Origin of the sequence: Streptomyces sp. NPDC001787, from assembly GCF_040297465.1 — a bacterium.
Lineage (GTDB): Bacteria > Actinomycetota > Actinomycetes > Streptomycetales > Streptomycetaceae > Streptomyces.
Genome location: NZ_JBEOZE010000002.1, coordinates 461,374 through 519,044, shown reverse-complemented (window position 1 = coordinate 519,044; position 57,671 = coordinate 461,374). Strand labels below are relative to the sequence as shown.

43 protein-coding genes (2 of these 43 only partly in view) are annotated in these 57,671 nt (G+C 72.4%); 14 read left to right on the top strand and 29 right to left on the bottom strand.

All coding sequences use genetic code 11. The annotated features are described in order from the left end of the window. The 8 genes from eccE to ABT170_RS04830 all read left to right on the top strand — a co-directional run. On the top strand, window positions 1-962 hold the 3' portion of the coding sequence (gene eccE / locus ABT170_RS04865; RefSeq protein WP_329945389.1) for a type VII secretion protein EccE. The gene continues 400 nt to the left of window position 1, outside the view; only the last 962 of its 1,362 coding nucleotides appear in the window; its start codon lies beyond the left edge, outside the window; it ends in the stop codon at window positions 960-962. After that, a complete protein-coding gene (locus tag ABT170_RS04860; RefSeq protein WP_329945368.1) occupies window positions 962-1,684 on the top strand; it encodes a hypothetical protein in 723 nt (240 codons plus the stop codon). Before eccE ends, ABT170_RS04860 begins: the two co-directional genes overlap by 1 nt. 511 nt (window positions 1,685-2,195) lie before the next feature. Continuing rightward, window positions 2,196-5,234, top strand: a complete 3,039-nt coding sequence (locus ABT170_RS04855) for an SCO5717 family growth-regulating ATPase (RefSeq protein ID WP_351864063.1) — start codon at window positions 2,196-2,198, stop codon at window positions 5,232-5,234. A 199-nt stretch (window positions 5,235-5,433) separates the two neighbouring features. After that, window positions 5,434-7,311, top strand: a complete 1,878-nt coding sequence (locus ABT170_RS04850; RefSeq protein ID WP_329945366.1) for an ABC transporter substrate-binding protein — start codon at window positions 5,434-5,436, stop codon at window positions 7,309-7,311. A gap of 3 nt (window positions 7,312-7,314) precedes the next feature. Next, window positions 7,315-8,406 carry an ABC transporter permease gene (locus tag ABT170_RS04845; protein ID WP_329945365.1) on the top strand — a complete coding sequence of 364 codons (1,092 nt, stop codon included), beginning with the start codon at window positions 7,315-7,317 and terminating at the stop codon, window positions 8,404-8,406. Then, on the top strand, window positions 8,403-9,323 hold the full coding sequence (locus ABT170_RS04840; protein ID WP_329945364.1) for an ABC transporter permease: 921 nt from the start codon (window positions 8,403-8,405) through the stop codon (window positions 9,321-9,323). The genes ABT170_RS04845 and ABT170_RS04840 overlap by 4 nt, the downstream gene beginning before the upstream one ends. After that, complete coding sequence (locus tag ABT170_RS04835) at window positions 9,320-10,471, top strand: ABC transporter ATP-binding protein (RefSeq protein ID WP_329945363.1); 1,152 nt, start codon at window positions 9,320-9,322, stop codon at window positions 10,469-10,471. Before ABT170_RS04840 ends, ABT170_RS04835 begins: the two co-directional genes overlap by 4 nt. Next, window positions 10,468-11,469, top strand: a complete 1,002-nt coding sequence (locus tag ABT170_RS04830; protein WP_329945362.1) for an oligopeptide/dipeptide ABC transporter ATP-binding protein — start codon at window positions 10,468-10,470, stop codon at window positions 11,467-11,469. The genes ABT170_RS04835 and ABT170_RS04830 overlap by 4 nt, the downstream gene beginning before the upstream one ends. Window positions 11,470-11,574: 105 nt before the next feature. On the opposite strand, the gene ABT170_RS04825 is transcribed toward ABT170_RS04830, so the two are convergent. From ABT170_RS04825 to rimP, 10 genes are all read right to left on the bottom strand, one after another. Further along, window positions 11,575-12,744: an XdhC family protein gene (locus ABT170_RS04825; protein ID WP_351864057.1), complete on the bottom strand. Its 1,170-nt coding sequence runs from the start codon at window positions 12,742-12,744 to the stop codon at window positions 11,575-11,577. Between the two features lie 100 nt (window positions 12,745-12,844). After that, window positions 12,845-13,801, bottom strand: coding sequence for a bifunctional riboflavin kinase/FAD synthetase (locus ABT170_RS04820; protein WP_351864054.1), 957 nt, complete (start codon window positions 13,799-13,801; stop codon window positions 12,845-12,847). 43 nt (window positions 13,802-13,844) lie between these two features. Then, window positions 13,845-17,570, bottom strand: coding sequence for a trypsin-like peptidase domain-containing protein (locus tag ABT170_RS04815; protein WP_351864051.1), 3,726 nt, complete (start codon window positions 17,568-17,570; stop codon window positions 13,845-13,847). 227 nt (window positions 17,571-17,797) lie between these two features. Continuing rightward, window positions 17,798-18,700 carry a tRNA pseudouridine(55) synthase TruB gene (truB, locus tag ABT170_RS04810; RefSeq protein WP_329945358.1) on the bottom strand — a complete coding sequence of 301 codons (903 nt, stop codon included), beginning with the start codon at window positions 18,698-18,700 and terminating at the stop codon, window positions 17,798-17,800. Beyond that, on the bottom strand, window positions 18,697-19,185 hold the full coding sequence (rbfA, locus tag ABT170_RS04805; RefSeq protein WP_329945357.1) for a 30S ribosome-binding factor RbfA: 489 nt from the start codon (window positions 19,183-19,185) through the stop codon (window positions 18,697-18,699). The genes truB and rbfA overlap by 4 nt, the downstream gene beginning before the upstream one ends. Window positions 19,186-19,222: 37 nt before the next feature. After that, complete coding sequence (locus ABT170_RS04800; RefSeq protein WP_329945356.1) at window positions 19,223-19,516, bottom strand: DUF503 domain-containing protein; 294 nt, start codon at window positions 19,514-19,516, stop codon at window positions 19,223-19,225. A gap of 172 nt (window positions 19,517-19,688) precedes the next feature. Next, on the bottom strand, window positions 19,689-22,817 hold the full coding sequence (infB, locus tag ABT170_RS04795; RefSeq protein ID WP_351864047.1) for a translation initiation factor IF-2: 3,129 nt from the start codon (window positions 22,815-22,817) through the stop codon (window positions 19,689-19,691). Between the two features lie 140 nt (window positions 22,818-22,957). Then, window positions 22,958-23,245 carry a YlxR family protein gene (locus tag ABT170_RS04790; RefSeq protein WP_266924424.1) on the bottom strand — a complete coding sequence of 96 codons (288 nt, stop codon included), beginning with the start codon at window positions 23,243-23,245 and terminating at the stop codon, window positions 22,958-22,960. Between the two features lie 113 nt (window positions 23,246-23,358). Further along, window positions 23,359-24,399 (bottom strand): transcription termination factor NusA, encoded by a 1,041-nt coding sequence (gene nusA, locus ABT170_RS04785; RefSeq protein ID WP_266924422.1) that lies wholly within the window; start codon window positions 24,397-24,399, stop codon window positions 23,359-23,361. 2 nt (window positions 24,400-24,401) lie between these two features. Further along, entirely contained in the window at window positions 24,402-24,908 is a 507-nt protein-coding gene (rimP, locus tag ABT170_RS04780; protein ID WP_266924420.1) for a ribosome maturation factor RimP, read from the bottom strand. 177 nt (window positions 24,909-25,085) lie between these two features. Between rimP and ABT170_RS04775 the strand changes: the two genes are divergently transcribed. The 3 genes from ABT170_RS04775 to ABT170_RS04765 are packed head-to-tail and all read left to right on the top strand — an operon-like array spanning window position 25,086 to window position 27,073. Continuing rightward, entirely contained in the window at window positions 25,086-25,610 is a 525-nt protein-coding gene (locus ABT170_RS04775) for a hypothetical protein (protein ID WP_351864042.1), read from the top strand. Further along, entirely contained in the window at window positions 25,607-26,116 is a 510-nt protein-coding gene (locus tag ABT170_RS04770; RefSeq protein ID WP_329945353.1) for a ferritin-like domain-containing protein, read from the top strand. The genes ABT170_RS04775 and ABT170_RS04770 overlap by 4 nt, the downstream gene beginning before the upstream one ends. Before the next feature lie 30 nt (window positions 26,117-26,146). After that, window positions 26,147-27,073, top strand: a complete 927-nt coding sequence (locus tag ABT170_RS04765; RefSeq protein WP_329945352.1) for an aminoglycoside phosphotransferase family protein — start codon at window positions 26,147-26,149, stop codon at window positions 27,071-27,073. A gap of 126 nt (window positions 27,074-27,199) precedes the next feature. Here the strand turns inward: ABT170_RS04765 and ABT170_RS04760 are convergent, their stop codons facing one another. The 6 genes from ABT170_RS04760 to dxr form a co-directional block, all read right to left on the bottom strand. Then, window positions 27,200-28,903, bottom strand: a complete 1,704-nt coding sequence (locus ABT170_RS04760; RefSeq protein WP_329945351.1) for a proline--tRNA ligase — start codon at window positions 28,901-28,903, stop codon at window positions 27,200-27,202. A gap of 69 nt (window positions 28,904-28,972) precedes the next feature. Further along, on the bottom strand, window positions 28,973-29,545 hold the full coding sequence (locus ABT170_RS04755) for a GNAT family N-acetyltransferase (protein WP_329945350.1): 573 nt from the start codon (window positions 29,543-29,545) through the stop codon (window positions 28,973-28,975). A 101-nt stretch (window positions 29,546-29,646) separates the two neighbouring features. Beyond that, window positions 29,647-30,492: a GNAT family N-acetyltransferase gene (locus tag ABT170_RS04750; RefSeq protein WP_329945349.1), complete on the bottom strand. Its 846-nt coding sequence runs from the start codon at window positions 30,490-30,492 to the stop codon at window positions 29,647-29,649. A 178-nt stretch (window positions 30,493-30,670) separates the two neighbouring features. After that, on the bottom strand, window positions 30,671-31,825 hold the full coding sequence (gene ispG / locus ABT170_RS04745; RefSeq protein ID WP_329945348.1) for a flavodoxin-dependent (E)-4-hydroxy-3-methylbut-2-enyl-diphosphate synthase: 1,155 nt from the start codon (window positions 31,823-31,825) through the stop codon (window positions 30,671-30,673). A 213-nt stretch (window positions 31,826-32,038) separates the two neighbouring features. Beyond that, window positions 32,039-33,349 carry a M50 family metallopeptidase gene (locus ABT170_RS04740; protein ID WP_329945347.1) on the bottom strand — a complete coding sequence of 437 codons (1,311 nt, stop codon included), beginning with the start codon at window positions 33,347-33,349 and terminating at the stop codon, window positions 32,039-32,041. After that, window positions 33,346-34,599 carry a 1-deoxy-D-xylulose-5-phosphate reductoisomerase gene (dxr, locus tag ABT170_RS04735; protein ID WP_351864035.1) on the bottom strand — a complete coding sequence of 418 codons (1,254 nt, stop codon included), beginning with the start codon at window positions 34,597-34,599 and terminating at the stop codon, window positions 33,346-33,348. Before dxr ends, ABT170_RS04740 begins: the two co-directional genes overlap by 4 nt. Before the next feature lie 254 nt (window positions 34,600-34,853). Here dxr and ABT170_RS04730 point away from each other — a divergent pair, with 254 nt between their 5' ends. Next, window positions 34,854-36,422 (top strand): sensor histidine kinase, encoded by a 1,569-nt coding sequence (locus tag ABT170_RS04730; RefSeq protein WP_351864032.1) that lies wholly within the window; start codon window positions 34,854-34,856, stop codon window positions 36,420-36,422. Window positions 36,423-36,580: 158 nt separating this feature from the next. Here the strand turns inward: ABT170_RS04730 and aroA are convergent, their stop codons facing one another. The 5 genes from aroA to ABT170_RS04705 all read right to left on the bottom strand — a co-directional run bounded on the left by aroA (window position 36,581) and on the right by ABT170_RS04705 (window position 45,827). Then, window positions 36,581-37,837 (bottom strand): 3-phosphoshikimate 1-carboxyvinyltransferase, encoded by a 1,257-nt coding sequence (gene aroA, locus ABT170_RS04725; RefSeq protein WP_329945344.1) that lies wholly within the window; start codon window positions 37,835-37,837, stop codon window positions 36,581-36,583. Between the two features lie 92 nt (window positions 37,838-37,929). After that, window positions 37,930-39,876: an acyl-CoA dehydrogenase family protein gene (locus tag ABT170_RS04720; RefSeq protein WP_329945343.1), complete on the bottom strand. Its 1,947-nt coding sequence runs from the start codon at window positions 39,874-39,876 to the stop codon at window positions 37,930-37,932. Window positions 39,877-40,153: 277 nt separating this feature from the next. Beyond that, window positions 40,154-41,599, bottom strand: coding sequence for an aldehyde dehydrogenase family protein (locus ABT170_RS04715; protein WP_329945342.1), 1,446 nt, complete (start codon window positions 41,597-41,599; stop codon window positions 40,154-40,156). Window positions 41,600-41,780: 181 nt separating this feature from the next. Continuing rightward, the gene (locus ABT170_RS04710) at window positions 41,781-43,364 is read right to left on the bottom strand and encodes a PucR family transcriptional regulator (RefSeq protein WP_329945341.1); all 1,584 of its coding nucleotides are present in this window, start codon (window positions 43,362-43,364) and stop codon (window positions 41,781-41,783) included. A 99-nt stretch (window positions 43,365-43,463) separates the two neighbouring features. Then, complete coding sequence (locus ABT170_RS04705; protein ID WP_351864027.1) at window positions 43,464-45,827, bottom strand: ATP/GTP-binding protein; 2,364 nt, start codon at window positions 45,825-45,827, stop codon at window positions 43,464-43,466. Between the two features lie 243 nt (window positions 45,828-46,070). On the opposite strand from ABT170_RS04705, the gene gabT reads away from it, so the two are divergent. Continuing rightward, the gene (gene gabT / locus ABT170_RS04700) at window positions 46,071-47,411 is read left to right on the top strand and encodes a 4-aminobutyrate--2-oxoglutarate transaminase (RefSeq protein WP_329945339.1); all 1,341 of its coding nucleotides are present in this window, start codon (window positions 46,071-46,073) and stop codon (window positions 47,409-47,411) included. Window positions 47,412-47,559: 148 nt separating this feature from the next. Then, the gene (locus ABT170_RS04695) at window positions 47,560-48,390 is read left to right on the top strand and encodes a phosphatase PAP2 family protein (protein WP_329945338.1); all 831 of its coding nucleotides are present in this window, start codon (window positions 47,560-47,562) and stop codon (window positions 48,388-48,390) included. On the opposite strand, the gene ABT170_RS04690 is transcribed toward ABT170_RS04695, so the two are convergent. The 8 genes from ABT170_RS04690 to ABT170_RS04655 form a co-directional block, all read right to left on the bottom strand. Next, a complete protein-coding gene (locus ABT170_RS04690; RefSeq protein ID WP_351864023.1) occupies window positions 48,341-50,164 on the bottom strand; it encodes a chitinase in 1,824 nt (607 codons plus the stop codon). The genes ABT170_RS04695 and ABT170_RS04690 overlap by 50 nt on opposite strands. Before the next feature lie 109 nt (window positions 50,165-50,273). Then, on the bottom strand, window positions 50,274-50,756 hold the full coding sequence (locus ABT170_RS04685; protein ID WP_329945336.1) for a bifunctional DNA primase/polymerase: 483 nt from the start codon (window positions 50,754-50,756) through the stop codon (window positions 50,274-50,276). 138 nt (window positions 50,757-50,894) lie between these two features. Then, window positions 50,895-52,310, bottom strand: coding sequence for an NAD(P)/FAD-dependent oxidoreductase (locus ABT170_RS04680; RefSeq protein ID WP_329945335.1), 1,416 nt, complete (start codon window positions 52,308-52,310; stop codon window positions 50,895-50,897). Between the two features lie 23 nt (window positions 52,311-52,333). Next, on the bottom strand, window positions 52,334-53,137 hold the full coding sequence (locus ABT170_RS04675; RefSeq protein WP_329945334.1) for an ABC transporter permease: 804 nt from the start codon (window positions 53,135-53,137) through the stop codon (window positions 52,334-52,336). Then, window positions 53,137-54,075, bottom strand: coding sequence for an ABC transporter permease (locus tag ABT170_RS04670; protein ID WP_329945333.1), 939 nt, complete (start codon window positions 54,073-54,075; stop codon window positions 53,137-53,139). Before ABT170_RS04670 ends, ABT170_RS04675 begins: the two co-directional genes overlap by 1 nt. After that, entirely contained in the window at window positions 54,072-55,223 is a 1,152-nt protein-coding gene (locus tag ABT170_RS04665) for an ABC transporter ATP-binding protein (protein ID WP_351864018.1), read from the bottom strand. Before ABT170_RS04665 ends, ABT170_RS04670 begins: the two co-directional genes overlap by 4 nt. A gap of 88 nt (window positions 55,224-55,311) precedes the next feature. Continuing rightward, complete coding sequence (locus tag ABT170_RS04660) at window positions 55,312-56,562, bottom strand: ABC transporter substrate-binding protein (protein ID WP_329945331.1); 1,251 nt, start codon at window positions 56,560-56,562, stop codon at window positions 55,312-55,314. Window positions 56,563-56,609: 47 nt separating this feature from the next. Next, on the bottom strand, window positions 56,610-57,671 hold the 3' portion of the coding sequence (locus ABT170_RS04655) for a gamma-aminobutyraldehyde dehydrogenase (RefSeq protein ID WP_329945330.1). 453 nt of this gene lie beyond the right edge of the window; 1,062 of the gene's 1,515 nt are visible here — the last part of the coding sequence; its start codon lies off the right edge, out of view; the stop codon is at window positions 56,610-56,612.

Sequence of the window (57,671 nt, the reverse complement as noted above, 5' to 3'; positions counted from 1 at the left end):
TGCCCCCGGACACCGAGCCGGGTCTCGCGCCCGCCGTCGAGTGCGACCCGGCGCTGCGCACGTACTCCTTCAGCGACCGCGACCGGCGGCCGGTGGGCATGATCGGTGACGGTACGTTCGTCACGGCCCTGGTCCAGGTCGAGTCGGACGCCACGGCGCTGCGGCCCGACCGTTCGGCACGGCCGCTTCCCCTGACCCTCGTACGGGATGTGCTGGAGGTCGACGGCATCCGGCTGGAGTCCGCGCAGATCGTCCAGCACACCCAGCCGGCCCCCGCGCCCCATCTGCCGCAGCAGTCGGTCGCGGCGCGCAACTACGCGCCGTTGCAGGCCCAGACGGGTTCGCCGGCGCTCCGGATCACCTGGATCGCGCTCAAGCTGGACCCGGAGCTCTGCCCGGAGGCGGTGCAGGCGCGCGGCGGCGGGATCACCGGCGCGCAGAAGTGCGTGGTGCGGGCCGCCGACCAGCTGGCCAGCCGGCTGACCGGGGCCGGGTTCCGCGCGACGGTGCTCACCGAGCAGGAACTGACCTCCGCCATCGCGACCTCGGCGTGCGTCAGTCCGCTGGCGATGGCCCAGGCCAGCCGGGCGGAGACACCCGGCAGGCGCACCGAGGAGACCTCGCGCACCTGGCGCTGCGACGACCGGCGCCACACCACGTACTGGGTGGGCCGATGGCCCCAGCTCGGCGGCGGCGGTGCCTCGATGCCTCAGCTGGTGGCGCTGCTCACCTCGATCCCGGCGCTGGCCACCACCTTCAGCCTGACGCTGGGACACGGGGACCGCTCGGGGGTGTCGGTCACCGGGCATGTCCGGATCACCGGCCGCAGTGATGACGAACTCCTCGCCGCCCGGCATGAGTTGGAGCGCACCGCACGCGGTGTGAAGACGGCGCTCGTTCGACTGGACCGTGAACAGCTGCCCGGCGTGCTGGCCACCCTGCCGCTCGGAGGTACCCGCTGATGTCCACCTCTACCGGCAACCGGCCCCGGCTGGGTTTCGGGCTCATCGGTCCGCGCCGCGGCCGGCACGCCGTCTCCTTCGACGAACTGGCCGCGCTCGGCCTGCCGGTCGGTGACGACGGCACGGTGATCGGGGTCGACGCCGAGGGGCGCCCGGCGGTCCTGGGCATCAACCGGCCCACACCGTACGAGGTCACGCTGATCGGCGGTCTGTGGACGGCGCAGGTGCTGGCGCTGCGTGCCGCCGCGACGGGTGCCCGGATCGCGGTGGAGACCGGACGGGCCCAGGCCTGGACCGGGCTCGCCCAGGCGGCGGGCGGGGGGCAGCCCTGTGTCTCGCTGCACGATGTGGGCCGGGTGCCGCCGCAGGGCGCGTCGGCCGGATCGCCGGTCGTCGTGGTGCGCGACTGCGGGATGCGGCCTCCGCGCGGCCGGGTGGTGTCGGGGCCCTGGCAGTCCGTCGTGACGCTGCTTCCCTATCTCAGCCCGGTGGCACCGCGGTTGATGGAGAAGTCCGCGCTCGTCGGCATCCAGCGGGTCTCCCCGGACGAGGCGGCGCAGATCGGCCGGATCATGAATCTGCCGGCCGCCGAGGCACAGGCGCTGTCCACGCTGGCCGACGGTGTGACGCTGTGGTGCACGGACCGGGACCGGCAGTTCGTGATGACGCAGGCGACCGACGCCGAGACCGGACTGCTGGGCAGCGCCCGCCGGATGGACTGACCCGCACGTCGGTACATCGGTCCGCGCGGGCAGCGTACGTCGGCCGAAGTCGCCGAACGGGCAGGGGCGGGACCCCCGTCGGCCCGCCCGGGGTGCGTACGTCGGCCCGCCCGGGGTGCGTACGTCGGCCCGTGCGGGAGTCCGTGTTCCTGCCGCGTCGGACGGTACGCCGGGCGCGCGGGATCCGCCGGGTCGGCCCGCGCGGGGTTCCATATGTCGGCCCGCGCGCTCGACTTGCGCGCAACGTTCCGCATTCGTACCGCTTTCGGTTCGCTCCCCGTGTCGCTTCCCGTTCACCTGGGGGCAGCGCGTGGCGTACGGGACAGACCTCGCCTTGCCGTACGGCCTGCCGTAGAGCGCCCGATGGCGATTAGGGTGGGTGCGGGCGCGGCAGCAGAACCTGCGGACAGGCATGGCGCGTCCCAGGGGGAGAGCCGGGCGGATCGGACGCCGGGAACCGACACCCCCACCCCCCACGGCACAAGGGTGCTCGACCACACCAGGAGGCAAAGTGAACGGCGATCGGGACGAGATCCGCGGGGGATGGAACACGCCCGTCGACGAGTCGTCCGACGCGGATCCCGCCGAGATGACGGGTGAGTTCACCATCGACTACACCCCGCCCGCCTGGTACACGCAGAACGCCGCGGGGGATTCCTCGGGCGGGGCGGGGTCCCATCTGGCACCGCCTCCGCCGCCCAACGGGGCGCCGGTCTCCGTGCCGGGACCGCCCGCCGCGGGCGGCTTCGACCCCAACTGGGCACCCGCGCCGCCCGCTCCGGCGGAGCCGTCGCTGCCGGGCGTGCCCGCTTCGGCGCCACCGGCTTCGATGCCGCCCGCCTCCCTGCCGTCGCCCGAGGCCGGTTCGCCTTCGGCGCCCGCACCCGTGTCCCCGCCCGCGCCGGCTCCCTCCGAGGGAGCCGAGGACGGCGCAGCCGACCCGTTCGGCGGCGGCGACCTGGAGAGCGGCGCGACGATGCGTTTCTCCCCGGCCGCGCTGAAGCGGGAGATCGCGGAGCGCGAGGCGGCGGCCACCGCGGCCCCTGACGGCACCGCGGCTCCCGATGCCACCGGTGCGCGGCCGGACGCAGACGCGCCGGAGAACGGGACGCAGGGGACGACGGACACCGCCGGAACCGGTGCGCCGAGCGCCGCCGGAACCGAGGGGGACGCATCCGAGTCCCGTACGGATGCCGCCACGGCTCCGGAACCGGACTCCGCCCCCGCCGTCGCCGACGCGGTGCCCGGGGATCCCCGGAGCGCCGGGGGCGCGGACGGATCGGCGAACGCCGGGAGCACCGAGGGAGCGGCGGGCGATGCCTCCGCCGCGACGGATCCGGCGGCGCCCGCCGACGAGCCCCCGCACGCCGTCACGGACGCGGTGCCCCAGGACGCGCCGCAGGCGGCCGCCGCTCCGGCGCCGTGGGCGCCCGCGCTGCCCGCCCAGGCCGCCCTGCCCCCGCTGCCGCCCGCCTTCCAGCCCGCCGCACCGCAGCCCACCGCGCCGCAGTCCGCGTCGCAGTGGCCCGCCCCGGTGCCCGCGAACGAGGCGCCCGGCGGATACGGATTCCCGCAGGCGTCCCAGGCACCGCAGCCGTACCCGGCACCGCAGTCACACCAGGCACCGCAGCCGTACCAAGCGCCGCAGTCGCAGCCGTACCAGGCGCCGCAAGCGCCTCAGCCGTACCAGGCACCGGGCCAGCAGCCCCCGCAGCAGCAGTTCCCGGGGCAGAGCGCGCCTCTGCCGCCGCAGGCCCCGCAGGCCCCGCAGGCCGCCAGCGGGTACGGATTCCCCCAGCAGCCCCAGCCCCCGCAGCAGCAGGGCGGTTACGGGTTCCCCCAGGCGGCCCAGGCACCTCAGCCGCCCCGGACACCCCAGCCCGGGTTCCCCGGACAAGGAGCACCGCTCCCCGCGCAGCAGCCGGCCCCGGGCACGCCTCACCTGCCCGCGCCCATCGCCCCGGCCGCCCCGCAGCCGCCGGAGCCGTATCAGCCCCAGCCGCACCTCCCGGCCCAGCAGCAGGCACCGCAGCAGGCGCCTCAGCAGCCCCAGCACCCGGACCCGCAGGCTCCGCCCGTCGACCCGCGTACCGGCAACGCCTGGCCCACCCCGGTCACCCATGACCAGCGCGAGCGCTCCGTGCCGGGCGCGCCGCTCGGCTACACGGCCGCCGTCGAGCTCTCCTCCGACCGGCTGGTCCGGGGCAAGCAGAAGGCCAAGAGCAGCCGCAACCCGTCGGGGGTGTCGCGCTTCAAGCTCGGCGGCAAGAAGGAGGAGATCGAGCGCCTGCGCAAGCTGGAGCTGATCCGCACTCCGGTCCTCTCCTGCTACCGGATCGCCGTCATCAGCCTCAAGGGCGGTGTCGGAAAGACCACCACGACGACCGCGCTCGGCTCGACGCTGGCCACGGAGCGGCAGGACAAGATCCTCGCCATCGACGCCAACCCGGACGCCGGTACGCTCGGCCGCCGGGTGCGCCGCGAGACCGGGGCGACCATCCGCGACCTGGTCCAGGCGATCCCGTACCTCAACTCGTACATGGACATCCGCCGGTTCACCTCGCAGGCGCCCTCCGGTCTGGAGATCATCGCCAACGATGTGGACCCGGCGGTCTCCACGACGTTCAACGACGAGGACTACCGGCGGGCGATCGAGGTGCTCGGCAAGCAGTACCCGATCATCCTCACCGACTCGGGCACGGGTCTGCTCTACTCCGCGATGCGGGGCGTGCTCGACCTCGCCGACCAGCTGATCATCATCTCGACGCCTTCCGTCGACGGCGCGTCCAGCGCGTCGACCACGCTGGACTGGCTGTCCGCGCACGGGTACGCGGATCTGGTGCAGCGATCCATCACGGTCATCTCCGGGGTCCGCGAGACCGGCAAGATGATCAAGGTGGACGACATCGTGCAGCACTTCGAGACGCGCTGCCGGGGTGTCGTCGTCGTACCGTTCGACGAGCACCTGTCCGCGGGCGCCGAGGTCGACCTGGACATGATGCGGCCGAAGACCCGCGAGGCGTACTTCCATCTCTCCGCGATGGTCGCCGAGGACTTCGCGCGCGCCCAGCAGCAGCAGGGGCTGTGGACGTCGGACGGCTCCATGCCGCCGCAGTTCGCCCCGCCGATGCCCGGACACCAGCAGCCCGGACAGCCGATGCCGGGATACCAGCAGCCCGGACAGCCCATGCCGGGTCAGCCGATGCCGGGTCAGCCCATGCCGGGTCAGCCCATGCCCGGACAGCCGCAGCCGTACCCCCAACAGCCCTATGGCGGCCAGCCGCCGTACGGGGGAGCTCAGCCGGCCCAGCAGCAGCCCCCGCAGCAGCCGTATCCCGGCCCGCCGGCCCCCGGCGCCCAGCAGGGCGGCTGGCAGCAGAACGGCTGGCAGCAGCAGTCGCCGCCCCCGCGGCCCCCGTCGGAGGCGAGCCCGGGGCTCCCGCTCCCGGAGGCGGGAGCGCCGGGCGGACAGGGCGAACTGGAGGGTCCCGTACCGCCCGCGGGCTGGCAGCAGACCCCTCCGCAGCCACCGCCCGCGCCTCAGCAGTAGGGCAATAGAGGTCTAAACCAATGAGGGCCCGCACCGTCTCCACGGTGCGGGCCCTTTGCGTATTTTCGCAGCCCACACGCGGTTTGACGGACCGTTGACGCGGCTCGGCCACCGCTGATAAACCTTCGCATCACCAGTTGACGAACAAGAGATCTACCCGCCCTTCTCCATGCGAGTCATGACGCGAGGTCCACGTCCCATGGTCACAAGAGTTCCACCACGCTCCTCCCGGCCACGTCGCCGTATGCGCGTCCTCCTGGCCTCCGGCGCCGCCGCACTGGCGCTCGCCGCCGGATCGGTCGTCCCCGGGAATCCCCTCACACCCGCGCCCTCGCAGGCGCGGGCCGCCGACAGCGGCAAGACCACCCTCACGGTCGCCGTCGCGCAGAGCGTCGACTCCCTGAGCCCGTTCCTCGCGCAGCGCCTGGTCAGCACGAGTGTCTCCCGGCTCATGTACGACTACCTGACGAACTATGACCCCAAGGACAACCACGCGATCCCGGCGCTCGCGACCAAGTGGGAGCCCTCCGCGGACAAGCTGACCTGGACGTACACGATCCGGTCGGACTCGAAGTGGTCGGACGGGCAGCAGGCCACCGCCGAGGACGCCGCGTGGACCTTCAACAAAATAATGACCGACGAGGGCGCTGCCACCTCCAACGGCAACTTCGTGAGCAACTTCAAGAAGGTGACCGCGCCCAGTGCGGACAAGCTGGTCATCGAACTGAAGCAGCCGCAGGCCACGATGGCCGCGCTCGATGTGCCGATCGTCCCCCAGCACGTCTGGGAGAAGGTCTCCGACTTCTCCAAGTTCAACAACGACACCGAGTTCCCGATCGTCGGGAACGGTCCGTTCATCCTCACGGACTACAAGGTCGACAGCTATGTGAAGCTGAAGGCCAACAAGGACTTCTGGCGTGGCGCGCCGAAGTTCGACGAGGTCGTCTTCCGCTACTACAAGGACCAGGACGCGGCCGTCGCCGCCCTGCGCAAGGGTGAGGTCTCCTTCGTCGCGGGCAGCCCCAGCCTGACCCCCGCCCAGTCGGCCTCCCTCAAGAACGCCGAGAACATCAAGGTGAACGACGCGCCCGGCAGGCGCTTCTACGCCCTCGCCGTCAACCCGGGCGCCCGTACCAAGGACGGCAAGAAGTTCGGCGACGGCCACCCCGCGCTGCTCGACCAGAAGGTGCGCCAGGCGCTCTTCATGGCCGTCGACCGCAGGACCATCATCGACAAGGTCTTCCAGGGCCACGCCGTGGAGGGCGAGGGCTACATCCCGCCGCGCTTCGCCGACTACTTCTGGAAGCCCGCCGACGGCCAGAAGCTGGCGTACGACCCGGCCGGGGCGGGGGCCCTGCTCGACGAGGCCGGGTACAAGAAGAACAGCGGCGGCAAGCGCGTCGGCAAGGACGGCAAGCCGCTCGGCTTCCGGATCCTGTGCCATGCCACCGACCCGAACGACAAGGCGGTCGGCAAGTACCTCCAGGAGTGGTGGGGCGGCCTGGGCATCGGGCTGAAGGTCGACTGCATCGACAACGTCTCCGACCCCTGGTACGCCGGTGAGTACGACCTCGCCTTCGACGGCTGGTCCGTCAACCCGGACCCCGACTTCGTGATGTCGATCCACACCTGCGCCGCGCTGCCGTCCAAGCCGAAGGAGTCGGCCGCCACCGACAACTTCATCTGCGACAAGCAGTACGACGGGCTCTACGACCAGCAACTGGCCGAGTACGACCCGGCCAAACGGGCTGATCTGGTCAAGCGGATGGAGTCACGGCTGTACGACACCGGGTACATGAACGTCATGGCGTACCCGAATGCCGTCGAGGCCTACCGCACCGACCAGATCAAGTCGATCACGACCATGCCCTCGGACGCGGGCAACATCTACGGCCAGGACGGTTACTGGAGCTGGTGGTCCGCGGTTCCGGCCGCGTCCGCCTCCTCCGGCTCCGGCGACTCCGGTGGCAGCTCCACCGGGGTGCTCATCGGTGTCGGTGTCGCCGTCGTCGTCCTCGCCGGTGGCGGACTGCTGTTCGCCATGCGTCGTCGTTCCACCGCGGAAGACCGTGAATAGTCCATGAGCACAGAAAGCACTCCCGCGCTGCTGAAGGGCGCGGCGGGCGTGGACGGTGCGGAATCCGACGGCCCGGCTCCGGCCGGGCCGTCGGCCCGCGGTCCGCGCTCCCGCAGCACGACCGCCTATCTCCGCTATGTGGCGGGCAAGCTGGCCGGTGCGGCCGTCTCGCTGTTCGCCGTGCTCGTCACCAGCTTCTTCCTGTTCCGGCTGATCCCCGGAGACCCGGTCAAGCAGATGACCGGCGGCCGGCAGGTGTCCACGGAGCAGATCGCCGCGATGCGCCGCGAGTTCGGTCTGGACCTGCCGCTCTGGCAGCAGTTCACCGACTACTGCGGCAAGGCGCTCACCGGGGACTTCGGTACGTCGTACCAGTTCCGCGCCCCCGTGATCGACAAGATCACCGAGGCGCTGCCCGCCACCCTGCTGCTCACCGGTACCGCCTTCGTGATCTACACGGTGATCGGCATCTGGCTGGGTGCCCGGTCCGCCTGGCGCAACGGTTCCGTCGGGGACCGCACCCATACGGCCTTCGCACTGACGCTCTACTCGGTGCCCTCGTTCTGGCTCGGTCTGCTCCTGATCATCACGCTGTCGGTGGGCATCGGCCCGATCCCCGGGCTCTTCCCGACCGGAGGCATGGAGTCCGGCAACACGAGCGGCTTCGACTACGTCCTCGACGTCGCCCACCACATGGTGCTGCCGGTCATCACCCTCGTCGCCGTCGAGTACGCGCGCACCCTGCTGGTGATGCGTTCCTCGCTGCTCGACGAGATGGGCAGCGACTATCTGACGACGGCCCGCGCGAAGGGGCTGCGCGACGATCTCGTACGCCGCCGCCACGCCGTGCCCAACGCGATGCTGCCGACCGTGACCCTGCTCTTCGTGAACCTGGGCACCACGGTCGCGGGCGCCATCCTGGTGGAGACCGTGTTCTCCTGGCCGGGGCTCGGCGGGCTCTTCTACCAGGCGCTGAGCGTGCCCGACCTGCCGCTGGTGCAGGCGCTGTTCTTCGTCTTCGCCGCCGCGGTGATCCTGATGAACACACTCGCCGATGTGATCTATCCGCTGCTCGATCCCCGGGTGGGCCGATGACGACCTCGACCGATGCCGTGAGGAACAGCGGCCCGCGTGCGCTCGCCTGGGCCCGCAGACGCCGTTCGGCGGCGGCCTTCTGGCAGCAGTACCGCAGCCACCGGGCGGGCCTCGTCGGACTCGCCGTACTCGCCCTGATCGCCCTGATCGCGCTGGCCGCCCCGCTGCTCGTGGGCGCCGGCTCCCAGAGCGTCACCCAGGCTCCGGGCGGCCCCCTGGAACCGCCGAGCGGTGAATTCCCCCTGGGGACCGACCAGTTCGGGCGCAGCCTGCTGGCCCTGCTGGTGTGGGGCACCAGGGTCTCGCTGACCGTCGGCCTGCTCGCGGCGTTCCTCTCGGTCGCCATCGGCACCCTGGTCGGGATCACCGCGGGACACTTCAAGGGCTGGTACGGGACCGTCATCATGCGGATCACCGACTGGTTCCTGGTGATGCCGACCCTCGTGCTCGCCATCGCGCTGGCCACGGTCCTGTCGCGGTCCGTCTGGACGACGATCCTGGCGATCGGCGTGACGACCTGGCCGACGACCGCCCGGCTGGTCCGCGCGCAGACGCTGTCCGTCGAGTCCCGGCCCTACATCGAGCGCTCCACGGCGCTCGGGGGCGGCCACGGGCACATCATGTCCCGCCATGTGCTGCCCAACGTCATGCCGCTGGTGCTCGCCCAGACCACCCTGGTGATCTCCACCGCCATCCTCACCGAGGCGACCCTCGCCTTCCTCGGGCTCAGCGATCCCACGATCGTCTCCTGGGGCGGGCTGCTCCAGGACGCCCGTGAGGCCGGCGCGGTCAGCTCCGGCAACTGGTGGTACCTCGCTCCGCCCGGACTCGCCATCGCGGTCGTCGCCCTCGCGTTCACGCTGTGCGGCCGCACCATCGAGACCGTGCTCAACCCCAAGCTGGGGGTGTCCCGTTGACCACCACGACGACCGTCACGAAGAAACCCGCGACCGGGCCGCCGCTGCTCGAAGTCAGGGACCTGCGGGTCACCTACGGCTCCGGAGCCCTCGCCGTGCCCGCCGTGCGCGGCATCGACCTGCGCGTCGAGGCGGGCCAGAAGCTCGGCATCGCCGGGGAGTCCGGGTGCGGGAAGTCGACGCTGGCCCTCGCCCTGCTGCGGCTGCTGCCCGCGTCGGCCACCCTGTCGGGCGAGATCCTGCTGGACGGTGAGGATGTCCTCACCATGAAGTGGGGCCGGCTGCGGGCGGTGCGCTGGGCCGGGGCGTCGATCGTCTTCCAGGGCGCGATGCACTCGCTCAACGCCGTGCACCGCGTCGGGGACCAGATTGCCGAACCGATCCTGCTGCACCGGAAGGCCACCCCCGCCGCCGCCCGGAAGCGGGCCGGTGAGCTGCTGGAACAGGTGGGGCTGCCGGCCGCCCGCGCGCAGGCCTATCCGCACGAGCTGTCCGGCGGCCAGCGCCAGCGCGTGATGATCGCGATGGCCCTGGCCTGCGACCCGCGTCTGATCGTCGCGGACGAGCCGACCACGGCGCTCGATGTGATGATCCAGGCGCAGATCCTGCGGCTGATCGAGCAGCTCGTCGCCGACCAGGACGTCGGGCTGATCATGATCAGCCACGACCTGGCGGTGCTCTCCGACACCTGCGACCGGCTGTCGGTGATGTACGCGGGCCGGATCGTCGAGGAGGGCCCGGCCAAGCAGGTGTACGAGAGCGCCCGCCACCCGTACGGCAAGGCGCTGTCGGCCGCCTTCCCCAGGATCGGTGACCTCTCCTCCCGCCACGCCCCGCGCGGCCTGCCGGGCGACCCGCCGGACCCGGCGGCGCTGCCCTCCGGCTGTACGTTCCATCCGCGGTGCCCGGAGGCGCTGGACTCCTGTGCCACCGCGGACCAGGAGCTGCGGGCCGTCGGGGCCGGGCGCCGGGCGGCCTGTGTGCTGGTGGAACCGGTGGCCGCCGCCCCCGCGCTCGCGGGCGCCGATGCCGGTCCACCGGACGCCGGGCTGCCGGACGTGGAGGCCGCCTCGGCCGGAGCCGAATCCGGCCTGCCGGGGGCACAGCCCGGCCTTCCCGGGGCCGAGGAAGCGAGGAGCACGTCATGACCACCACCACTCCCCTGCTCAGCGCCGAGGCGCTGAAGGTCACCTTCCCCGGCCGGCGCGGCGCCGCCGCGGCGCGCGCCGTGGACGGCGTCGACCTCGATATCCGGGCGGGCGAGATCGTGGCCCTGGTCGGCGAGTCGGGCTGCGGCAAGACGACCCTGGCCCGCTCCCTGCTGGGCCTGGTGGCGCCCAGCTCCGGCCGGGTCACCTTCGACGGCACCCCGCTGGACTACTCGGGCCGTGCCCTCAAGGCGTACCGCAAGCGTGTACAGCTGGTCCTCCAGGACCCCAGCGGCTCGCTCAATCCCCGGCACACGGTGTACGACGCGGTGGCGGAGGGGCTGCGCATCCACGGGTACGCGGGCGACGAGCGGGCCGCGGTGGCCCGGGCTCTGTCCCTGGCGGGGCTGCGGCCCCCCGAGCGCTTCTTCCTGCGCTACCCGCACGAGCTGTCCGGCGGCCAGCGCCAGCGCGTCGTCATCGCGGGCGCACTCGTCCTGGAACCCGAACTGATCGTCGCCGACGAACCGGTGGCCTCGCTGGACGCGTCGGTGCGCGGCGAGATCCTGGCCCTGCTGCTGCGGCTGCGCGACGAACTGGGGCTCTCCGCGCTGGTCGTCACGCACGATCTGGGTCTGGCGTGGAACATCGCGGACCGGGTGGCCGTGATGTATCTGGGCCGGATCGTCGAGACGGGCCCGGTGGAGCAGATCCTGACGTCGCCTCAGCATCCGTACACCAAGGCCCTGTTGTCGGTGCTGCCGGACGCGGAGGGGGAGCCGGTGATTCTGACCGGGGAGCCGCCGGACCCGTCGAAGGTGCCGTCGGGCTGCCGGTTCCACGTCCGCTGCCAGGTCCTGGCCTCGGGCGAGGCCGAACGGGCGGGGGTGGCGGACGCCTGCCGTACGAGGGATCTGCCGGTGCTGGACGGGGGCGACGCCACCCAGGTGGCCTGCCACTGGGCCGCCGCGGTCCCGAAGACGCCGGTCCCGGGCTGACGCGTCCGTCCCGGGCTGACCGCGCCGGTCCCGGCCTGACACGTCCGCCCCGGCCTGACCGGCGTCCTGCCCGACCGGCGCTCCGGCCGGCGCTCCGGCCCGCCCTCAGCCGCAGGACGGGCCGGGTGCCCCGTGGTGGATGGAGCCCGCCAGTTCGCCCAGGGGGCGGCCCGTGCCGCCCCAGCGGTGCTGGATGATCTCGGCCGCGATCGAGACGGCCGTCTCCTGCGGGGTGCGGGCCCCGAGGTCGAGGCCGACGGGTGAGGCGAGGCGGGCCAGTTCCGCCTCGCCCACCCCGGCCTCGCGCAGCCGGGCGGTCCGGTCGCGGTGGGTGCGGCGGCTGCCCATGACCCCGATGTAGGCGGCGGGCGTCCGCAGCGCGGCGACGAGCAGCGGCACATCGAACTTCGGGTCGTGCGTCAGCACACAGATGACCGTGCGGGCGTCGACCGGGGTCGATTCGAGGTACGTGTGCGGCCAGGCGCGGACGACCTCGTCGGCGGACGGGAAGCGCTCCCGGGTGGCGAAGGCCGGGCGGGCGTCGCAGACCGTGACCCGGTAGCCGAGGAACGAACCGATACGCGCGGTGGCCGCCGCGTGGTCGATGGCGCCGAAGACGAGCATGCGCGGCGGCGGGGCGTACGTCTGGACGAAGACGGACACCTCCTGCATCCGGCGCTGGCCCCGCGCCCCGTACCGCTGCACCCCGGTGGCCCCCTGGGCCAGCAGCCCGCGGGCGTCGTCGGTGACCGCCGCGTCGAGCCCCTCGGCGCCGAGCGAACCCGCCGTACGGTCCGCCAGGACCACCAGGAGGTCCCCGGCCCCCAGGCCTCCCGGAACCGGGTCCGGGTCCGGGCCCAGGTCCGGAACCGGGTCCGCTCGCGGCAGGACCGTCGCCACCGCCACCGGTTCACCGGCCGCGACGAGGTCCATCACCGTACGCAGCCGGTCGCGGTCCGCGGCCGAGGTGTAGGCGCGCACCAGGACCTCGATCGTGCCGCCGCAGGTCAGACCGGCCCCGAGGGCCTCGTCGTCGCTGATCCCGTAGGACCGCAGCCGCGGCCGGCCGGAGGCGAGCACCTCGCCGGCCACCTCGTACACATCGCTCTCGACGCAGCCCCCGGAGACGCTGCCCGCCACCGCGCCCTCGGAGCCGACCGCCATCGCGGCCCCGGGGCCCCGGGGCGCGCTGCCGTGGACGGCGACGACGGTCGCCAGGGCGAAGGGCGTACCGGCCGTGAGCCAGTCGCGGAGTTCGGGCAGGATGTCGCGCACCCTGCAAGCATCCGCCGTCCGCCGCAGGACCGCGCGACGACGGGCGGACACCGGGCACGGACGCGGAGGCCCGCGTCGGGCCGGTGCCCGGCGCCCGGCGTCAGGCGTTGCGCTCGTACGCCTCGATCAGCTCGCTGCACCGCTTCACATCGGCGGCCATGGCCACCAGGAGGTCGTCGACCGAGTCGAACTTCAGCATCCCGCGCACATACGCGAGGAAGTCCACGGCGACATGCAGCCCGTACAGCTCCAGGCCCACACGGTCGATCGCGTACGCCTCGACGGTCCGCTCGGTGGCGTCGAACTGCAGATTCGTCCCCACGGAGATCGCGGCGGGCATCGACTCGCCGTTCACCTGGAGCCAGCCCGCGTAGACGCCGTCGGCGGGGATCGCGGTGTGCGGCAGCGTCTCCACGTTCGCCGTCGGGAAGCCCAGCTCACGGCCGCGCTGCGCACCGCGCACCACGATGCCCTCGACGCGGTGCGGCCGGCCGAGGATCTCGGCGGCGCCCGCCACATCGCCCTCGGCGACCAGCCGGCGGGTGAGGGTGGAGGAGAACGGCTGACCGCCGCCGGCCTCACCGCTCACATAGAGGTCGATGACCTCGACGGTGTAGTCGTAGGTGGCGCCCATCTCGGTGAGCAGCGTCACGTTCCCCGCCGCCTTGTGGCCGAAACGGAAGTTCGGTCCTTCGATGACGGCCTGTGCGTGCAGTTTGTCGACCAGCACCTTCACGATGAAGTCGGTGGGCGACAGCTTCGAGAACTCGGCCGTGAACGGCAGGATCAGCACCGCGTCCACCCCCAGCTCCGCCATCAGCTCGGCGCGACGGTGGTGCGGGGCCAGCAGTGGCGGGTGGCTGCCGGGGCGGACGACCTCGCTGGGGTGCGGGTCGAAGGTCACGACGACGGACGGAACGCCCAGCTCGCGCGCCCGTTCCACGGCCCGGCCGATGATCAGCTGGTGCCCGCGGTGCACTCCGTCGTAGGAGCCGATGGTGACGACGCTGCGTCCCCAGTCCTGGGGGATGTCCTCCAAGCCACGCCAGCGCTGCACTGTGACCGCTCCTCGCCCGAACCTGTGTACGTGTGTATGTCGATTACGCAGGTCTAAGACTGCCATGCTCACGTCCCGCGACCCGCATCGGCATCGGCATCGCGGGCCGCGACGCCTCCAGCGCCTCCACGGTCCGCCGGGTGCTCGGCCCCACCACGGCCGCCCATTCCTGCGGGGCGTCGCTCAGCCATCCGATGACCAGGGCGGCGAACCCGGGCACGTCCCGGGCGAGTTCGACGAGCCGCCGGTCGAAGCGGGCGGCACCCTCCGGTGTGCGCACCAGCAGTATGCCGGTGCGGTGGACCAGCGCTCTCGTGCGTACCTCGGGCCGGCTCCCGCAGCCCGCCGCGGCGGCCCGCAGCAGCGCGTCCAGTACCTCCGGGTCCCGCCCCCGGTCCTGCTCGAACTCCAGCAGGACCTCCAGCAGCTCGGCCCGCAGCGGCCGGGAGTCGGCGCTCCCCGGACCCGCGAGCACGCCGGCGAGCGCCCCGCGCACGACGGGCGGCGCGGGCCGGTCGCGGAGCAGCCCGGTCACCAGGGGCAGCAGCAGGGCACGGGCGGCGGCGCCGTGCTCCAGCCGGAGGTCCACGTACCCGGCGACGGGTGTGCCGTCCTCCGGATGGCTGTCGATGTACTCCCGTACGAGTCCCGCGGCGTGCAGCGCCAGCGCGGGCGTGTCCAGCACGGCCAGCTCCCGCAGCACCTCGCCCGCGCCGTCCCCGGGCCGGGCCAGCCGGGCGCGCAGGGCGGCGAGCACCGGCTGCGGGCGGGCCGGGAAGACCTCCGCCAGCAGTGCCACCGGCAGCCGGGGGTCACCCGCGGCGAAGACCCGCAGGGCCTCGGCGAGGTAGTCGTCCCTGGTCTGCGGATCGCGTACGAGGAGAGTGAGCGCCGCCCCGTGCAGCGCACCGGCGGAGCGGCGGCCCAGCAGTGCGAGCGCGGCGGTGCGCAGCAGGGCCCGGTCGGTGCCGGTGAGCGTCCGCCCCGCGAGCAGCATGGCGTGGTGGGCGGCGGCGGGGTGGCGCGCGGGCCGGTCCCCGTCGCGCGCCCAGCGGGCCACGGCCCGGCAGAGCGCGGCCGGCTCGTCCTCGACGAGGGCGGCGAGGAGTTCGGCGGCCCGGGGGTGGGGCGTCACCACGAGGGCGTCGGTCAGCTCGTCGACGGCCAGGTCCCGGCGGGCGTACAGGAGGGCCTGCGCGGCGGCGGCCACGGTGGGCCGCAGGGGCACGTCCCGGTCGTGGAGCAGCGGGCGTTCGTCGGTGAACCACCGGCACAGCAGCGCCTGCACCGCGGGCGGGTCGACGGCGAGCCGCCGGGCCACGGCGTCCAGATACCGTTCGTCGCCGTCCGCGCGCGGGACCCCGTCGGCGGGCACGAGCCGTCGCAGCAGGTCGATCCGGTCCTCCTCCGGCAGCCGCAGCCGCCGCCAGAACCAGGGCCCGAACTGCGCGTACGCCCCCGGTCCGGCCGCGCCGCCGTCGGCGGACCGCCGGGTGATGCGTCCGGCCAGCACCCGCAGGACGCCGAGATACGGGCGCGCGTCGGGCACGGTGAGCAGCGACTGGCCCAGGAGATGGGCGGCCCACCACGCGGCGTCCTCGTCCGGCCGCGCCTGCCCCTCCTCGGGGGAGAGCCGGTCCAGTGCCTCGATCAGATCGGCCATCCGGTGCGCCAGGGCGGAGGCGCCCTGGCGGCGCCCCAGCAGGAGCATCGCCTGGATCACCGGTCCGATGCGGTGCCTCGGTACGGGCAGGCTGCGGGGCTCCGGTGTCCCGGGGAGCTCCTGGGCCGGCCGGGGCTGCCGGGGCACCTGGAGCGGTGCGGGCTGCCACCGCTGGTCACGCCGGGTCTCGCCCGGCTCGCAGGACCGGGGCTCGCGTGGCTCGGAGGGCCGCCGGGGCTGCTGGTCCCGCTGGGGCCGGCGCGAGCGACGGGGCCGCGGCATGTGCGGTCCGGGGGCCTGCGGGGCGTCGGGCTCCTCCTCCAGGTGCCAGCGGTGGACCAGTGACCGCAGTGCCGCGTCGAGGTCCAGATGCGCGCCCTGCACCCAGTCACCCAGCTCCTCGTGGGCGAAGCGGTAGCCCGCGCCGGCCGGGACCAGGAGTCCCTCGGTCAGGACCGCCGAGGCCCAGCCGGTGCGCCAGGGGAAGATCTCCTCGAACGCCGCCCGGTCCAGCTCGCCCTGGCCCGGCCCCAGACAGCGCCGGGCCGCCTCGTGGACCTGCCCGGCCACCCGGGCGGCCAGCCGGCGCACGGCGGTACCCCGTGGCTGTGGATCGGCCGCCGCCGCGATCCGGACCGCGACGCGGACGCACATGAGGTCGAGGTGGGCGCCGAAGACGTCCTCGGCGCCGGGCCGGCCGGGCACGTCCGGGGGCAGCGCCTCGCGTACCTCGGCGAGCAGCCGCAGGGTGAGCGGGTGCCGTTCGTGGCCCGGGACGAGGGCGCCGGGCGGGATGCCGTACCGCTCGCGGGCGCGTTCGGCCTGGCTCGCGGTCAGGTCGCCCAGCCGCAGCGCGGGCGGCAGCCCCCGGGCGGACCGCGCCGGGCGGTGCAGGGTGTCCGTCGGGTAGAGCGACCCGGCCCGCTCCCAGTGCTCGGGGCGGCAGGCGACGACGAGCCGTGCTCCGTGCTGCCGCAGCCAGCCGGCCGTGCCCGCCGTCCACTCGGCGAGCCGGTGGGCCAGCAGCGGGGGCATCTCCTCGGGGCCGTCGAGCACGACGAGCAGCGGGCGCCCGGCCGCGGCGGCCAGCCCGGCCACCCGCTCGGGGGTGGCCGTCGCCATGTCGCCCCGGGCCCCGGCCGCGGAGACGATCCGTGCGGAACCGGCGAGGGTACGGGCGAGTGCCCCGGCGATGGAGACGTCGTCGGCCAGCAGGTCGGCACCGCGCAGCCACAGGGTGAGCGCGGGGTCCTCGCCGCCGGCCCGGCGGGCGGCCAGGGCGGCGAGTTCCGTGGTGCGGCCGGTGCCGGGCGCCCCGACGAGTCCGAGGACGGTGCCCGTACCCTCCTCGAAGGCGGCGAACTCCGCGTGCACGTCCTCCCGCTCCACCGGTTCGGTACGTGGGTGGGGGCCGCCGGCGGACCCGACCGAGGTCGCGGTGAGCTGGAGGGCACCGGCGAGGTTGAGGTCGCGCCCGTAGCCCGGGACGCCCGACGCGTTGCGCCGCAGCAGAGCGCCGAGCGGGCCCTGCGCGCCCTCGGGGCCGGCCGCGAGCGGCAGGGCGAGCCCGGCGGCCTCGTGGGCGGCGCGCAGGGCGGTGCAGAGCACGCCGAGGACCGCACCGGTCTCCGGGTCCGTCACCGGGCCTCCCACGGCCGCCCCGCCCGAGCGCAGCGCGTCGCGCCCGTCCGTGCCGAGGGCCAGTTCCAGCGCGGCGCCGACCGGATGGCTCAGGCCGCGCTCGGTGTACGTCGCCGGGGACGTACCGAGCACGCGTGCTTCGCGCCAGCCGTGCGCGGCGATGCGTACGTATGTCCCGGCATCGATCCGCTCCCGTGCGGCGATGGGCAGCGGCTCGGCGCCGAGCGCGTCGGGGCCGCCGGTGCGCAGCAGCGCCAGGCCGAGCGCGGGCAGTGCGGTGATGTCGTCGGGGCCGAGCGGGACGCTGCGGCCGTCGCTCCCGTGCAGCACCAGGGGGGCGCCGGAGACGACGGCCCGGTGGCTGGTGACGACCGTCCCGCGGTCGTCCGCGACAAATCCGGTCCCTCGCGGCCGGCCGGCCTGATCGCAGATTCTTACCAGCTTCGACCGGTCCCCGCTGCCCATGCTGCAAACGGTAGGTCGGGAGTGATCGGCGCGAGAAGCGCGAGGTACGAACACGCCCCCTCGTACACCCCTCATTCACTCCGAGCGCCCGTCCATTGGGGTGAATTCGCCGGGCAGGATGGACAGGGCTCAACCCGGGAGGGGGGTCGTGGAGCGGGCATCGGGGGCTGTGCCCGCTCCACGGCAGGACCGGCGGTGGAGCGGGCGGGCCCCGGGGAGAGCGTCCGTCAGGCGAAGACGGCGAGGCTCTTGGCCTTGCCCTTCTGCTCCTCGACGAGCACCAGGAACGTTCCGTCGGGCCCGAAGACCCCGACCGGTCCCGGCGGGAACGCGGGCATGTCGAGCCGGACGCCGTTGAGCAGCAGCCTGGCCCGCTTCTCGTCCACGTCCCAGCGGGGGAACGCGGACGCGGCGGCCTCGGCCACCGGCATCACGGTCAGCTCCTCCTGGTGCGCCTCCAGCGTCCTGGCCGCGTCCAGCCCGTACGGGCCGACCCGGGTGCGCCGCAGCGCCGTGAGGTGCCCGCCCACGCCGAGCCCGGCACCGAGGTCCCGGGCGAGGGCGCGGATGTAGGTACCGGAGGAGCAGACGACGGAGACGACGAGGTCGACGACCGGGGTCCCGTCCTCGGCGACCGCCTCGCGGACGTCGTAGACGTGGAAGGACGAGACGGTCACCGGACGGGCCGGGATCTCGAACTCCTCGCCGCCGCGCACCCGCGCGTAGGAACGCTTGCCGTCGATCTTGATGGCACTGACCTTGGACGGCACCTGCATGATCGCGCCGGTCAGCGCGGCGACCCCGGCGTCGATGCCCTCCCTCGTCACGCCCGAGGCATCGGTGGACGAGGTGATCTCGCCCTCCGCGTCGTCGGTGACGGTGTCCTGTCCGAGCCGGATCGTGCCGAGGTACTCCTTCTCGGTCAGCGCGAGGTGGCCCAGGAGCTTGGTGGCCTTCTCGACGCCGAGCACGAGCACACCGGTCGCCATCGGGTCGAGCGTGCCCGCGTGCCCGACGCGGCGGGTGCGGGCGATGCCGCGCATCTTGGCGACGACGTCGTGCGAAGTGAAGCCGGACGGCTTGTCGACGATGACAAGGCCGTCCGGCGTCCTGTTGTTCTGCTGTGTCATGCGGAGGCCGAGCCCTCGCTCCCGCCGGGGCGCTCGGGCCCGTCGGACCCCTCGGCTTCGTCCTCGTCCTCCGGCTTGCGGTACGGGTCGGCGTCGCCGGCGTACTTCGCGCCGGTCGACACCTCGCGTACCGCGGCGTCCTTGGCCCGCGCCTTGTCGAGGAGGTCCTCGATGGTGCGGGCGTTGTCCGGCAGGGCGTCCGGGACGAAGGCCAGGGTCGGTGTGAACCGGACCCCGGTCTGCCGGCCGACCTCGGAGCGCAGGACGCCCTTGGCGCTCTCCAGCGCCGCGGCGGAGGCCGCGCGCTCCTCGTCGTCGCCGTAGACCGTGTAGAAGACCGTGGCCTCCCGCAGGTCGCCGGTGACACGGGCGTCCGTGATCGTCACGAATCCGAGCCGCGGATCCTTGATACGCCGGTCCAGGGTCTCCGCGACCACGACCTGGATGCGATCGGCCAGCTTGCGGGCCCGCGCGTTGTCGGTCACCGGTCCGTCACTCTTCCTTCTGGTTTTTGCTTACGGTTCAGTCTTCGTCACTGTGCAGCCGCCGTCGAACCGACAGCAGCTCCACCTCGGGACGCGCGGCGATCAGCCGCTCGCACCGGTCCAGTACGTCCGTGAGGTGTCCGGTGTCCCCGGAGACCACGGCAAGGCCGATCTCGGCCCTGCGATGGAGATCCTGCCCGCCGGTCTCCGCCGCACTCACCGCGTACTTGCGGTGCAGTTCGGCGACGATCGGACGGACGATGGAGCGTTTCTCCTTCAACGACCGTACGTCGCCGAGGAGCAGATCGAAGGACAGTGTCCCCACATACATGGATGTCCGGATGTCCCGCCGGTTCGGGTTCGGGTGCCCGGGGGCATCCCCCGGGCCGGCACAGCCGCGCCCTGCCCGCACTCGGCAGGGACATCCAGAACCGTACCGGAACGGCCGGGGCCGATCGACGGAAATATGACCCGTCGACCGGCCCCGACCGTTGAGGTACGGATCAGCCGCGCGGCTTCTCGCGCATCTCGTACGTCGCGATGACGTCGTCGATCTTGATGTCGTTGAAGTTTCCGAGGTTGATACCGCCCTCGAAGCCTTCGCGGATCTCGGTGACGTCGTCCTTGAAGCGGCGCAGACCGGAGATGTTGAGGTTCTCCGCGATGACCTTGCCATCGCGCAGCAGGCGCGCCTTGGTGTTGCGCTTGACCTCGCCGGACCGGACCAGCACACCGGCGATGTTGCCCAGCTTGGACGAGCGGAAGATCTCGCGGATCTCCGCCGTACCGAGCTCGACCTCTTCGTACTCCGGCTTGAGCATGCCCTTGAGGGCCGCTTCGATCTCTTCGATCGCCTGGTAGATGACCGAGTAGTACCGGACGTCCACACCTTCGCGCTCGGCCATCTGCGCGGCACGCCCGGCGGCGCGCACGTTGAAGCCGATCACGATGGCGTCGGAGCCGGTCGCCAGGTCGATGTCCGACTCGGTGACCGCACCCACACCGCGGTGCAGGACCCGGATGTCGACCTCTTCACCGACGTCGAGCTGGAGCAGCGAGGACTCGAGAGCCTCCACCGAACCGGACGCGTCGCCCTTGATGATGAGGTTGAGTTCCTGGACCAGACCGGCCTTGAGCGCCTCGTCCAGGTTCTCCAGGGAGAACCGGACACCCTTGCGGGCGAAGTTGGCGTTGCGCTCACGGGCGGCACGCTTCTCGGCGATCTGACGGGCCGTACGGTCCTCGTCGACGACCAGGAAGTTGTCGCCGGCGCCCGGGACATTGGTGAGACCCAGCACGAGGACGGGGGTCGAGGGACCCGCTTCCTCGACGTTCTCGCCCTTGTCGTCGAGCATCGCGCGGACACGGCCGTACGCGTCGCCGACGACCATCGTGTCGCCGACCCGCAGCGTGCCTCGCTGGACCAGGACGGTCGCGACGGCACCGCGGCCGCGGTCGAGGTGGGACTCGATCGCGATGCCCTGCGCGTCCTGCTCCGGGTTGGCCCGCAGGTCGAGCGAGGCGTCGGCGGTGAGGACGACGGCCTCCAGCAGTGCCTCGATGTTGAGGCCCTGCTTCGCGGAGATGTCGACGAACATCGTGTCGCCGCCGTACTCCTCGGCCACCAGACCGAACTCGGTGAGCTGACCGCGCACCTTGGTCGGGTCGGCACCCTCGACGTCGATCTTGTTGACCGCGACCACGATCGGCACCTCGGCCGCCTTGGCGTGGTTCAGCGCCTCGATCGTCTGGGGCATCACACCGTCGTTGGCCGCCACCACGAGGATCGCGATGTCGGTCGACTTCGCACCACGTGCACGCATGGCGGTGAACGCCTCGTGACCCGGGGTGTCGATGAAGGTGATCCGGCGGTCCTCGCCGTTGACCTCGGAGGAGACCTGGTACGCACCGATGTGCTGCGTGATCCCGCCGGCCTCGCCCGCGACGACATTCGTCTTGCGGATCGCGTCCAGCAGTCGGGTCTTGCCGTGGTCGACGTGACCCATGACGGTCACGACCGGCGGACGGGAGACCAGGGCCTCTTCGCCGCCCTCGTCCTCGCCGAACTCGATGTCGAAGGACTCGAGCAGCTCGCGGTCCTCCTCCTCGGGGCTGACGATCTCCAGGACGTAGTTCATCTCGTCCGCGAGGAGCCGCAGCGTCTCGTCGGAGACGGACTGCGTGGCCGTGACCATCTCGCCGAGGTTCATCATCACGGCGACGAGCGACGCCGGGTTGGCGTTGATCTTCTCCGCGAAGTCGGTGAGGGAGGCACCGCGCGACAGCCGGACAGCCTGTCCGTTGCCGCGGGGCAGCATGACGCCGCCGACCGACGGGGCCTGCATGGCCTCGTACTCCTGGCGCCTCTGCCGCTTCGACTTACGGCCACGACGCGCCGGACCGCCGGGACGGCCGAACGCACCCTGTGTGCCACCACGGCCACCGGGGCCGCCGGGACGGCCACCGAAGCCGGGACGACCGCCGAAGCCGCCGCCACCGCCGGGACGACCGGCACCGCCGCCGCCACCCGGACCACCGGGACGGCCGGCGAACCCGCCGCCACCGCCACCGGGACCGGCCGGACGGCCCGCGAAGCCGCCGCCACCGGGACGACCGCCGCCGCCACCGCCACCGCCGGGACGACCGCCACCGCCGCCGGGACCACGGCCACCGCCGGGGCCACCGCCGGGACGCGGACCCGCAGCGGGACGCTGCGGCATCATGCCGGGGTTCGGACGGTTACCCGCGGGGCCGCCGCCGGGGCGGGGAGCCTGCGGACGGGGCATGCCGCCCGGAGAGGGACGTGCGCCACCCTGACCCTGGGGACGCGGGGCGCCGCCGGGGCCACTGCCCTGCGGGCGCGGGGCGCCGGGGCGCTCCTGACCGCCACCGGGGCGCGGGGCACCGCCGGGACGGGGCGCCTGGGGGCGCGCCATGCCGGTGGAACCGCCGGAGGTGAAGGGGTTGTTGCCCGGACGGGGACCGGCCGGACGGGCGCCGCCGGGGCGCGGGGCGCCCTGGCCCGCGGGACGTGCGGGGCGGTCTCCGCCACGCTCGCCACCACGGCCGCCGTCACGCTGACCACCGTCGCGGCCACCGTCACGCTGACCGCCGGCCGGAGCCGGGCGGGAGGCGGGACGCGGGCCGGGGGTGGCGCCTGCGGGACGGGGGGACTGCTGCGCGGGCGCGGCCGGCTGGGCCGGAGCCGGTGCCGAGAACTCGGCAGCGGGGACCGGAGTCACCGGGGCGGGCTTGGGCGCGGGCTTCGGGCCCGGACGCGGGCCCGCCGACGGGGCGCTGCTCGCGGGGGTGCTGCTCGCGGGGGCCTCGGCGGCGGCCGGCTTGGGGGCCGGGGCGCCGGGCTTCGGGGCAGCGGGACGTGCCGCAGCGGCCGGGGAGGGCGCCGCGGGCTTTGCGGGCGCGGCCTTGCGGGGCGCGCCGGGCTTGGCAGCGGACTTGCCGGCGTTGCCGCCGGGCCCCTGCAGTGCGTCAGTCAACTTGCGTACAACCGGCGCCTCGATCGTCGAGGACGCCGAACGGACGAATTCACCGAGTTCTTGGAGCTTGGCCATGACGACCTTGCTCTCGACGCCGAACTCCTTGGCGAGTTCGTATACCCGGACCTTAGCCACTTCGCTCCTTTTAGGTCCGGGTTACCGCCGGACCGTCGCTACTTCATGGGCGTACTCATCGCGTACTCATCGAGTGCTCATCGCAATCTCGACCTACTTCCAACTCGCGAGGTACCTGACCGCACGGGGACCCGTGCCGTTCACTTTTCTTGCGGTGTCACCCGCTCGACGAACCGCCGCAGCGCGGCGGAGTCGAACGGCCCCTCGGCCTTGAAGGCCCGGGGGAATGCCCGGCGGCGAACCGCCAGGTCGAGACAGACAGATGCGGGGTGCAGATAAGCACCCCGGCCGGGCAGCGTACCGCGTGGATCAGGGGCGCAGGCGCCCTCGTCCACCACGATGCGCAGCAGCTCGCTCTTGGCCGCTCGCTCCCGGCATCCCACGCAGGTTCGCTCGGGGCAAGCGCGGGCTTGCGTCCGGCCAGACACGGTTAAGTCTACCTCCCCGTACCGACCTCACCCCTGTGGGGCAAAAATCGAACGGATGTTGTCGTGATCTCAGTGGCTTGCCACCCAGATCTATTCCTTGGAGCGGCTCCGGGTCAACGCCTTTCCGAGCGCTCCCGGGCCCGCTCGGCCCGCTCGCGGTCCGCGATGTCACGCTCGGCGTCGGTCTCGGTGTCCGGCCGGATGTCGATGCGCCAGCCGGTGAGACGGGCGGCGAGGCGGGCGTTCTGCCCCTCCTTGCCGATCGCCAGCGACAGCTGGTAGTCCGGGACGGTGACCCGTGCGGACCGGGCGCCGAGGTCCACGACCTCGACCTCGCTCACCCGGGCGGGCGACAGGGCGTTGGCGACCATCTCGGCCGGGTCGTCCGACCAGTCCACGATGTCGATCTTCTCGCCGTGCAGCTCGGCCATGACATTGCGCACACGGCCGCCCATCGGGCCGATGCAGGCACCCTTGGGGTTGAGACCGGAACGGGTCGAGCGGACGGCGATCTTGGTGCGGTGACCGGCCTCGCGGGCGATCGCGCAGATCTCGACGGAACCGTCGGCGATCTCCGGGACCTCCAGCGCGAAGAGCTTCTTCACGAGGTTGGGGTGGGTGCGCGAGAGCGTCACGGAGGGACCGCGCACACCCTTGGCGACGCGCACGACGTAGGTGCGCAGGCGCAGGCCGTGGGTGTACTCCTCGCCGGGCACCTGCTCCTGGACCGGCAGGATCGCCTCCAGCTTGCCGATGTCGACCAGGACGTTCTTCGGGTCCTTGCCCTGCTGGACGACGCCGGTGACGACATCGCCCTCGTGGCCCGCGTACTCGCCGAACGTCTTGTCGTCCTCCGCGTCACGCAGCCGCTGCATGATGACCTGCTTGGCGGTGGACGCGGCGATACGGCCGAAGTCGGACGGGGTGTCGTCGAACTCCTTGGGCTCCTGGCCCTCTTCGAGATCGGCCGGGTCCTCCTTGGCCCATACCGTGACATGGCCGGACTCGTCCAGCTTCACCCGCGCACGGCGATGGCTGTGCGGGGTGTGGTGGTAGGCGATGAGGAGGGCCGATTCGATCGCTCCGACGAGCACCTCGAAGGGGATCTCCTTGCTCTGCGCCAAGCCCTTCAGAAGCTTCACATCGATGTCCACGGCTACGCCTCCTCTTCCTTCTTGTCCTTGCGGTTGAATTCGATCTCCACGCGCGCCTTGGCGATGTCGGCGAAGGCGACCCGGCGGGACGTGGGCTTCCGGCCCTTGACGCCCGGCACTTCGAGGTCGAGCCCCTCCTCGTCGACGGCCAGGATGCGCGCGACCAGCTCGTCCTGGTCCGGGCCGGCGGTCAGCCGGAACCTGGCGAGCCTGCCGGTGGCGCGTACGTAGTGGCGGTGCTCGGTCAGCGGGCGGTCGGCGCCCGGCGAGCTCACTTCCAGGACGTACTCGTCCTCGCCCATCACGTCGGTCTCATCGAGCTTCTCGGAGATCTCGCGGCTCAGCTCGGCACAGGTGTCGAGCTCCACGCCCTCCTCGGAATCCACGATGATCCGCAGCACGCGACGCCGGCCTGCCCGGGAAAGCTCGATCTCTTCGAGATCCAGCTGCTTCGCGGCGGCGAGCGGTTCGAGCAGTCCGCGCAGCCTCTCGCTCTGGGTGGTGCTCATCCGGGTGACTCCTCGGCCGCGTGTGCTGTTGTGGGGATCGTCGTGCGTCAGGTCAAAGGGTATCCGGTCCCGAGGGGTGTTGCCGTCCGCCTGCCCCCGCTCCCACGGGTACGCTCGCCTGCGGTGATCACTTCAGGACAGATCCGGTCAGGATCGGCCCAGACTCGAAGGAGAAACGTGCGGCGCACGGGGACGACGCGCAGGGGGGCGCTCACGGCGACGGGCGCTCTGGCGATGGGCGCCGTGCTGGCCGGCTGCGGTGGCGACGGCGGGACCGAGGGCGGCGGGGGCACCGCGCACACCGGCGCACAGGCCGCCGCGGTCCGGGCCGACCGGGCGCTGCGGGCCGCTGCCGTCCGTACCGGCGCCGGGCTGCTCGCCCGGTACGAAGCGGTCGGAAAGGCCCATCCGACGACCGCGGCGGGGCTCGCTCCCCTGCGGGCGGCGACGGAGGAGCATCTGAAGGCCCTTGCGGCGGGCGCCGGGAAGAAGCAGTCGCTCTCCTTCGTCAGGACGCCCCCGGTGGCCGACGCGAGGACCGCGGTGAAGGAGCTGGCCGCGGCGGAACGGCGGGCCGCCGACGCCCACACCACGGCCCTGATGACGGCCGGACCGGAGCTGGCCCGGCTGCTGGCGTCCATCGCGGCGGCGTCCGCGGCGCACGCGTACCTGCTGACCGAACTGGCCAAGGAGACGTCATGAGCACGCAGGCCGGGAAGCCGGACGGGCCCGCGCCCGCCCTGACCGCCGCACTGGCGGCGCTCGCCGCCGAGCACGCCGCGGTCTACGGCTACGGGGTGGTGGGCGGACGGGTCGCCCGCGAGCGCCGCGACGAGGCCACCGCGGCGTACGACGGCCACCGGGCCCGCCGGGACGCGCTGGTGCGCACCGTGCGTGACCTGGGCGGTGCGCCGGTCGCGGCAGCCGCCGCGTACGCTCTGCCGTTCGCGGTGACCGACCCGGCGGACGCGGTGCGGCTCGCCGCGGTGCTGGAGGACCGGGTCGCCGGCGTCTACTCCGATCTCGTGCGCGCCGCCGAGGGGCCGCTGCGCCGGGAGGCGGCGGGAGCCCTGCGCGAGGCCGCCGTGCGAGCGGTGCGCTGGCGGGGCAGCGGCGTAGCCTTTCCTGGGCTTGCCGAGCGGGCCGCCGGCCGCGAACCCGTGGCGACGGCGCCCGTGGAGGCCGCCGGGGCGGACGGGACGCACTGACAGAAGGCTCTGAAAGGGAACAAAAGACGTATGGGTTTCGAACCGCCGCAGCGTCTGGTGCGAGCGCTCGGCGAGACGTACGGCGAGGCTGCCGCCGCCGACTGGCTCGGGCAGAAGCTCCCCGCACTCACCGCGGAGGCACTGACCGGCAACGGACGGGAGCTGTCCGTCGAACGGGTGGTCGCCCCCGGCGGGCGCAGCAGTCTGGTCCTGCTGGTGCGGCGGCCCGACGGAACCCCGGCCGTGCTGAAGATCGCCCCGCCCTGCGCCTCGCCCGAACAGGAGCGGGCGGCGCTGGCGCACTGGGACGGCTGGGGCGCGGTACGGCTCCTGGACCTTCCGGGCGCCGGGGCGGACCCGGCCGGCGGGCTGCTGCTGGAGCGGCTGCACCACGAGGTGTCGCTGCGTTCGCTGCCGGAGGCGAAGGCCCTGCTGGAGGCGGCGGGCACGGTGCGGCGGCTGTGGGTCGAACCGCCCGCCGGGCATCCTTTCGAGACGGTCGCCGAGCGGACCGCACGTCAGGCCGGGCCGATGCGCGAGGCCGCCGAGGCGGACCCGGTGCTGGCCCCGCTCGTCTCCGCGGCGCTGGCCGCCCGCGCGGAGCTGGTCGCCCACTCCCCCGAACTCCTGCTGCTGCACGGAAACTTCCGCCAGAGCAAGGTGCTCTCCGGTGAGCGCGCGCCCTGGCTGACGGTGGGTCCCGAACCGCTCGTGGGTGAGCGCGCCTACGACCTGGCGCGGCTGGTCCGTGACCGGGTGGAGGACCTGATCGCCTCGCCCGGCGGCCCCGTGACGGCACGCCGGAGGGTCAAGAAGCTCGCGGAGTCGCTGGAAGTGCCGCAGGAGCGGCTGCACGGCTGGACGCTGTTCCGGGCGGTGGAGTCGGGCACCCGGGCGCTGGCCGAGGGCCGGCGGCAGACGGGCGAGCTGACGCTGGAGTTCGCGGGCTGGCTGTGAGGCGCTCCCGTCGTCCCCGGCGGTGTCCGCGAGAGGACGTCCCCGGCCCCCCGGACACCCGTCGGCACGAGAAGGCCCCCGCAGCACCTGCCGGTGCGCGGGGGCCTCGTCGTATGTGCGGACGGATCAGCCCAGGTCGGCGGTGATGCGCGCGATGGCCTCGTCGACGGTGAGCTCCTCGCGCTCGCCGGTGCGCCGGTCCTTCAGCTCGACGACACCCTCGGCGGAGCGGCGGCCCGCGACCAGGATCGTCGGTACGCCGATGAGCTCGGAGTCGGTGAACTTCACACCGGGCGAGATGCCCGCGCGGTCGTCGACCAGGACCCGGACCCCGGCCGCGCCGAGCTTCTCGGAGACCTCCAGGGCCAGCTCGGTCTGGAGCGCCTTGCCCGCCGCGACCACGTGGACATCGGCCGGGGCGATCTCGCGGGGCCAGCACAGGCCCTTGTCGTCGGCGGTCTGCTCGGCGAGTGCGGCCACGGCGCGGGAGACGCCGATGCCGTACGAGCCCATCGTGACCCGGACGGGCTTGCCCTGCTGGCCGAGGACGTCGAGGGAGAAGATGTCGGCGTACTTGCGGCCGAGCTGGAAGATGTGGCCGATCTCGATGGCACGGTCCACCTGGAGGCCGGCGCCGCAGTTGGGGCAGGGGTCGCCCGCCTCGACGACGACGACGTCGAGGTACTGGTCGACCTCGAAGTCGCGGCCCGCGACGACGTTCTTCGCGTGCTTGCCCTCCTTGTTGGCACCCGTGATCCAGGCGGTCCCGGCGGCGACGCGGGGGTCGGCGATGTAGCGGACCTTCTCCAGGCCCTGCGGGCCGACGTAGCCGCGGACCAGCTCGGGGCGGCCCACGAAGTCCTCGGCGGTGACCAGCTCGACGACGGCGGGGGCCAGGTGCTCGCCGAGCTTGCCGAGGTCGACCTCACGGTCGCCGGGCACGCCCACGGCCACGATCTCGCCGTCGACCTTGACCAGGAGGTTCTTCAGGGTGGCGGACGCCGGGACGCCGAGGTGGGCGGCGAGGGTCTCGATGGTCGGGGTGTCGGGGGTGTCCAGCTCCTCGACGGGGCCGGTGGCGGAGCCGTCCACCGGGGTGGCCCGGAAGGTCACGGCCTCGGTGTTGGCGGCGTAGTCGCAGTTCGGACAGTCGACGAAGGTGTCCTCGCCGGCGGGCGCGGGCGCCAGGAACTCCTCGGAGGCGGAGCCGCCCATGGCGCCGGAGACGGCGGAGACGATCCGGTGGTCGAGGCCGAGGCGCTCGAAGATCCGGATGTAGGCGCCGCGGTGCAGCCGGTACGCCTCGGACAGGCCCTCGTCGGTGGTGTCGAAGGAGTACGAGTCCTTCATCTGGAACTCGCGCCCGCGCAGCACACCGGCGCGGGGGCGGGCCTCGTCGCGGTACTTGGTCTGGATCTGGTAGAGGATCACGGGCAGGTCCTTGTAGGACGAGCACATGTCCTTGACGACCTGGGTGAAGATCTCCTCGTGCGTGGGGCCGAGGAGGTAGTCGGCGCCCTTGCGGTCCTTGAGCCTGAAGAGCAGGTCGCCGTACTCGTCGTACCGGCCGCTCGCCTCGTACGCCTCCTTGGGCAGCAGCGCGGGAAGCAGGACCTCCTGGCCGCCGATGGCGTCCATCTCCTCGCGGACGACGCGGGTGATGTTGTCCAGGACCTTCTTGCCGAGCGGCAGCCAGGACCAGATGCCGGCGGCCGTGCGGCGTACGTATCCGGCCCGGACGAGCAGCTTGTGGTTGAGCGTCTCGGCGTCCGCCGGGTCGTCGCGCAGTGTCTTGATCATCAATCGGGACATGCGCTGGACCTGGGCCATGATGAACTCCTGCTCGCAAGGGTGGTGTGGCCGAGGTTAACCGGGCGGCCCGTGCGGGCGGAAATCGATTCAGCCGGAACGGCGGAGCGGCAGCGGTGCGCCCATGACCGCGTACGGCAGCGGGGCGCTCGGGAAGACCACCTGCCGGGCCAGGTCCCGGTAGCCCAGGGCGCGGTACAGACCGCGTGCCGGGCTCTCCCTGTCGATGGCGGAGAGGATCGAGCGGGGGTGGTCCACGGCGTCCGTGACGGTGGTGATCAGGGCGCGTCCGATGCCGCGCTGCTGGTAGTCCGGGTGGACATGGAGCTCGGTGATGACGAACGAGTCGTCCAGCCAGCCGTCGGAGCCGGTCGCCCGCAGATAGGGCTCGACGACGGTGGACCACCAGTGGGCGCGGTCGTTCGGCAGGCCGTAGACGAACCCGACGAGACGCCCGGTGGGCGTGGTGGCGCCGAGGGCCCGCGCGAAGGGATGGTCGAGGTGTCTGAGGACGATGTGGCGGCGCACATCGATCTCGTCCTGGCTGAGTCCGAAGGCGACGGCCTGGACGAGCAGGGCTTCATCGACCCGTGCGGCCAGGTCGAGCGGGCCGATCACGATGCCGGGGGTCCGGGGGCCGTTCCCGGGAACTGCTGCTGCCATGCGCGAACCCTACTGTCCGTTCCGCACGGCCAGAACAGCCCGCCGCGGACCGCTCGCGACGCCCCGCGTCCCTCCGGCCGGGCCGGCACGCTCCGCCGCGGTCAGAACAGCACGCTCATGAAGGCGCCGACCTCACGGAAGCCGACGCGGGCGTACGCCTTGCGCGCGGGGGTGTTGTAGTCGTTCACGTACAGGCTGACGACCGGTGCCACATCGGCCAGCGCATGGGCCAGGACGGCCGCCATGCCCGTCTCGGAGAGCCCGCGGCCACGGAACTCGGGGGCGACCCAGACGCCCTGGATCTGGCAGGCCAGGGAGGTGGCGGCGCCGATCTCCGCCTTGAAGAGGACCTTGCCGTCCTCTATGCGGGCGAAGGAGCGGCCGGTGCTGATGAGTTCGGCGACGCGGGCCTGGTAGAGGAGTCCGCCGTCGCCCGCCAGCGGGGAGACGCCGACCTCCTCGGTGAACATCGCCACGCAGGCCGGCATCAGGATGTCCATCTCGTCCTTGCGGATGCGGCGGACGAGCGGGTCGGGCGGCACCTCGTCGGACAGGCTCTCGGCGACCATGAGCGGCTGGTTGGCCCGGACCTCGCGGGCGGGGCCCCAGCTCGGTTCCAGCAGGCGCCACAGCTGGGCGGTGGGTTCGGCGGGGCCGACGATCGAGGAACAGCGGCGGCCGGCCCTGCGGGCCCGGTCGGCGAAGGCCCGGACCGCTTCGGGTCCGGCGCAGATGGGGACGAGGTTGGCGCCGGAGTAGCAGAGCGAGCGCAGCCTGCCGTCGGCGTACCAGCCCCACATCTCCCCTCCGAGCCGCCAGGGGTCGAGCCCCGCGACCTGCACGCGCGAGGTCACAAAGGCGTTGGCCACGGGCTCGCTCTCCAGGATGGCGAGCGCTGCGCCGAGGTCGCTGGGTTCGAGGACCCGGGTGGTGGTCTGCGTCAACACGAGGGGGCCTCACCATACGGTCTGCTGATTTCCGCACTGTACCGAACAAGGCTGTCGGGCGCCGCCCACGGACCGGTCCGCTGCCGGGCGGGGCACTTCGGCGGGCCCCGGCACGGTACGGCCGCGCCCCGCCGGACACGGGGTCCGGCGGGGCGCGGTCGGGAAGGGCGGGGGCGGGTCAGCTGATGGAGACCTCGGGTTCGCCGGACGGGATGCCGTCCTTCTCCATCTGCTCGGCGATCTTCAGCGCCTCTTCGATGAGCGTCTCGACGATCTTCGACTCCGGCACGGTCTTGATGACCTCGCCCTTCACGAAGATCTGGCCCTTGCCGTTGCCGGAGGCGACACCGAGGTCCGCCTCACGGGCCTCACCGGGACCGTTGACGACGCAGCCCATCACGGCGACCCGCAGCGGGACCTCCATGCCTTCGAGGCCCGCGCTGACCTGGTCCGCCAGCTTGTAGACGTCCACCTGCGCCCGGCCGCACGAGGGGCACGAGACGATCTCCAGCCGCCGCTGCTTGAGGTTCAGCGCTTCGAGGATCTGAAGGCCGACCTTGACCTCCTCGACGGGCGGTGCCGACAGGGACACCCGGATCGTGTCGCCGATGCCCTCGGAGAGCAGCGCGCCGAAGGCGACGGCCGACTTGATCGTGCCCTGGAACGCGGGACCCGCCTCCGTCACACCCAGGTGCAGCGGGTAGTCGCTCCGCGCGGCCAGCTGACGGTAGGCGTTCACCATCACGACCGGGTCGTTGTGCTTCACCGAGATCTTGATGTCGCCGAAGCCGTGCTCCTCGAAGAGGGACGCCTCCCACAGCGCCGACTCGACCAGGGCCTCCGGGGTGGCCTTGCCGTACTTCTTCAGCAGCCGCGCGTCCAGCGAGCCCGCGTTCACGCCGATCCGGATCGGCGTACCGGCGTCACCGGCCGCCTTCGCGATCTCCTTGACCTTGTCGTCGAACTGCTTGATGTTGCCCGGGTTCACCCGGACCGCCGCGCAGCCCGCGTCGATCGCCGCGAAGACGTACTTGGGCTGGAAGTGGATGTCCGCGATCACCGGGATCTGCGACTTGGCGGCGATGGTCGCCAGCGCGTCGGCGTCGTCCTGGGTCGGGCACGCCACCCGTACGATCTGGCAGCCCGACGCCGTCAGCTCGGCGATCTGCTGCAGCGTGGCCCCGATGTCCGACGTACGCGTCGTCGTCATCGACTGCACGGAGACGGGAGCGTCCCCGCCGACCGCGACCGAGCCGACCTGGATCTTCCGGCTGGCCCTCCGGTCGGCGAGCTTGGTCGGAACGGCCGGCATTCCGAGAGAAATCGCAGTCATGCGCTGAGCATCCCCAAGGTGTGGATCAAGGTGCGGATCAAGGTGGTTCAGGGTGGTTCACGGTGCCGGGATCGACGGGCTCCGGCTTTCGAGGTTACGGCACGGGAGCGGTGACGGACGCATCACGCCGCCCGAGCGATCCGGTGGTGGGCCGCCGGACACCACCTGTGTGTCCGGCGTCCACCTGTGGGGCCGCCGGGGCGGCTGTGGCGGTCAGGAGATCTTGACCGGGTTCACGATGTCGGCGACCAGGACGAGCAGGGTGAAGCAGATGAAGATCCCTGCGACGACATAGGCGACCGGCATCAGCTTCGCCACATCGAACGGGCCCGGGTCGGGACGCCTGAAGACCTTGGCCAGATTGCGGCGCAGGGCCTCCCAGAGCGCGCCCGCGATGTGCCCCCCGTCGAGCGGGAGCAGCGGGAGCATGTTGAACAGGAACAGTGAGAGGTTGAAGCCGGCCAGCAGGAACAGCATCATCGCCATCTGGTTCTGCGCCGGAACGTCCAGCGTCATCACCTCGCCGCCGATCCTGGCGGCACCGACCACCCCGACCGGGGAGTCGTCGGCGCGCCGGCCGTCGCCGAACGCCGCGTCCCACAGGTCCGGGATCTTGGAGGGCAGGGCGATGATCGAGTCGACGCCGTTCTCCAGCATGTCGCCCATGCGCACCACGGACTCGCCGAAGGTGAGCGGCACGATCTCGGTCTGCGCGGCGAAGCCGAGGTAGCCCGCCTTGATGTACTGGTCGGGCACGACCTCGCCGTTGGAGTCCTTCTTCGTCACGGCGTTCTCGCGCAGCACGGCGTGCAGCGTCACTTCCTGGCCGTCGCGCTGCACGGTCAGGGTGGCGGGGCCGATGGTCCCGCGGATGCGGTCGGAGAGCGTCGCCCAGTCGTCGATCCGCTGCCCGTCGAAGGCGACGATCCGGTCGCCCTTCTGGAGTCCGGCGGCCTGGGCCGGCGAGACGGGGTCGGACTTCTTGCAGGTGTCGCGCTCCTCGCTCTGCGAGATCACGCACTTCTGGACGCCGGCGACCTCGGTGGTCTGGGTCTGGAAACCGAAGCTCATCGCCACGCCGATGAAGATCACGACGGCCAGGACCAGGTTCATGAACGGTCCGGCGAACATCACGATGACGCGCTTCCACGGCTTGCGCGTGTAGAAGAGCCGCGTCTCGTCGCCCGGCTCCAGCTCCTCGTAGGCGGCGGACCTGGCGTCCTCGATCATGCCGCGCCAGGGCGAGGTGGAGCGCGCTTCGATCCGGCCGTCCGCTCCGGGCGGGAACATGCCGATCATGCGGATGTAGCCGCCCGCCGGGATGGCCTTGATGCCGTACTCGGTGTCGCCCTTCTTGCGCGACCAGAGGGTCGGGCCGAAGCCGACCATGTACTGCGGCACCCGGATGCCGAAGAGTTTGGCGGTCGAGAGGTGGCCCAGCTCGTGCCAGGCGATCGAGAACAACAGCCCCACGGCGAAGATGACGATCCCCAGGACCGTCAACAGGATCGTGGTCAGACTCATGCGCGCGCCTCCGCTGTCGCTTTCGCCGAGAGTTCCCGGGACCGGGCACGGGCCCAGGTCTCCGCATCGAGGACGTCCGCGACCGTCAGCGAAGTTCCCGGGGCGGGGGTGCCGTGTTCGGTCACCACCTCGGTGACCGTATCCATGATTCCGTTGAACGGCAGCCGTCCCGCGAGGAACGCGTCCACACACTCCTCGTTCGCGGCGTTGAACACCGCGGGCGCGGTGCCGCCGAGCGTGCCGACGTGCCTGGCGAGTCCGACGGACGGGAACGCCTCGTTGTCCAGCGGGTAGAACTCCCAGCTGGAGGCCTTCGTCCAGTCGAAGGCGGGTGCGGCGTCCGGGACGCGCAGGGGCCAGCCGAGGCCGATGGCGATCGGGCCGCGCATGTCCGGCGGGGTGGCCTGGGCGAGCGTGGAGCCGTCGATGAACTCCACCATGGAATGCACGTACGACTGGGGATGGACCACGACCTCGATCCGGTCGAACGGAATGTCGTAGAGGAGATGCGCCTCGATGACTTCCAGTCCCTTGTTGACGAGGGTCGCGGAGTTGATCGTGATGACCGGTCCCATGGCCCAGGTCGGGTGGGCGAGGGCCTGCTCCCGGGTGACATCGGCCAGGTCGCTCCTCGTCCGGCCGCGGAAGGGACCGCCGGAGGCCGTGACGACGAGCTTGCGGACATCGGCGCGGGTCCCGGCGGCGAGCGCCTGGAAGAGCGCCGCGTGCTCGGAGTCGACCGGGATGATCTGGCCCGGGGCGGCGAGTGCCTTCACCAGCGGGCCGCCGACGATCAGCGACTCCTTGTTGGCGAGGGCGAGCGTGCGGCCCGCCTCCAGTGCGGCGAGGGTCGGGGCGAGCCCGATGGAGCCGGTGATCCCGTTCAGCACGGTGTGGCAGTCGCTCGCGGCGAGGTGGGTGGCCGCGTCGGGTCCGGCCAGGACCTCGGGGAGGGGCTCCCCGGCCCCGTACCGCTCCCGCAACGCCTCGCGCAGAGCGGGCACCGCGTCCTCGGCGGCGACCGCCACCGTGTCCACCCGGAGTGTGTGTGCCTGCTCGGCGAGGAGGGCGACCCGGCCGCCGGCGGCCGAGAGCGCGGTGACCCGGAAGCGGTCGGGGTTGCGCAGCACCAGGTCGATGGCCTGGGTGCCGATGGACCCGGTGGAGCCGAGGATCACGAGATCCCGGCGTCCTTCTGCGGCGTCGAAGACGAGATGCGGGTCGGCGAGGGGGGCAGGGCTGTCGCTCATGCCCCCCATTGTTGCCGCAACGCCTGTGCGCGTGGACAGGGCGTCCCCGTCGGCCCCCGCGCGGCGCGGGATTTGCCCGTCCGGGTCGTTCTCAGGTCTGATGCGGTCTCCTGCTTCCGTCCGACCCCGGGCGCCCGCGGAACGCCCATCCTGAAGTGATGCGCCGCCCGTACCGCCGATGCTCCCTCCGCCGGCCCGTCCCCCCGTCCTTCCTCCCCCTCACCGGGCTGTGGCTCGTGCTCTGCGCTCCCGTGGTGACCTCCGCCGTCTGTCTGGGGAGCGGGCACCGGGCCGAGGCGGCGGTCGCGGTGCCCCTGCTGGGGGCCGCCGTGGGGGTCTCGCGCCGGTGGCCGCTCGCCGCGTCGAGTGTGCCGGTGCTGCTGAGCCTGTGGTCGGGTACGGGGTCGCTCGCGCCCGTGTACTGGGCGGCGCTTGCGGTCTTTTCCTTCCTCGCGGGGTCCCGGCCGTCCGCCGCCCGGCCCGCGCCGGTGTCCCTCGCCGGTGCGGTGCTGCCGGTGGCGGGCGTCCTGGCGTGGTGTCACCTCACCCGGGAGCCGTGGGACCGGCCCGCGGCGATGCTGGGCCGGGTGTCCCTGGAGCTGCTGGTCCTGGTGTTGCTGCCCTGGCTGCTCGGCCGCCACCGCAGGCGGTACGCCGAGCTGATCTCCACCGGGCGGCGGGTCGCCGGTCTGGTGGCGAGCGAGCGGCGGGCGGTCGCCGACCGGACCCGGATCGCGGAACGGGCCCGGATCGCGGGCGACATGCACGACTCGCTCGGCCATGAGCTGACCCTGCTCGCGGTCCGGGCCGCGGCGCTGGAGCTGGACCCCGCGCTGGGGCCCGGAGGGCGGGCGTCCGCCGGTGAGCTGAGGGAGGCCGCGGCGGCGGCGACCGGAAGGCTGCGCGAGATCGTCGGCGTACTGGGCGCGGAGGACCGCCCCGCGGCCCGGGAGTCCCTCGGCGCCCTGGTGGAGGGGGCGCGCTCGTGCGGGGTCTCGGTCTCGTACGCCCCCTCGGGCGAGGGGAGCGCGGACCGGATCACCGAGGGGCTGCCGAGGATGACCGCCCTCGCGGTGCACCGGGTCGTCCAGGAGGGCCTGACCAACGCGGTCAAGCACGCCCCGGGCGCCGCGGTCCGTGTCGAGCTGACGCGGAGCGGGGGGCGGGTCCGCGCCGGAGTGGTGAACGAGGCGCCCGCGTCCGCCGGCCTGCCCGGGGTCGCCTCCGGCGCGACGGGGCTCGTCGGGCTCGGCGAACGCGTACGGCTGGCCGGCGGCACGCTGGTCTCCGGGCCCACGCCCGGGGGCGGCTTCCGGGTCGTCGCCGAACTGCCCGCCGAGTCGCCCTCGGGACCGGCCGCCGACGCGGGCGCCGGGTCCGGGACCGGTTCCTGGAGCGGCTCCTGGACCGACTCCGGGACCGGCTCCGGGAGCGGCACCGTGCCGGAGCCCGCGCCGTCCGCCGTCGAACTGGAACGGGCCGGACGCCAGGTGCGCCGGCTGCTGGCACAGACCGTGCGGGCACCGCTCGCGGTCGTCGCCGGAGCACTCGTCCTGGTGGTCCCGGCCAGCGTGGCCGGCTCGTCGTTCGCGGTCCTGGACGGTGGGCGGTACACGCGGCTGACCGTGGGCGAGCCGCGCGCCGATGTGTCGGAGCGGCTGCCCGCGATGACCCGGGGCGAGCCGCCGTCAGGGGCGGGTGAGGCGCCCGCCGGAGCGGACTGCGTGTACTACAGCACGGCGCTGATGTCCTCGGACGCCTACCGGTTGTGCTTCACCGGCGGACGGCTGTCGTCCAAGGACGTGGTGGGCCCTTCGTCGTGATCCGGCCCGCACCGGCGGACCGGCGCACGGTTCAAGGTGTGCCGCGACGCCGCACCTCGGGCGCAGACCGTCGGGGGCGCACGCCGGCGGTGCGGGTCGGTCTCCGGACCCGGCGGATCGCTGTGGACGAAGCACGCGGGGCGCCGGCCCCGGAAGTCTCAGCCTGCGGTGTCCGCCTGTCCGCCCGCGGGCCCCGCGAACCCGGCGAAGACCTCGTGGAACCGCGGGAACGTCTTGCGGACACAGCCGGGGTCGTCGTACGTCAGGCCCCGCGTACGCAGTCCGGCGACCGCGAACGACATGACGATGCGGTGATCGCCGTGCGTGGCGATCTCCGTGGGGCGCGGGGTGCCGGGGTGGATCTCGATCCAGTCGTGGCCGGTGTGAACGGTGATGCCCATACGGCGCAGGTTCCCGGCGCACGCCTCCAGCCGGTCGCACTCCTTGACCCGGGTGTTGGCGACGTCCTCGATCCGTACCGGTGCGTCCGCGTAGGGCGCGATGGCGGCCAGCGTCGGCATGGTGTCGGAGATGTCGCGCATGTTGACGGTGAGTCCGCGCAGGGTTCCTCCGGAGCGGACGGTGGTGCCGTCCGCCGTCGTGCGGACCTCGGCGCCCATCCGTCGCAGGACGTCGGCGAAGCGCAGGTCGCCCTGGAGCGCGCCGGTGCCGAGCCCGGGGACGGTGACCTCACGGCCGGCGAGGGCCGCCGCGGCGAAGAAGTAGCTCGCGGTGGACGCGTCGGGCTCCACGGCGTAGGTGGTGGCCCGGTAGCCGCCGGGCGGGACCGTGAAGGTGTTCCCCTCCCGGGCGACCTCGACGCCGAAGCTCCGCATCATCGCGAGGGTGATCTCGATGTACGGCGCCGAGACCAGCTCGGTGACCTCGATCCGCAGGCCCTCGGCGGTGAGCGGGCCGAGCATCAGCAGGGCCGTGAGGTACTGCGACGACTCCCCCGCGTCCAGGGTCAGTCCGCCGCCCCGGATGCCGGTGGGGCGGATGGTCAGCGGGTGGTGGCCCTCGGCCCCGTCGTGCCGCAGGTCCACACCGAGGGTGCGCAGCGCCTCGGTGAGCGGGGCGAGCGGGCGGCGGCGCATCTGGGCGGAGGCGTCGAAACGGTACGTCCCGGAGGCGGCGGCGGCCGCGAGGGTCGGCAGGAAGCGTGCGGTGGTGGCGCCGTCCCGGCAGTAGATGTCGGCGTCGGTGGCGGCGGGGCCGGCCGGGCGGCCCTCGATGTGCCAGCGGTCCGCCTCGCGGGTGACCGCGTACCCGAGGCGGTCCAGCCCTTCGGTGAAGCCCTCGGTGTCGTCCGAGCGCAGGGGGCGCAGGAGGGTGGTGGTGCCCTTCGCCGCGGCGGCCAGGAAGAGGGCGCGCGCGGTGACGGACTTGGAGCCGGGGATGTCGATGACGGTCACGGTCCGTCATTGTGCCGTGTGCCGGGCGGCCGGGCGGGACGCGTCCGGCGGGTGGACGCGTCCCTTCCGGGCTGTCCCGCGGAAACCGCCGCTCAGCGGATCGGCCGGTGGAGGTTCTCCTTGGTGGACGCTCCGGGGGTGGCGTCGGCGATCCAGGGGCCGTCGCCGCTCGGGTCGACGACACCCTCCTCCAGCCAGGTGTACCTGCCGGCCAGCACGCCGTCGACCACCCGGCGGTCGAGGTCGTCGGTGTTGGACCAGAGGCGGGTGAAGAGCTCCTCGGCCCGGATCCGGGCCTGGTGGCAGAAGGCGTCGGCGAGCTGGTACGCCTCGCGGCCGTGGTCGCCGCTCGTGCGCAGGAGTTCGGCGCGCACGCAGGCGGCGCTCATCGCGAAGAGTTCGGCGCCGATGTCGACGATCCGGCCGAGGAAGCCCTGTTTGGTCTCCATGCGGCCCTGCCAGCGGGACATCGCGTAGAAGGTGGACCGGGCCAGTTTGCGGGCGGAGCGTTCGACGTAGCGCAGGTGGGCGGAGAGGTCGGGGTGGCCCGCGGGGTGGAACTCGCCGTAGGTCCGCGGGAGCTGGCCCGGTCCGGCGACCAGTCCGGGGAGCCAGCGGGCGTAGAACCCGGCGGCGTTGGCGCCCGCCCTGGCCTTGGCCGACAGCGGCTTGTCCGGGTCGATGAGGTCTCCCGCGACCTTCAGATGGGCGTCGACGGCCTCCCGGGCGATCAGCAGGTGCATGATCTCGGTGGAACCCTCGAAGATCCGGTTGATCCGCAGGTCGCGCAGGAGCTGCTCGGCGGGGACGGCCCGTTCGCCCCGGGCGGCCAGGGAATCGGCGGTCTCGAAGCCCCGGCCGCCGCGGATCTGGACCAGCTCGTCGGCGATCAGGCAGCCCATCTCGGAGCCGTACAGCTTGGCTAGGGCGGCCTCGATCCGGATGTCGTTGCGGTTCTCGTCGGCCATCTGGGAGGAGAGGTCGACGATGGCCTCCAGCGCGAACGTGGTGGCGGCGATGAAGGAGATCTTCGCGCCGACCGCTTCGTGCCGGGCGACCGGCCTGCCCCACTGTTCGCGCACGGCCGACCATTCGCGGGCGATCTTCAGGCTCCACTTCCCGGCGCCGACGCACATGGCGGGCAGCGAGAGGCGCCCGGTGTTGAGCGTGGTGAGGGCGATCTTGAGGCCGGCGCCCTCGGGGCCGATCCGGTTGGCGGCGGGGACACGGACGCGGTGGAAGCGGGTCACACCGTTCTCGATGCCGCGCAGTCCCATGAAGGCGTTGCGGTTCTCCACGGTGATGCCCGGGGAGTCCGCCTCGACGACGAACGCGGTGATGCCGCCCCGGTGCCCCTCGGACTCGGGCACCCTGGCCATGACGACCAGCAGATCGGCCACGACCCCGTTGGTGGTCCAGAGCTTCACGCCGTCCAGGACGTAGTCGTCGCCCTCGGGGACGGCGGAGGTGGCGAGCCGGGCCGGGTCGGAGCCGACGTCGGGTTCGGTGAGGAGGAAGGCCGAGATGTCGGTGCGGGCCAGCCGGGGCAGGAAGGTGTCCTTCTGCTCCTGGGTGCCGAAGATCTTCAGTGGCTGGGGTACGCCGATCGACTGATGGGCCGAGAGCAGCGCGCCGAGCGAGGGGCTGGCCGATCCGACCAGGGAGAGCGCCTTGTTGTAGTACACCTGGGTGAGGCCGAGACCGCCGTACTTCGTGTCGATCTTCATGCCGAGCGCGCCGAGTTCCTTGAGCCCGTTGACCACCTCGTCGGGGATCTTCGCCTCGCGGTCGATCAGGGCTCCGTCGATCCTCGTCTCGCAGAATGCGCGCAGCCGGGCCAGGAACTCCTCGCCGCGCCGGACGTCGTCCGGGGGCGGCAGGGGGTGCGGGTGGATCAGGTCGAGCCGGAAGCGGCCCAGGAAGAGCTCCTTGGCGAAGCTCGGCCTGTGCCAGTCCTGCTCTCGGGCGGCCTCGGCCACGCGGCGCGCCTCGCGCTCGGTGACACGGGGGATCTCGGGCGTGTGGGGTGGGGCGGACATGAGGAGCTCACCTCGCCGCGTGGGGGCCGATGGACCGGACATGGGCTTTGCTCGTGTACCGATGGAATCGGTGTCACTTGTCCGTATCTACCCGATCCAGGCCGGGCCCACCACCGGTGCCGCGGGGAACGCGGACGGCCCGAACCCCCGCACAGTGGGTTCGGGCCGTCCGCGTTCCCCCGCCCGCCGTCGTGCTGTCCAGGCGGAATGCGGGCGGGTGGCTCCTGAGGGGCCTGGTGCCTTCCGGAGGGCCTGGGACCTCTCCGGAGGGCCCGTCCTAGAGGGCCAGGCCGGTGAGGACCAGGACGCGCTCGTAGGTGTAGTCGTCCATCGCGTAGCGCACACCCTCGCGGCCGACGCCGGACTGCTTGGCTCCGCCGTACGGCATCTGGTCCGCGCGGTACGAGGGGACGTCGCCGATGATCACGCCGCCCACCTCCAGGGCGCGGTGGGCACGGAAGGCGGTCTGCAGGTCGTGGGTGAACACGCCTGCCTGGAGGCCGTACTTGGAGGAGTTGACGGCGGCGAACGCCTCGGCCTCGCCGTCCACCTTCTGGATCGACATGACCGGGCCGAAGACCTCTTCGCAGGAGAGCTTCACATCGGCGGGGAGGCCGGTGAGCACGGTGGGGGCGTAGGTGGCCCCGTCGCGCTTGCCGCCCGTCAGCAGCTCGGCCCCCGCGGCGACGGCCTCGTCGACCCAGGACTCGACGCGCTTGGCCGCGTCCTCGCTGACCAGCGGGCCGACGTCGGTGGTGGCGTCGGCGGGGTCGCCGGTGACCAGCGCCTCGACGGCGGAGACGATCTTCGGGAGCAGCCGGTCGTGGACCGAGGCGTCGGCGATGACGCGCTGCACCGAGATGCAGGACTGGCCGCCCTGGTAGTTGGAGAAGGTCGCGATACGGGTCGCGGCCCAGTCCAGGTCGGCTTCGGAGGCGTAGTCGCCCAGGACGACCGCCGCGCCGTTGCCGCCCAGCTCCAGGGTGCAGTGCTTGCGGGGCACCGACTCCATGATCGAGTAGCCGACCGGGCCCGAGCCGGTGAACGAGATCACGGGCAGCCGCTCGTCCTGGACCAGGGCGGGCATCTTCTCGTTGGGCACCGTCAGCACGGACCAGGAGCCGGCCGGGAGGTCGGTCTCGGCCAGCAGTTCACCGAGGATCAGCGAGGAGATCGGGGTGGCCGGGGCGGGCTTCAGGATGATCGGGGCGCCGACGGCGATGGCCGGGGCGACCTTGTGGGCGCTCAGGTTGAGCGGGAAGTTGAAGGGCGCGATACCGAGGACGGCGCCGCGCGGGAAGCGCCGGGTGAGCCCGAGGCGGCCGGTGCCGCCGGCGTCGGTGTCCAGCCGCTGGGCGTCGCCCCCGTTGAAGCGGCGGGCCTCCTCGGCGGCGAAGCGGAACACGGAGACGGCACGGCCGACCTCGCCGCGGGCCCACTTGATGGGCTTGCCGTTCTCGGCCGAGATCAGCTGGGCGATCTCCTCGGTGCGCTCCCCGAGGCGCCGGACGACATGGTCGAGCGCGGCGGCCCGGACATGCGCCGGGGTCGCGGCGAACTCCTCGCGCACGGCGTGCGCGGCGGCGACGGCCTCCTCGACCTGCGCGTCGGTCGGCACGCTGACCGTGCCGACGAGACGGCCGTCGTAGGGGTTGGTGACGTCGAAGCTGTCCTCGCCGGTGGCCCGGCGGCCGGCCAGCCAGAAGGCGTGGGTGGAAGTCATGGCGGTTCCGGCCCTTCGGAGGTCGTGACGGAGTTCGCGGGCACCCGGAGGGCTTCCCACTGGTGTCCCACGTTAGGGCGACGGAGCGCTCAGGACGTTTGTCCGACATGGAGCACACGGGAGTGACCGTGCTACGAAATGTCGGAGGCGGCCGCGGGGCACAGCGCGGGCGGCCTGCCGGTCACCCCGGTACGGGCCCCGCCGTCGACCCCGCCGTCGTCGCCTTCAGCGCCAGCCAGAGCTCCATCCGGACGTCCGGGTCGTCGAGCGAGCGGCCCAGGATCTCCTCCACCCGGCGCATCCGGTAGCGCAGCGTGTGCCGGTGCACTCCCAGGTCGGCGGCGGCAGCGTCCCACTGGCCGTGCCGGGAGAGCCAGGCGCGCAGGGAGGCGACGAGGTCGCCGCGGCCCTTCGCGTCGTGCTCGTACAGCGCGCGGAGCATCCCGTCGGCGAACGCCCGTACCGCGTCGTCGGCGAGCAGCGGCAGCACCGAGCCGGTCGCCAGCTCCTCGTGCTCGACCAGCGCCCGGCCCCTGCGGCGGGCGACCGAGAGGGACTGTTCGGCCTGTTTGTACGCGGCGGACACGGCGATCGGTCCGGCCGGGGCGGAGAGGCCCACGACCACCTCGCCCTCCTCCGCGCCCGGCTCGCGCGCCGGGCGCGCGTCCTGTGCCTCGGCATACGCGGTGCAGGCGGCGACGGCCGCGCCGCCGTCCGCCGCCAGGACCACCAGGCGGTCGCCCTCGGGCACCATGAGCAGCGACTCGCCGGACCGGGAGGCGGCGGACTCCATGGCCTCGGCGAGCGGTTCGGAGCCGGCCGGTTCGGCGGTCTCCGCGATCAGCAGCCGGAAGGGCGCGTCCAGCAGCCCGCCGTACAGGTCCCCGGCGACGGCCCGCGCGTGGTCGGGCTGCCCGGCCAGCAGCATCCGCAGGACCGCCGCGCCGAGGCGCTGTTCGGCGCCCTGGAGCGAGCGGGAGCGGGCGGTGGTGAGGGTGAGCAGGGCGACGGCCGAGTGCACGGCGTACCGTTCGGCGGTCCCGAGGGCCGCGCCCGTGCCGACGGCGAGGGCGCCGCGGGCGCGCCGTCCGGTGCCCAGCGACTGGAGCTCGACCCGGTCGTCGCTGTCGCCGACGACCACGCTGGCCGGGGCGGGCCGCTCGCGCAGGCGCTCCACGTCCGCGGTGAGGCGGGCGGCCCGGCGGGCGGCCCAGTCGGGCGCGGCGGCGACGACCGCGCCGGAGGTGTCGTACAGGGCGGCCCAGCCGTCGATGTGCGCGGCGAGCCGGGTGAGCAGCCCGGCGGGGCCGTCCCCGGCGAGTGCGGCCCGGGTCAGTTCCCGCTGGGCCTCGAAGCCCGCGGTGACGGCGCGGTACTGATCGGCGGCGATGGCGGCGGAGACGGCCTTGCTGATGGCGATGAACGGGGTGCGGCGCGGCACTTCGAGCAGCGGCATCCCGGCTTCCTCGGCGGCGTCCACGAGCGCCCGGGGGATGTCCTCGTAGGTGACGCCGACCGCGAAGCCGACGCCGGCGACTCCGGCGCCCGCCAGCCGCCGCACATACCGGCGCATGGCCTCGGCGTCCTCGGCGTCGAGGTTGGTGGCGGTGACGAGCAGGAGCTCGCCGCCGTCCATGTACGGCACGGGGTCGGCGAGTTCGCTGGCGTGCGCCCAGCGCACGGGGGTACCGAGCCGGTCCGCCCCCGCGCGCACCGTGAGCCTGAGCGCCGGATGCTTGATGAGCGAGGCGAGAGTAGGGGGCATGGGACCGGAACCCTCAGAGGTCGATGGTGTCGATTTCGCCGTCCCGTATGAACGACTGCCTTCGATTCTGCCAGGGCGGCAGGGTGCCTGGAACCGCTCTCAGCCACCGAGCTCCACCAGGAGCGGGGGTGCGTGCTCCCCCGCCACCGTGGTCAGGGAGAGCACCGCGTGCCCGGCCGGAACGGAGTAGGCCAGCTCCGAGGCCGACCAGCGCTCCCGCTCGACCTGCCGTACGGTCACGGCGTCCCTGGTCACGGCCTTGCCGGTGACGAGCTTGCGCAGCGCGTGCAGCGCCCGGGTGAACGGCTGGTCGGCGAAGACGGTGTGCTGGGCGACCTCACGGGTCTCCACCCACTCCTTGCCCCAGGCCTCCGTGAACCGTTTGCCGTCCCAGGTGGTGATGCCGGAGAAGGCCATGCTGCAGCCGACCGCGCCGAGCAGCGGGGTGTGCAGCGTCTCGGGGACGTCGTCGATGGTCCGCAGGGCCAGGACCACGCCCGCGTTCACCGACCGCAGGCGCCGGATGCCCCGGACGGTCTCGGCGGTGACGGCGTGGGTGGCGTCGTCCAGGACGAGTCCGGCGAACAGCGAGCGGTCGGTACGGGCCGCGGCGACGGCGTTGAACTGGGCGAGCAGCAGCCGGGTGAGCAGCCGGGAGGCCTCCGCGTGGCCGCGCTCGGGAAGGTCCACGCGGACCCGCAGCGGATACTGCTCCAGGGAGCGCAGCGAGAAGACGCGGGCCTCGCCGCCGGTGGTGAAGAACCCGGCGAACGCGGGCCGGTCGAGCAGGGCGATCCGGTCCGCGAGCGCCGGCGCGGGGTCTCCCGCGCCGCCCGCCTGCCGGGCGCGGGCGTCCAGCTCGCGCAGCATCGCGCCGTGCCCGCCCGCTTCGAGTGCCCCCCGCAGCGCGGTGAGCGCGGCCGGGCCGCCGTCGAGGAGTTCGCGCAGTTCGGGGACGCCGGGGAAGTGGCCGTGGGCGGTGCGGTAGGGGCCGAGCAGCTGGGCCAGGACGGTCGCGGCGCGTCGGCTGTCGAGGCTGCCGACATCGCCGGCCAGCCCCTCCGCGAGCACGGCCGCGGCCTCGTCGGGGTCGGTCGTACCGCCGTACAGGTCGAAGTCGTGGCCGGACGCCGGGTCACCGATCTTCACGACGACGTCGTAGGCGTCGTCGGGGCCGAGCGGGGCGCCCCTGCCGCCGACGGCGACCAGCGCCGCCCTCCCGGCCAGGGCCTGGAGGGCGAGGGACTCGACGACCGGGCGCACCAGCCGGTCGGACTTGCCGGCCCCGGGCGGCCCGACCGCCAGCAGCGAGGTGCCCAGCAGCGCGGGTTCCAGTGCCAGGCCCGAGCCCCGGCGGGCGTACGGGTTGTGCGCGTCGTCCGCGCAGCGGCCGATCCGGACCTGCCCGGTGAGCAGATCGTGCTGCGCGGTGCGCCGGGGCAGGTCGCGGCTGCCCGAGGGGTGCACCGCGGCGGCGCCCCCGTCGCGCAGGACGGCCTCGGCGAGCGCGGCGAGCCGGTCGGGGTGGTCCCGGCCGACGGCCCAGGCGTGGCGCAGCCGGGCGCAGTCGACGTCGTTCATCCGGCCGGTGCGCACCTCGGCGGTGAGGGTGTCGGCGGCGTCGGTCCACCCGGCGTCCCGCAGCTCGGGCCAGCGGTCGGGCGAGGGCGCGGCGAGCTGGGCCGGTCCGGGGAGCTCCGCGTCCCCGCCCCGTGCGGCGGAGCGGCGGCCGAGGTGGGCGGCAGCCAGTTCGCGCCAGCGGCCCAGCCGGGCGAACGGCCAGAGCACCGCGGCGGCGATCAGCGTGTACACCAGGTTCACGACCGTCTGGCTCTGGAAGTTCTCGCCGCCCACGACGGCGGCGGCCAGGATCAGCGCGGGCCGGAGGACCGGCACGGCGTCCTTCCAGACGAGGAGCTGGGCCAGTCCGGCGGCGAGTGCCGCCGCCACCGCGAGGGAGGGCTGTCCCCGGCTCGCCACATGGCGCCGGAAGAGCTCGGGCCAGTTGCCCAGGCGCCCGCAGCCGTAGACGAGGAGGCCGAAGAGGAGTGCCTCGTACACCGTGAGGGCGCGGGCCCCCTCGACCGTCGCGGGACCGCCGAAGCTCCCCGCGTACCACCAGTCGCCCGGCGTGAAGAGTTTGACCGGGATCAGCCGGTAGGGGATGTAGCCGTTGCGCCAGAGCGACCACAGGAGCAGGCCGGAGAGCAGCGAGATCACCACGCCGACCACCAGTGAGCGGTCGGAGACGCCCTCGGGCCGCTCGGGCGGGCGCGGGGTGTGGCCGTACCGCCAGACGCCCGGGGCCTGGGGCCGGCGCGGGGTGCGCAGCCACTCCCCCAGCGGGGTGCCGCCGTCCCCGGGCCCCACCCTGGGCGGCAGGGACGGCAGGGGTGGCGGGGTGGGTCCTGGCACACGTTTCGCACTCGTGCCCCGTGCGTGGTGCGTGCCTTCGTCGTTCATGAACCGTTGCCCCCTGACCAGCCAGGTCCGTCCACTGCCCCGGTCAATCTAGTGCGCGCGCACGGGTAGTTCAGCCAGGCGGCCGGATCCGTACGACGGGCGCTCCCCGGCCCCCGCGCACCGGCATCTGTCCGCGACGGACAAGGACACGCGCCCACCACTCCCGATCGGAGCATGCCCGCGCCCTCGCGCCACCCCTAGCCTGCACGAAGAAGCGTCCGAAACACCCCCCAGGAGCCCCTCATGACCGCAATTCCGCAGGAGCGCCGCGTCGTCACCGCCATCCCCGGCCCGAAGTCGGCCGAGCTGCAGGCTCGCCGTGTCGCGGCGGTCGCCGCAGGTGTGGGCTCCACCCTGCCGGTGTTCACCGCCCGTGCCGGTGGCGGGATCATCGAGGACGTGGACGGCAACCGGCTGATCGACTTCGGTTCCGGTATCGCCGTGACGTCGGTGGGCGCCTCCGCCGAGGCCGTCGTGCGCCGCGCGTCCGCGCAGCTCGCCGACTTCACCCACACCTGTTTCATGGTCACGCCGTACGAGGGGTACGTCGAGGTCTGCGAGCAGCTCGCCGAGCTGACGCCGGGCGACCACGCGAAGAAGTCCGCGCTGTTCAACTCGGGCGCCGAGGCCGTCGAGAACGCGGTGAAGATCGCCCGTGCCTACACCAAGCGCACCGCGGTCGTCGTCTTCGACCACGGCTATCACGGCCGGACGAACCTCACGATGGCGCTGACGGCGAAGAACATGCCGTACAAGCAGGGCTTCGGTCCGTTCGCGCCCGAGGTCTACCGGGTTCCGGTCGCCTACGGCTACCGCTGGCCGACCGGTGCCGAGAACGCCGGCGCCGAGGCCTCCGCCCAGGCCATCGACGAGATCACCAAGCAGATCGGGGCGGACAACGTCGCCGCGATCATCATCGAGCCCGTCCTCGGCGAGGGCGGCTTCATCGAGCCCGCCAAGGGCTTCCTCCCGGCGATCGCGCGGTTCGCCGAGGAGAACGGCATCGTGTTCGTGGCGGACGAGATCCAGTCCGGCTTCTGCCGTACCGGCCAGTGGTTCGCCTGCGAGGACGAGGGCATCGTCCCGGACCTGATCACCACCGCCAAGGGCATCGCGGGCGGACTGCCGCTGTCCGCCGTCACCGGCCGCGCCGAGATCATGGACGCCGCGCACGCCGGTGGCCTGGGCGGCACGTACGGCGGCAACCCGGTCGCCTGCGCGGGCGCGCTCGGCGCGATCGAGACCATGCGCGAGCTGGACCTGAACGGGAAGGCCCGGCGCATCGAGGAGGTCATGAAGGGGCGCCTCGCCGAGATGCGGGCGAAGCTCCCCAACGGCGACATCATCGGTGACATCCGCGGCCGTGGCGCCATGATCGCTATCGAGCTGGTGAAGTCCGGTACGAAGGACCCGAACCCGGAGGCCGCCGGCGCGCTGGCCAAGGCCTGCCACGCCGAGGGGCTGCTGGTCCTCACCTGTGGCACGTACGGCAATGTGCTGCGCTTCCTGCCGCCGCTCGTCATCGGCGAGGACCTGCTGAACGAGGGGCTCGACATCATCGAGCAGGCGTTCGCCAAGGCCTGATCAAATCGAACCCCAGGCCGAGGGTGCGGGACTTTCTCCGGGGCCGGACGCGGCGCGCGTGTGGGCCTGTGAAGAAGGTGTGCGGGGCCGATGGCGGGACCGGGTTCCGACTGTCGGTCGCCCTCCGGCTGCCGTACGGTTTCTGCAGATGAGAGAAACACCTCGCCCGCGGGGGACTGCGGGCGATGCCGGGCCGGGGCTTCCCCAGCACGGACCCGGCCGTGCCTTCGCGCACGCCACCGGAGCCTCCGGCTCCGGGACTTCTCACCGATCGGACGGCCGCTCGCCCCACACCCCCCGGGGCGCGCGGCGAACCGATCCGGCCGGCCATCCCGGAACAACCCCCCCTGTTCCCGGGTGGCCGGCTTCCCCCGTTGTCCGGATGTCGGTGCTGCTGGGCGTCCTCGCGCTCATCACCTGGCAGGTCCTGGCCGACGGCCCGCTGCTCGGGCCGGACGAGCGGATCGGCCGGGCCCTGGCGGGGCGGGGCTCCGCCGGGTTCACCGACGCCCTCTCCGACCTCGGCAACACGCAGATCGCGCTGCCGGTACTGGCCTGCGCGATCGTCCTCGCCCTGGTCCGCGGGGCCCGGCGCGAGCCGCTGTACGCGGCCCTCACCATGGCGGCCGTACCGGCGCTGGTCGTCCCGCTGAAGATCTGGACCGACCGCCAGGGCCCCCTGACCGCGGCGACCGGCTACTACCCCTCCGGCCATACGGCGACCGCCGCGGTGGCCTACGGCGCGGCGGCCCTGCTGCTCGTCCCGTACGCGAAGCGCTCATGGCCGATGCCCGTGGCCGCCGTCCTGCTGACGGCGGCGACGAGCATCGGCCTGGTGCTGCGCGGCTACCACTGGCCACTGGACGTGGTCGGCAGCTGGTGTCTGAGCGGGGTACTGCTGCTGGCGCTCCGGGCGGGACTGGAGCGGGTCAGCCGCCGAAGTACGCGTCGAAGTTCTTCGAGAACTCCCAGTTGTTGAAGCGGTCCCAGTTGATCGACCAGGTCATCAGTCCGCGCAGCCCCGACCAGGTGCCGTGGGTCTGGTACGAACCGCAGTCGGTCTTCTTCGTCAGGCAGTTCAGCGCCTTGGTGACCTCGGCGGGCGAGGTGTGCCCGTTGCCCGCCTGGGTCGAGGCGGGCAGGCCGAAGGCGACCTGCTCGGGACGGAGCGCCGGGAAGACCTTCGTCGGGTCGCCCGCCACCGGGAAGCCGGTGAGCAGCATGTCCGTCATGGCGATGTGGAAATCCGCGCCGCCCATCGAGTGGTACTGGTTGTCCAGGCCCATGATGGAGCCCGAGTTGTAGTCCTGGACGTGCAGCAGGGTCAGATCGTCCCGCAGGGCGTGGATGACCGGGAGGTAGGCGCCGGCGCGCGGGTCCTGGCCGCCCCAGGGACCGGAGCCGTAGTACTGGTAGCCGAGCTGCACGAAGAAGGTCTCGGGCGCCATGGTGAGGACGAAGTCGGAGCCGTACTTGGCCTTGAGGGACTTCACCGCGGAGATCAGGTTGACGATGACCGGGGACGTCGGGCTGCGGAAGTCGGTGTCACCGGTGTTCAGCGAGAGGGAGTGGCCCTCGAAGTCGATGTCCAGGCCGTCCAGACCGTAGGTGTCGATGATCTTGGACACGGACGAGACGAAGGCGTCACGGGCGGCGGTGGTGGAGAGCTGCACCTGGCCGTTCTGGCCGCCGATGGAGATCAGCACCTTCTTGCCCGCGGCCTGCTTGGCCTTGATGGCGGCCTTGAACTCCGCCTCGGACTCGACGTTCGGGCACTCGGCAACGGGGCACAGCGAGAAGCGGATGTCACCGGAGGTGACGGAGGTCGGCTCGCCGAAGGCGAGGTTGATGACGTCCCAGGAGGCGGGCACGTCCGCCATCCGCGTGTAGCCCGAGCCGTTGGCGAAGCTGGAGTGGAGGTAGCCGACGAGCGCGTGGGCCGGGAGCCCGGCGTCACCGCCCCCTCCGCCCGCGGTGGTGGTCGCGGTGACGGCGGCCGACTTCGCGGACTCCCCGGCGGCGTTGGTCGCGGCGACCTGGAAGCTGTACGCGGTCGAGGCGGTCAGGCCCGTCACCGTGGTGGAGGTGCCGGTGACCGAGGCCACCTTCGTACCGCCCCGGTACACGTTGTAGCCGGTGGCGCCGGTGGCGGCCGTCCAGGACAGCGGCACGGAGGACGAGGTGGGCTCTCCGGCCTTCAGCCCGGCGGGCACGGACGGGAGCGTGACGGGGTCGCCGCCCGGACCGACCAGGGTGAGGTCGTCGGCGTAGTAGGCGGGAGTACCGAACCAGCCGTGGGTGTAGACGCTCACCGAGGTGGTGGCGGGCCCGGTTCTGAAGGTGGTGGTGAGCTGCTTCCACGCCCCGGCGGACTGGGTCCAGGTGGACACGTCGGTGGTGCCGGTGCCGGCCGCGCCGAGGTAGACGTAGGAACCCTGCACCCAGGCGCTGAGCGTGTACGTGGAGTCGGGCTTGACCGTCACCGTCTGAGAGCACTTGGCGTTGTCGCTGCCGGCCGGGGTGGCCCGCAGCGCGGAAGTGCCGCCGTGCACCGGCGTACTGACGGCGGCTCCGCTGCCGCCGGTACAGCTCCAGCCGTCCAGGCCCGCCTCGAAACCGCCGTTTCGCGCCAGGTCGGCGTCAGCCGCCCCGGCCGCGGGTGCCGAGGCGACCAGCGTGCCGGCGGCGAGCAGGGTGGCCGAGAATGCGGCCAGAAGTCCGGAATATCGGGCGGGGGGTCCCGTGCGTTCCACAACAGCCTCCGTGCAGGGGGGAATTGGGCGTGGCGTGCGCACAACATGGTCCAGACCAATCAGGTTGTCAAGACCTCTGGCGCCACTCGGGTGCCACGCCCCTCCCCTCTCAGCTGCCCTGTCCCCCCTCGGCCCCTCCCCCGTCGCCGAGCGCCGCCGCCCCCGCGGCCTCGTGCATCGCGAGTTCCAGCAGGGTCGCGTCGATGAGCGTCCCCGAGCCGTCGGGCGGGATCACCCAGCGCACTCCCCCGGCCGCCCGCCCCGGGTACGGGACGACGATCCAGGTGCCCCGGCCCGCCCCCCGTACACCGGTTCCCAGCCAGCGCGAGACGGTGCCCGGCGGCACGAAGAAGCCCAGCCGGGCGTCACCGAAGTCGGCGAGCACCGGGCCGGGCCGGTCGACGAGACGGGTGAGCACATCGAGCGTCGAACGCCCCAGCCCGCCCGGCAGAATCAGTACGTCCCAGCACTTTCCGGCGGGAAGGAGCGCGATCCCGTGAGGATTGCGCTCCCATTCCCACCGGCACGCGGCCGGGTCCGGTGCCGCGGACACGAGCCACCGCACCGCCGCCTTTGCCCCCGAGTCAGTCATGACCTGCCTTCCCGTTCGCTGGGCACCGGCAGGGTCCTGCCGGTGCGTACACGAGCGAGAGAGTGCCGGGCCCGGATCATGACGCGGGTTTTCACTACTCGTCGGTAGTGAAGTGGGTCACAGCGACATCGGCGCAGCTCAGCTGTCGAATCCGAGCCCCATCCGGTCCATGGTCCGCAGCCACAGATTGCGGTGTCCGCCATGGCTGTCGGCACGGGCCAGGGACCGCTTGGTGAGCTCGATGCCGGCCCAGGCGAAGGGCTCCGGCGGGAACGGCATCGGCTTGGAGCGGACCATCTCCAGCTCGGTCCGCCCGGTGCGCTCGCCGGACAGCAGATCGAGCATCACATCGGCCCCGAAACGGGTCGCCCCGACACCCAGCCCGGTGTATCCGGCGGCATACGCGACGCGCCCCTGATGGGCCGTTCCGAAGAACGCGGAGAAACGGGAACAGGTGTCGATGGCGCCTCCCCAGGCATGCGAGAAATTCAGCCCGGAAAGCTGCGGAAAACAGGTGAAGAACTGGTCCGCGAGCTTCAGGAACGTCTCCGGGCGCTGGTCCAGATCGGCGCTGAGCCTGCCCCCGTACGGATAGATCGCGTCATAGCCGCCCCACAGAATGCGATGGTCCGCGGAGAGCCGGAAATAGTGGAACTGATTGGCGCTGTCACCGAGTCCCTGACGGTTCTTCCAGCCGATGGAGGAGAGCTGCTCGGGGGTGAGCGGTTCGGTCATCAGCGCGTAGTCGTAGACCGGCACGGTGTACGGGCGGATCCGCTTGACGAGCGAGGGGAAGATGTTCGTGCCGAGCGCGACCCGGCGGGCGAAGACCCGCCCGTAGGGGGTGCGTACCGCCATTCCGGAGCCCGTACGGGCGAGTTCGAGTGCACGGGTGTGCTCATGGATCCGTACGCCGAGGCCGAGGCAGGCCTGCTTCAGGCCCCAGGCCAGCTTGGCGGGGTGCAGCATCGCGACGCCGCGCCGGTCCCAGAGCCCGCCCAGGAAGGTGGGTGAGTCGACCTCGGCGCGCAGCGCGTCGCGGTCCAGGAACTCCAGCCCGGTGAAGCCCCGTTCCGTGGCCTCCCGGTGCCATTCCCGCAGCTCTTCGAGCTGGTGCGGTTCGGTGGCGACATCGATCTCGCCGGTCCGCTCGAACTCGCAGTCGATGCCGTAGCGGGCGACGGCCGCCTCGATGGCGTCGAGGTTCTGTGCGCCCAGCTCCTCCAGCTTCCCGATCTCGTCCGGCCAGCGCTCCAGCCCGTTGGGCAGGCCGTGGGTGAGCGAGGCGGCGCAGAATCCGCCGTTGCGGCCCGAGGCGGCCCAGCCCACCTCGTGCCCCTCGATCAGGACGACATCGCGCCGGGGGTCGCGCTCCTTGGCCAGGAGCGCGGTCCACAGTCCGCTGTAGCCGCCGCCGATCACGAGCAGGTCGGTCCGCTCGTCGCCGGTGAGGGCGGGGAGCGCCTGTGGCCTGGCGGGGTCGTCGAGCCAGTAGGAGACCGGCTTCGCGCCGGAGAGGGATTGTGCGGCACTACGCATGGCAGCTGGGGCCATGGTTTCCAACTCCTTCAGGACTTTCAGTTCTTCGCGCTGTTCTTCCGCCGGTTCGCGACGAGCTGGCCGGCGAGTACCACCAATACCGCAATGACGAACATCGCGGTGCCGATGACGTTGATCTGCACGGGCGTGCCGCGCTGCGCCGATCCCCAGACGAACATGGGGAAGGTCACGGTCGAGCCCGCGTTGAAATTGGTGATGATGAAATCGTCGAAGGAGAGCGCGAAGGCGAGCAGCGCACCCGCGGCGATTCCGGGGGCCGCGATCGGCAGGGTCACCCGGACGAAGGTCTGGACGGGCCCCGCGTAGAGGTCGCGGGCGGCTTCCTCCAACCGCGGGTCCATCGACATCACCCGTGCCTTGACCGCCGTCACCACGAAACTGAGGCAGAACATGATGTGGGCGATCAGCACGGTCCAGAAGCCGAGCTCGGCGCCCATGTTGAGGAAGAGCGTGAGCAGCGACGCGGCCATGACGACCTCGGGCATCGCCATCGGCAGGAAGATCAGCGAGTTGATCGCGCCGCGCGCCCGGAAGCGGTAGCGGACCAGCGCGAAGGCGATCATCGTGCCGAGCACCGTCGCGCCGACGGTGGCCCAGGCGGCGATCTGGAGGGAGAGCGAGAGCGAGCCGCACATGTCGGCGACCCCGCACGGGTCCTTCCAGGCGTCCAGCGAGAAGCGCTGCCAGGCGTAGTTGAAGCGCCCGTTCGGCTTGTTGAAAGAGAACACCATCACGACGATGTTCGGCAGGATCATGTACGCGAGGGTCAGCAGACCCGCGATGACGACCAGATTGCGGCGAAGCCGGCGCAGTACGGACATCAGACCAGGTCCTCCGTCCCGGAGCGGCGGATGTAGACGGTGACCATCAGCAGGACGATCGCCATGAGGATGAACGAGAGCGCGGCGGCCGTCGGATAGTCCAGGACCCGCAGGAACTGGGTCTGGATGACGCTGCCGACCATCTTGGTGTCGGTGGAGCCGAGCAGTTCCGCGTTGACGTAGTCGCCGCTGGCCGGGATGAAGGTCAGCAGGGTCCCCGAGACGACCCCCGGCATGGACAGCGGGAACGTCACCTTGCGGAAGGTGGTGGCGGGGGTGGCGTACAGATCGCCGGCCGCCTCGTGGAGCCGGCCGTCGATCCGCTCCAGCGAGGTGTAGAGCGGCAGGATCATGAACGGCAGGAAGTTGTACGTCAGACCGCAGACGACGGCCATCGGGGTGGCCAGCACCCGGTTGGACTCGGTCCAGCCGAGCCAGCTGGTGACGTCCAGGACGTGCAGGGTGTTCAGGACGTCGACGACCGCGCCGCCGTCCGCGAGGATCGTCTTCCAGGCGAGCGTACGGATGAGGAAGCTGGTGAAGAACGGGGCGATGACCAGCACCAGCACCAGGTTGCGCCAGCGGCCCGCCTTGAACGCGATCAGATACGCGAGCGGATAGCCCAGCAGCAGGCACAGGACCGTGGCGGTGCCCGCGTAGAGCAGGGAGCGGATGAACTGCGGGTAGTAGTCCCGCAGCGCGTCCCAGTAGGTCGCGAAGTGCCAGGTGACCTCGAAGCCCTTCTCCAGGGACCCGGTCTGTACGGAGGTCGACGCCTGGTAGACGAGCGGCAGGGCGAAGAAGACGACGAGCCACAGGATGCCGGGGAGCAGCAGCCAGTACGGGACGAGCCGCCTGCGGGTGGAGGGCTTGCGGACGGGGGGCTTGGGCGGCTGCGGCTCGGCGGTCTTCGCGGGAGGCGCGTCGGTGACACTCACGCCGCGTCCTCCACGCTCTCCACACCGGCGTCGATGTCCTGGTCGGCCCCGAGGCCGAAGGTGTGGGCGGGGTTCCAGTGCAGGACGACCTCGGCTCCGGGGGCGAGCCCCGCGCGCCGCTCGACGTTCTGCTCGTAGACCTGGAGCGCCTGGCCCGTGGCGCTGCGCACGACGTACTGGGTGGAGACGCCGATGAAGCTGGAGTCGACGATCCTGCCGGTGACGCGGTTGCGGCCGTCGGCTATGGAGCCGGCGTCGTCGGCGTGCGCGAGGGAGATCTTCTCGGGGCGGACGCCCAGGAGGATCCTGCCGCCGTTCTCCGCCGGGGCCGAACACCGGCCGCCGGGCAGCCTGAGCTTTCCGCCGCCCGCCGAGACGACGAGGTCCTCACCGGTGGAGAGGATCTCGCCCTCGATGAGGTTCGAGGTGCCGAGGAAGTTCGCGACGAAGGTCGTCCGCGGGTTCTCGTACAGATCGGCGGGCGCGCCGAGCTGTTCGACCCGGCCGCCGTTCATCACCGCGACGGTGTCGGCCATGGTCATGGCCTCCTCCTGGTCGTGGGTGACATGGACGAACGTGATGCCGACCTCGGTCTGGATCCGCTTGAGTTCCAGCTGCATCTGGCGGCGCAGCTTGAGGTCGAGGGCGCCGAGCGGTTCGTCGAGCAGGAGGACCTGCGGGTGGTTGATGAGCGCGCGGGCCACGGCGACGCGCTGTTGCTGACCGCCGGAGAGCTGGTGCGGCTTGCGGCGGGCGAAGTCGCCGAGCTGGACGAGTTCCAGCATGTCGTCGACCTGTTTCCGCACGGACTTGACGCGGCGCCGGCGCAGTCCGAAGGCGATGTTCTCGGTGATGTCCAGGTGCGGGAAGAGCGCGTAGCTCTGGAAGACGGTGTTGACGGGCCGCTTGTAGGGGGGCAGGCCGGTGATGTCCACGCCGCCGAGCGAGACGGTGCCGGTGGTCGCCTCCTCCAGGCCCGCGATCATCCGCAGGGTGGTGGTCTTGCCGCAGCCGGACGCGCCGAGCAGCGCGAAGAAGGAGCCCTGCGGAACGGTCAGATCGAGCGGCTGTACGGCGGTGAAGGAGCCGTAGGTCTTGCTGATCCCGGAGAGGCGGACGTCGCCGCCCGCTGTCTGCTGCTGTGTCATGGGTCGCGGTCCCAGTGTGTTCGGGGGGAGAGATCGGGGAAGGGGGCGCACGAGGGGCCCGCCGGCACGGGAGGCGCCGGCGGCCGGCTCAGGCTCCGATGAGCTTGGCGAACTTCTCTTCGTACGCCGTCTCTTCCTCCGTGCTCAGCGAGCGGAAGGAGCGGGACTTCGCCGCCATCTCCTTGTCGGGGAGGATCAGCGTGTTGGAGGCCATCGACTCGTCGATCCGGGCGAGTTCGCCGCGCACGCCGTCGACGGGGCACACGTAGTTGATGTACGCGGCGAGCTGGGCGGCGACCTTCGGCTCGTAGTAGTAGTCGATGAGCTTCTCGGCGTTGGTCCGGTGCCGGGCCTGCGCGGGGACGAGCAGGTTGTCGGTGGAGGTGATGTAACCGGCGGCCGGGATGGCGTACTCGATGTCCGGGTTGTCGGCCTGGAGCTGGATGATGTCACCGGCCCAGGCCACACAGGCGGCGATGTCGCCCTTGCTCAGATCCGCGGTGTAGTCGTTCCCGGTGAAGCGGCGGATCTGCTTCTTGTCGACGCCCTTCTGGATGCGCCCGATCGCGGCGTCGTAGTCGGCGTCGGTGAAGTTCCCGGGGTCCTTGCCCATGTCGAGCAGCGTCAGCCCGACCGAGTCGCGCATCTCGGAGAGGAAGGAGACCTTGCCCTTGAGCTTGGGGTCGTCCAGCAGCTGGGTGATGGAGTCGACCTTGCGGCCTCCGGTCGCCTTCACGTTGTACGCGATGACGGCGGGGATGCCGGTCCAGGGGTAGGAGTAGGCACGGCCCGGGTCCCAGTCGGGGGTACGGAACTGGGAGGAGAGGTTGGCGAACGCGTGCGGCAGGTTCGCCGGGTCGAGCTTCTGCACCCAGCCGAGCCGGATCATGCGGGCGGCCAGCCAGTCGGTGACGCAGATGAGGTCGCGCCCGGTGTCCTGGCCGGCCGCCAGCTGCGGCTTGATCTTCCCGAAGAACTCGACGTTGTCGTTGATGTCCTCGGTGTACTTGACCCTGATCCCGGTGCGCTCGGTGAACGCCTCCAGGGTGGGACGGCCCTTGTCGTCCTCGCCGACGTCCATGTATTCGGTCCAGTTGGAGAAGGTGACCTGCTTCTCCTCGGCCGAGTGGTCGTCGGAGGCCGCCGCCCCGCCGTCCGCCCGTCCGGCGGGCGGGATACCGCACGCGCCGAGCGTGCCGAGCCCTCCGAGCGCGAGAGCGCCCATGCCGGAGGCGCGCAGCAGTGAACGGCGGGTGAGGGCGCCCCTGCCTGTGGTCAGGCTCCGCCTCATGGCCGCCAGCTGGGGCGGTGAGAGGCGGTCGGGCTCGTGACTCTCCATACGCGTTGCCCTTTCGGGTGGGTGTGGCCGCTGGTCGGCGGCGGCTGCTATCGGTCCCCGAAGATCGTGCGGTGCCAGTCCTTCCGGGCCACCGCGGTGTTGTCGTACATGACGTGCTTGACCTGCGTGTACTCCTCGAAGGAGTACGAGGACATGTCCTTGCCGAAGCCGCTGGCCTTGTATCCGCCGTGCGGCATCTCGCTGATGATCGGGATGTGGTCGTTGATCCAGACACAGCCCGCCTCGATCTCGCGGGTGGCGCGGCCCGCGCGGTACAGATCGCGGGTCCAGGCGGAGGCGGCGAGCCCGTAGGGGGTGTCGTTGGCCAGGGCGATGCCCTCGTCGTCGGTGTCGAAGGGCAGCACCACCAGGACCGGGCCGAAGATCTCCGACTGGACGATCTCGCTGTCCTGCGCGGCGTCCGCGATCAGGGTCGGCCGGTAGTAGGCGCCCGCGGCGAGGTCGCCGCCGGGTGCCTCGCCGCCGGTGACGACGGTGGCGTAGGCGCGGGCCCGCTCGACGAATCCGGCGACCCGGTCGCGCTGGGCGTGGCTGATCAGCGGGCCGAGGTCGGTCGACGGGTCGAAGGGGTCGCCGAGCCGCACGGTCTCCATCAGCGCGGCGACCTCCCGCACGAAGGCGTCGTACAGCGGGCGCTGGACATAGGCGCGGGTGGCGGCGGTGCAGTCCTGGCCGGTGTTGATGAGCGCGCCGGCGACCGCGCCGTTGACCGCGGCTTCGAGGTCGGCGTCGTCGAAGACCAGGAAGGGGGCCTTGCCGCCGAGTTCGAGGTGGAGGCGCTTGACGGTGGAGGTGGCGATCTCCGCGACCCGCTTCCCGACGGCGGTGGAACCGGTGAAGGAGGTCATCACGACGTCCGGGTGGCCCACGAGGTGCTCGCCCGCGTCCTTGCCCGCGCCCGTGACGACGTTGATCACCCCGTCGGGGATGCCCGCCTCGGTGGCCGCCTGCGCGAACATCAGCGAGGTCAGCGGGGTGATCTCGGCGGGCTTCAGCACGATGGTGTTGCCCGCCGCGACGGCCGGCAGGATCTTCCAGGCGGCCATCTGGAGCGGGTAGTTCCAGGGGGCGATGGAGCCGATGACCCC

Coding starts and splice junctions, on each gene's coding strand:
- ABT170_RS04660 (WP_329945331.1), bottom strand. CDS start 56,562: ATGGAGAGTCACGAGCCCGACCGCCTCTCACCGCCCCAGCTGGCGGCC.
- gabT (WP_329945339.1), top strand. CDS start 46,071: ATGACCGCAATTCCGCAGGAGCGCCGCGTCGTCACCGCCATCCCCGGC.
- ABT170_RS04710 (WP_329945341.1), bottom strand. CDS start 43,364: ATGCCCCCTACTCTCGCCTCGCTCATCAAGCATCCGGCGCTCAGGCTC.
- ABT170_RS04765 (WP_329945352.1), top strand. CDS start 26,147: ATGGGTTTCGAACCGCCGCAGCGTCTGGTGCGAGCGCTCGGCGAGACG.
- truB (WP_329945358.1), bottom strand. CDS start 18,700: ATGACACAGCAGAACAACAGGACGCCGGACGGCCTTGTCATCGTCGAC.
- ABT170_RS04675 (WP_329945334.1), bottom strand. CDS start 53,137: ATGTCCGTACTGCGCCGGCTTCGCCGCAATCTGGTCGTCATCGCGGGT.
- ABT170_RS04740 (WP_329945347.1), bottom strand. CDS start 33,349: ATGAGTCTGACCACGATCCTGTTGACGGTCCTGGGGATCGTCATCTTC.
- ABT170_RS04715 (WP_329945342.1), bottom strand. CDS start 41,599: ATGACTTCCACCCACGCCTTCTGGCTGGCCGGCCGCCGGGCCACCGGC.
- ABT170_RS04685 (WP_329945336.1), bottom strand. CDS start 50,756: ATGACTGACTCGGGGGCAAAGGCGGCGGTGCGGTGGCTCGTGTCCGCG.
- ABT170_RS04830 (WP_329945362.1), top strand. CDS start 10,468: ATGACCACCACCACTCCCCTGCTCAGCGCCGAGGCGCTGAAGGTCACC.
- ABT170_RS04680 (WP_329945335.1), bottom strand. CDS start 52,310: ATGGCCCCAGCTGCCATGCGTAGTGCCGCACAATCCCTCTCCGGCGCG.
- ABT170_RS04705 (WP_351864027.1), bottom strand. CDS start 45,827: ATGAACGACGAAGGCACGCACCACGCACGGGGCACGAGTGCGAAACGT.
- ABT170_RS04860 (WP_329945368.1), top strand. CDS start 962: ATGTCCACCTCTACCGGCAACCGGCCCCGGCTGGGTTTCGGGCTCATC.
- rimP (WP_266924420.1), bottom strand. CDS start 24,908: ATGAGCACCACCCAGAGCGAGAGGCTGCGCGGACTGCTCGAACCGCTC.
- dxr (WP_351864035.1), bottom strand. CDS start 34,599: ATGAGCGACAGCCCTGCCCCCCTCGCCGACCCGCATCTCGTCTTCGAC.
- ABT170_RS04720 (WP_329945343.1), bottom strand. CDS start 39,876: ATGTCCGCCCCACCCCACACGCCCGAGATCCCCCGTGTCACCGAGCGC.
- ispG (WP_329945348.1), bottom strand. CDS start 31,825: ATGACTGCGATTTCTCTCGGAATGCCGGCCGTTCCGACCAAGCTCGCC.
- ABT170_RS04695 (WP_329945338.1), top strand. CDS start 47,560: ATGAGAGAAACACCTCGCCCGCGGGGGACTGCGGGCGATGCCGGGCCG.
- ABT170_RS04815 (WP_351864051.1), bottom strand. CDS start 17,570: ATGGGCAGCGGGGACCGGTCGAAGCTGGTAAGAATCTGCGATCAGGCC.
- ABT170_RS04845 (WP_329945365.1), top strand. CDS start 7,315: ATGAGCACAGAAAGCACTCCCGCGCTGCTGAAGGGCGCGGCGGGCGTG.
- ABT170_RS04770 (WP_329945353.1), top strand. CDS start 25,607: ATGAGCACGCAGGCCGGGAAGCCGGACGGGCCCGCGCCCGCCCTGACC.
- ABT170_RS04755 (WP_329945350.1), bottom strand. CDS start 29,545: ATGGCAGCAGCAGTTCCCGGGAACGGCCCCCGGACCCCCGGCATCGTG.
- ABT170_RS04760 (WP_329945351.1), bottom strand. CDS start 28,903: ATGGCCCAGGTCCAGCGCATGTCCCGATTGATGATCAAGACACTGCGC.
- ABT170_RS04665 (WP_351864018.1), bottom strand. CDS start 55,223: ATGACACAGCAGCAGACAGCGGGCGGCGACGTCCGCCTCTCCGGGATC.
- ABT170_RS04850 (WP_329945366.1), top strand. CDS start 5,434: ATGGTCACAAGAGTTCCACCACGCTCCTCCCGGCCACGTCGCCGTATG.
- ABT170_RS04840 (WP_329945364.1), top strand. CDS start 8,403: ATGACGACCTCGACCGATGCCGTGAGGAACAGCGGCCCGCGTGCGCTC.
- ABT170_RS04800 (WP_329945356.1), bottom strand. CDS start 19,516: ATGTATGTGGGGACACTGTCCTTCGATCTGCTCCTCGGCGACGTACGG.